Genomic DNA, 55,540 nt, shown 5'->3' on the forward strand with positions numbered 1-55,540 from the left:
TCGTTCTTCTTGGTCGTTGAACCAACTACCGGAGACCTCTTCGTTCAACGATCACCGACACGCCCCACACATGATCTTTCGAAACACGGCCTAGACAAGTCCGATCCTCCCAGTTCAGGGCACTTTTCTTATGTGAACGATCAGGTCGGCTCAAATCCGCCGTGAAAGCCGCAGGTTAGGGGCCCACGACCAACCGAGCGGCTCGCCGGTACAGACGCGTTCGACCGGCAGGGCGAGCACGACGAAACAGCGATGGCGCATCAGGTCACGTGGATGCGGTGTATGGGGCTGGGGATAATGGTGGGCCATGTGCGGCCGGTGGCGCTCACCCCTCGGACACCAACGGATAACCCATGAGGTCCTGGTCGCTGATAGCGGTGGCCAGGGCTTTTTGCTTGCCGGGGTGGTAGGTCAGCCTCAGACCCGGAACCCTGTAGATCTTGGGGTTACGGACCACGTCGGCCGCGCCCAGCAAGGCGTGCCTGTTGCTCGGCGCGGCTGGGCGGGCTTGCGCCTTCGAGCGGTGACCCCGGAAATGCGGTGACCCTTCCGGATCACCGTCTTGCCGGCTGTCGTGTCATGCCGGGAAATGCGGTGAACCGGGAACCCGGCCCGGCTCGTACAGCGACCTGACCGTCGGGCCGCCTGCCCGGGCGATCACGTGGGCGATCTCCAGGTCCGGGCCGATCAGCAGGAGGTGCGCGTCGCCGCCCTGCGGATGCGGCCCTTGCGTGCCTGGAGCCCCAGGGCCCGTGCGGGGTTGGTGGTGACGAACGACAGAGCCTGGGGCAGGGGCAGCCCGTATGACCGGACGAGTTCCACCACGGCGTCCCACAGCCAGGTGAGGCTCTTCTCGTAGGCACCGCGGGTCCCATCCGGCAGGGTCATCGGGACGCTCGCGTTTCCGTCGCTGGTCATGGTCACCAGGTCGGAGTCGGCCCCGGCCTCCAGCGTCCGGACGATCGCCTCGGCCACCGGGACCGCGCTGGGGTGTCCGAACGCGGGGGTCAGGATCGGGTTGACGTCGATGTACCCGCCGAGCCGGGCGATTTGTTGTGCGGCGCGCGCTGACGGAGTCGATCAACGGCTACGGCCGGCTGATCGACGCCGTCACCGAGTACGCGGCCAAGCTCTCCACGAGAGAGATCGCCGTACCGAACCCCTTCAACCCGGCTGTGCTGACGCCTCCTCTCACCGAGCCGGACCCGGTGTCCCTCACCAGAAGGACGTTCCGCGCCCCACCACCTCAACCCCAGCGGCGTGCCGCGGTTCGGCGGGAGGAACCGCCCCATGTGATCGCCAGGGCGTGCCGGCGTCGGCCCGGCACGCCCTCAGGCGGTCTGCTGGACCTCGTACGTGACGTAGTAGTAGGAGGACTCGATCTCCGACTTGGCGAGCTTGGCGATCGACCCGGCGCCCGCCTCCGACTCGAGGACGGTGATCGAACCCAGCAGATCGTTGTCGGAGATGTCGTCGAAGTCCCAGAGCGAGATGTTCTGCGAGAACTGCACCGGCACGTCGACGTTCGGAGTCTGGGTCTGGTCCGCCTGCATCTCCACGGTGGTGTGGTCCGGCGGCCAGATGGACTCGTCCAGGTGTCCCGACGTGGTGGTCGTGATGAAGAAGTCGTCCGGATCCGAGCGTGCGGAGTCGATGGCGCTCACCACATGGGGCAGCCCTTTGATGAAGTCCGCCAGCGCGCCCCCGTCCAATTCGCTCAGCAATTTCACCGGAGCCAGGTCGGCCAGGCCCTCGACGACGCCGGTATCCGTTCCCGTCGCATGACGCAGGCACCACACCTGCTGGATTCTCGCGGTCGCGGTCATGTTCCCCCCTGCACTCGTCGCCGCCTTCGGCAGCATGCACGATGGATCGGCGATTTCGAAGGTGGTACTGAAGGTGAATTCCCGCAGGTTTCCCAGGCCGCATGAAGAAAGATGTCCGGGCGACGGCCATGCGTATTCATGACAAATCTATCGAGCACCCCCGGTGAGGCAACCATGCGGGCGCAAAGCCGCACACAACATCCGGGCGCTCCGGAGAAAGGAGCTGCACCGGCCGGATGGTCTGTGCGGGCGTCACATCGATGCCGAGGAGCGTGCGGGTCCCGGCGAAAGCCCCGGCATCGTCGCAACGCCTCAGCGCATCATCGCCTGCAAGGCCAACTCGACGGCGTCGACCAGGGGGTCGCCCTGGGTGCCGGGGCGGCGTACGAGGCCGAGTTCGATGTCCGGCAGCGGCGGGAGGATGGGTGCGGGCACCACCATCAGGTCGGTGCTGACATTCGCCGGGAGGAAGGCGCTCACTCCGAGCCCGGCCCGGACCGCGGCGTGCACGCCGGCCAGTCCGGTGCTCTCAAAGGTCACCCGCCAGTGGCGGCCGGCCTGGTCCAGGGCTTCCAGGAGCGCGGTCCGCCAGCGGCAGGGCTGGGAGAACAACACCAGGGGCAGCGGGTCGGCCTGCAGGTCGATGTCCGGGCCGGACACCCAGACGAGTGGGTGCCGTACCGACCAGCGAGGGGATTCGCTCAGGTAGCCGACGTCGGTCAAGGCGAGCTGGATGCGGCGTTCGTCCAGCGCGTCGCGGATCCGGGGCCCGGAGAGGATCATGACTTCGAGGGTGACCTCGGGATGCAGGCGGGCGAAGTCCGCGAGCAACTGGGGAATGCGGGCGACCGCCAGGTCTTCGAGTATCCCGATCCCGCAGTGTCCGGTGAGCGCCTCCGAGGTGCTGGCGAGGGCCTGCGCGGACAGGGCGATGATGCGCTCGGCGTACGGCATCAGGGCTTCACCGGCCCTGGTCGGCGATACTCCGGAGGAGGCGCGGTGGAGCAGTTGCTGGCCCACCGCGCGTTCGAGGCGGCGCAGTTGCTGGCTGACCCCGGGCTGGGTGTGACCGAGAGCCGAGGCCGCGCGGCTGATGCTGCCGGCCCGGATCGTGGTGACGAAAGCCCTGAGCAGCACGACATCCAGATCGGCACCCATAAGAGTTCATTATGGCCCTTCCAATCAATTGCCGTCTTCCTTAGAGCTTGTCCGCTGACCTAGCGTGACGCCGTCACCTGGCGTTCCGGCCGGCCCGACCGGCCCGGACAAGCGAAGGGCAGTGAATGACGGACAGTGGCGTACGGGGGGCCACTCCCATGGACGACCTGGCGGAGAAGTATCTCGCGGAGCACCTGGCGCTCGACCCGATCCTGGCCACCGAGCTCGGCGTGCCCGGGCACCGGACACGGCTCCCGGACTTCTCCCCGGACGGGCTGAGCGAGATCTCCGCGCTGCGCCGCCGCACGCTGGCGGCGCTCGGCGAGACCCTGCCGCAGGACGCGACCGATCAGGTCACCGCGGCGGCGCTGCGCGAGCGGCTCCAGGCAGCCGAGGATCTGCGGGAGACCGGGGCCGAGGAGTCCCATCTCAACAACCTCAACAGCCCGCTCCAGCGGATCCGGCTGGCTTTCGACCTCATGGCGACCGGGACGGACGAGGACTGGGCCGCCGTGGCCACCCGGCTCGCCGCGGTGCCGGCGGCGCTGGACGGTTACACGGCGGCCCTGTGGCACGCCGCCCGGCGCGGCGACCCGATCGCGCGGCGCCAGATCGCGGTGGGCGTCACCCAGTGCTCGGCCATCGCCGCCGACGACGGGACCTTCGCCACCCTGGCGCTCCAGGCACGCCGGGCGCACGAGGCGGACGGCCTCCCGCGCGGCATCCTGGACGAGGTCGAGCGGCGCGCCCGCGCGGCGCGGAACGCCTACGCCGGGGTGGCGGACTTCCTGGCCCGCGACCTGGACGGCAGGGCCGTCGACCTGGACGGCGTGGGCTGGGACAGGTACGCCCGGTACGCGCGGCTGAGTCTCGGCATGCCGATCGACGTCGAGGAGACGTACGCCTGGGGCCTGGCCGAGCTGCGCCGGATCGGCGCGGAGATGGCCGAGGTCGCCGGGCGGATCGTGCCGGGCGGCTCGGTCCAGGAGGCGATGGCGGCCCTGGACGCCGACCCGGCGCGCCGGCTCGACGGGACCGGCGCCCTGCTGAAGTGGCTGCGGCGCACCTGTGACGAGGCCGTCGCCGCGCTGGCGGACAAGCACTTCGACATCCCCGAGCCGGTACGGGAGATCGACTGCGTCGTCGTCCCGACCGGTGGCGGCATCTACTACACCGGCCCCAGCGACGATCTTTCCCGGCCGGGACGCGTCTGGTGGGGGGTGTCGCCGGAGGCGAGCGCGTTCTCGACGTGGCGGGAGGTGAGCACCGTCTACCACGAGGGCGTGCCGGGGCACCATCTCCAGGTCGCCCAGACCGCCCTGCGCCGCGACTCGCTCAACACCTGGCGGCGGCTCGCGGCCTGGGTGGACGGCCACGGGGAGGGCTGGGGGCTGTACGCCGAACGGCTGATGGCCGAGCTGGGCTTCCTCGACGACCCCGGCGACCGCCTGGGCATGCTCGCCAGCCAGGCGTTCCGCGCCGCCCGCGTGGTCATCGACGTCGGCTTCCACTGCGGGCTCCCGGCTCCGGACGAGGCCGGGGGCGGATCATGGACGTACGAGCGAGCCCGGCGGCTGCTGACCGCCCACTCCACCAAGAGCGCGGAGCGGGTGCGGTTCGAGATCGATCGCTATCTGGGCCTGCCCGCGCAGGCTTCCTCGTACAAGATGGGCGAGCGGGCCTGGCTGGATCTGCGCGAGGCGGTGCGGGCCCGCGCCGGCGCCGCGTTCGACCTCGCGTCCTTCCACCGTGAGGCGTTGGATCTCGGCAGCGTCGGCCTGGACGTCCTGCGCGCCGCGATGCTCGGCGACCTTTCCGGCCCGCGCGAGCGCGCCGGCCGCCCCTCGACGGGAGAAGTCACGTGACCGACCTGCGGCGCGGCACCCTGTACGGGGCCGCCGCCTACACCATGTGGGGCCTGTATCCCCTCTACTGGCCGTTGCTGAAGCCCTCGGATCCGACGGAGATCCTGGCGCACCGGGTCGTCTGGTCGCTGCTGGTCGTCGCCGCGATCCTGGCGCTCCGCCGGCACGGCTGGTCGTGGGCCGCCGAGCTGATCAGGCAGCCGGGGAAGCTGCTGCTGCTCGGCCTGGCCGCCGTGATCATCTCGGTGAACTGGGGGACCTACATCTACGCGGTCAACACCGGGCGGGTGGTGGAAGGCGCGCTCGGCTACTTCATCAACCCGCTGGTCAGCGTGTCCTTCGGGGTGCTCCTGCTGAAGGAACGGCTGCGCCGGGCCCAGTGGGCCGCCGTCGGGCTCGGCGGGATCGCCGTGGTCCTGCTGACCGTCGACTACGGCCGCCCGCCGTGGATCGCCCTCTGCCTGGCCTTCAGCTTCGCCTTCTACGCGCTGGTCAAGAAGCGGGCCAAGGTGGGCGCGGCGGAGAGCCTGGCGGTGGAGACGCTGGTCCTCTTCGCGCCCGCCTTGGCCTACGTCTTCTTCCTCCACCAGGAGGGGTCGGCGACGTTCGGCCTGCACGGGCCGGCACACGCGGCACTGCTGGCGGGCGCCGGCCTGGTCACCGCCGCACCGCTGCTCAGCTTCACCGCGGGCGCGATCAGGGTGCCGCTCAGCACGCTGGGCATGCTGCAGTACATCGCTCCGGTTCTGCAGTTCCTGTGCGGGGTGCTGATCGCCAAGGAGGCCATGCCGCCGAGTCGCTGGCTGGGGTTCTCCATCGTGTGGCTCGCGCTGGTGGTCTTCACCGCGGACAGCATCAGACAGGCGCGGCTCACGCGTCAGCCCGGTGTCAGGAACGCCCGCGGTGACCTCACCCGCACCTGAACGGCCAGGGGTCAGCGCAGGGCCGCGACGACCTCCAGCTCGACCGGTGCGCCTGCGGGCAGCGCGACGGCGCCCAGGGCGAGCCGGCTGTGCCGGGCCGGCGCGAACGCGATGTCGAACACCTGCGACGCGCCGTCGGCGATCACGGCGTGCCGCCGGAACGCGGGCGGGCAGGCGATGTGCACGGTCAGCCGGACCACGCCCGCCACCGCCTCCAGGCCGAACCCCTCGTGGATGACGGCCAGCGCGTTGAGCGCGGCCACCACTGCGGCGGAGTGACCCGCGACGAGGTCGAGCTCCTCTCCGACCCGGCCCGTCGCGATGGGTGTCCCCTGGCGGAGCGGGAGCATGCCGCTGAGGTAGAGCAGGCCGTGCGCGTGGATGACCGGCACGTACGAGCCCAGCGGCGCGGGCGCCTCGGGCAGGAAGAGGCCCGCGTCGTGCAGGCGCTTCAGCGGGCCGGTCATCGGACGCTGTAGATCCGGTAGTCGACGTGTTCGAGTGACAGCTCGTTCACCGCCACGGTGACCGTGGAGTTCAGCCAGGCGTAGCTGTCCGCGCCGGTCTCGAACAGCGGCGCCGAGCGGGCGTGCATCTGGTCCCAGGCGATCGTCCCGCCGTTCATGAACCGGTCGACCGTCGCGGCCGGGAGGGCGGCACGGCCGGTGGAGGTCAGATACACCAGCTCGCCGTCGTGCGTGAGGATCGTCGCCCGGACGTCCAGCCGGGCGACCCCGTCCGTGCCGACGGTGATCCAGTCGCCGCCCCCGGGCAGGAACTCGCCGCGCAGACGGAGACCCTCGACGGTCCCGTGGCTGATGGTCGCGATGAACCGGGTGGCCGCCGGGGTGGTGAGCATCCGCATCGACGTGAACCTGATGGCGAAGTCGCAGAGGTGGTCCATCGGGACGACGGTGTCGGCGGGGTCGGTTTCGAGCAGGGTCACGGGTTCTCCTGGGCTTGCCGGTGATCTCTCCTGCGACCCGAGACGAGACGGCCGCGCCGCCTGTGACATCGGCCCGCCCGCGCGTTTCTCCAGGCGGCCTGACTGGAGAAACGCGCGGGCTGATGACCTTGTGCTGGACCCAGCCGCTGTACGGCATCGCCGAAGCTGCCGGCTACCTCGCGATCCCCTCCTCGACCTTCACCACTTGGGCCTTCGGCTGCCAACGCCGTCAGCCCGACGGCCGTGCTGTCCGTGCCAAGCCGGTCATCACTGCCATCCGGGCGGAGCGGCCGAACGAGGCGTCCGTGCCGTTCATCGGTCGACGGATACGCCGAAGTGATCACCCTTCCGCAATACCGCGTGGCCGAGGTCACGATAGATGCCGCCACGCCTTCGGCCGGCCCCGATTCGCCCGCGGGGGCGCCAAGATCGAGGACGCGATCGACCTGGGCCGGGCCGGAGAGCCCGTCGACGTCGTAGCAGAGGAGTACGGGCTCACCCGCGACGAGATCGAGGATGTCCTGCGTGTCGCCACCCGAACAGCCGCGTAGGTTCTTCGTCGATCGCAGTCTCGGCCGGGTCGCCGTCCCCAACTGCTACGCGAAGCCGGGTGGGACCTGATCACCCTGGCCGAACACTACGGCGTCCACCAGGACGAGACCATCGAAGACACCCGCTGGATAGAGGACAGCGCCAAGCTGGGCTGGGCCGTTCTCATGAAGGACAAACGCATCCGCTACCGGCAAGCGGAGATCGACGCCGTCGTCGAGCACCACGCCCGCTGCTTCGTCAGCACCCGCGGCGATCTCACTTCCGCCGCCTACGCGGCGCGCTTCATTACCAACCAACAGACGATTTTCGCCGCAGCGGACGATCCAGGCCCCTTCATCCGCGCTGTCCACACGACCGTCTGGAGCGGGTGTATCCCCCACACCCTGACAGCTAATGAACGATCGGAGTGACGATCATCCCCGCCGGCATGTTCTCCCACCCGAGTGAGGCGATGGTCAGGTCCGGCGGCGGCCCTTGAGGAACAGGAGTGTGCCGACCGGGGTGAACACCAGGCCCAGGGCGCCGGTGATCACCGGGCCGAGGTATGCGGACCAGAACGAGGCGATCTGCGCGTCGGACGGGTCGGCCGGGTCGTAGGCGACGGGGACGCTCTCGCCCTTGGCGTAGGCCGGTGGGTTGTTGCCGGTGGAGCTCTCGAACGAGTACTGCCTGCCGCCGGCGGTGAACTCGACGGTCGGATACCAGGTGGTGCTGCGGCGGAGGTAGCCGTCGGAGTTGCGGGTCGTGCTGGTGCGGGCGGTCAGCTCGACCACGGTCCCGTCGGTGCGCTCGGCCGAGGCCAGGAAACTCGCCGTGGAGACGGCCAGGACGATGGTGACGCAGAGCAGGACCAGGCCGGCGAGCGCGAAGATGCCGCCGACGAGGGTGGGGAGCCGTCCGTTGTGCATGGGACGAGTGTGCCCGATGCTCAGGACGGCTCCCCAGCCACGGTGGGTCTGGATCCACGCCGGCACCGCGAACATCTTGAGACGGCGGCCGGGATCTTCGCCACGGCCAGCGCCCCCGCCTGGCATGCCAAGGCCGTGGCCGCGCTCGCGGCACACCAGGAGGGTACGGGGGTGTCAAGGATGCTCCGCCCGCTCCGACGTACTCACGGGAGGCACCCCGACGCGAAGGAGCGGACATGTCACGGAACATCGAGACCGTCACCACCTACCTGGACGGTTTCCGCAAGAACGATCACGAGCAGATCCTGTCCTGCCTGACCGACGACATCGAGTGGACCGTCTTCGGCGCCTTCCACCTGACCGGCAAGGACGCCTACGACCAGGCCATCGACGGCCCGCCCGAGTTCCTCGACCCTCCTCGTCTGGAGGTGGTGCGCATGGTCGAGCAGGACGACGTCGTCATGGCGGAGCTCACCGGGACGGTGCGGCGGGCGGCGGGCGGCGAGATGCGCTTGTCCATGGCCGAGGTGTTCGTCATGCGCGACGGCAGGATCGCCGAGCGGCGGGCCTGGGTCGTCGAGCTGAAGGAGAACGACCACCGCTGACCGGAAGAGTGCCCGTCAGGCGATCCGGGGGGCGAGCTCGGCGAGCCTGGGGACGACGACCTCGCGCCACCCCGGCCCCATGCGGTCGTGGGCGTCGCGGTCGCGCTTGTCGTCCAGATCGAAGCCGGAGTGTTCGAGCAGGAGGCGGGTGCCTGCGCCCTCGGGCACGAGCTGCCAGGCCAGGGTCCAGTTGCCGTTGAAGGTGTAGACGAGCCGTTCCGCCGGCTTGGAGTCGATCACCTTGCAGGGCACGGACCCGAAGCCCGGCATCTCCAGGTGGAACTCGTGCCCCGGCTCCGCGGCGACGTCGCCCGGCGCCCACCACTGGGCGTGCAGGTCGGGCTCGGTAAGGGCGCGCCACACCTTCGCCGGTGGGGCGGCGATGAACTGGTCCACCGAGATCGAGCTGGTTCCGCGCGTGCTGGTGGTCATGGTTCGTCCTCACTGTCGTGGGTTTCGAGCAGGTCGGCCAGGGTGCGCAGGCGGTCGCGCCAGTAGCGTTCGAACGGATGCAGCCATGCGTCGACCTGCGCCAAGGGGGCGGGCGCGAGGTGGTAGAGCCGCTGCCGGCCCACCGCCTCGTCCCGGACGAGCCCCGCCCGGCGGAGGAGCTGGAGATGTTCGGCGACGGCCGGCCTGCTCAGGTCGAACTGGGCGGCCAGGTCGCCGGCGGTCCTCGGCCCGTCGCGCAGCAGCTCCAGGAGCCGGCGGCGCGCGGGGTTCGCCAGGGCGGAGAAGACGTCTTCGGACACCACCAGACAATATGTCGGACTTCTCCGACATGTCAAGGATTTCCGACGCTTCACGTACCAGAAGGCTCCAGGACAGACGTGAGCGGCACCGCCGAGGCGGTGCCGCTCACTCGGGCGTCACTGGAGGATCTTGACGTCGTCCACGCCCGCTTCCACCAGGCTCGCGGTCGACAGGTCCGCCGCCTCGACCAGCACGCGCACGCTCTGACCCGCGAAGGCGGACACGTCGACGGTCGCCGACGCCCAGGCCCCGTCACGGTCGACGGCCGCACCGAGCTGCTGGAACACGGTGCTCGTCGTGGTCCCGACCACCCTGACCCGCAGGTAGTCGGCGCTGGAGGAGTTGCTGCCGTGCGCGAGATACCAGGAGAACGACAGCTTCGGCGACCCGGCGGGCAGCGTGATCGGCGGTGACTGGATGGACGTCACGCCCCCGTCGATGTCGTGCACGCCGGCCGACGAACCGGCCAGCCGCCCGGTGACCAGGTCGTTGACGCCGCTGACCGTGGTGCCGAGCTGCTTGGCGCCGCTGGAGGTGGTGGACTCGGGGTCGCCCCGCTCCCACAGGCCGCTGGTGGCGGTGCCCGTCACCCGGGTCCACCCCCGGTCGGTCTCGAAGTCGTCCGACCAGACCACGACGGGCGGCACGGCGGTGCTGATCGTCCAGACCGCGTGGGCCACCGCGTCGGCGTTGCGGTCGAGCGCCGTGTCGTTGATGTTGGCCGTCGTGTCGCACGAGCGGTGGTAGCAGACGTCGAAGGCCTGTCCGGCGGTGCCTCCCCAGAGCTGCGCCTGGGCGCTGGACTTGACGCCCTCCGCGCCGGTGAAGGTGCCGCCCGCCGGGATGCCGCGGGAGATGAACGGGCCGTAGTCCGAGCGGCCGTCGAAGTCGGTGCCGCGCGTGGGCACGCCGATCGAGGTGAAGTAGTCCTGGAGCACCCTTTCCAGCTCGGCGGACCCGGCGGGGCCCGGACCGGAGCCGACGCCGTCGGAGTTGTCGCCGTCGTAGACGAAGTAACCGGCGTTGGGCGAGCCCACCATGTCGAAGTTGAGATAGCCCTTGATCCTCGCCCGCTCGGTCGCGGACAGGTTGGTGACGTAGAACTGCGAGCCGCGCAGCCCCAGCTCCTCCGCGCCCCACCAGGCGAAGCGCAGGTGCTTGGTGGGCTGGAGGGCCTGGCGGGAGACCTCGAGCGCGGTCTCCAGGATCGCGGCGCTGCCCGAGCCGTTGTCGTTGATCCCGGGGCCCGCCGTCACGCTGTCGAGGTGGGCGCCGATCATGAGGATGTCGTCGGGGTTGCCGCCCGGCCAGTCGGCGATCACGTTGTAGCCGGTCGCGCCGTTGTAGGTGAACGACTGCAGGGTCGTGGTGAAGCCGGCGGCGTCGAGCCGGCCGCGCACGTAGTTCGCGGACGCGAGGTAGCCGGGCCGGCCGTGGGCGCGGTTGCCGCCGTTGGCGCTCGCGATGGACTGGAACTGGGCCAGGTGGGCCTTGACGTTGGCCAGCGGGAGGTCGGGCGCGGCGAGCGCCGTGGTGGCGGCCTGCGCCGACGCGCCGGTGAGTGCGCAGGCCACGGCAAGGGTCACGGTGGTGAGTACGGCGAGCAGACGTGATCTCATGCCATTCCTCTGGGGTCGTGAGGAGCAGGGTGAGAGCGTGCGGCAGGTCGGTGCCGCGCGAGGCGCCTCCATCGGATCGACGGGACGGGACAATCCCCCGGGATGGTGCTGCAAGGAACGTAATGTCACAGAGGGGTGTCGCCTAGGCCCGAACTCATACGGGCGTTCCATATTTCCTATGACCCCGCCTGATGCGGCAGAGCTTCGTCAGGAAGGACTTCGCCATCGACGACTGGATCGCCCCGGGGGCCCGCGGCTGATCACCCGTGCGTGGCCGGGGGGCCGAATCTAGAATCGTGATGATGAGGCCGCGCCGATTATCGCCGTCCGCGTTCGCCCGCCTGCTCCGCAAACACACCCGTGGTCCGTTCCGGCTGGCCGGTGCCCGGATCACCGGTGACCTCGACCTGGCCAGGCTCGACGTCGACTTCGACGTCGAGCTCAGGGAGTGCCTGATCGACGGGGCGCTGATCCTCGACGGCCTCACCGGCAAGAGCGTCGAGGTGGTACGGACCCGGGCGCGGACCGTCCGGGCGTCGCGGGTCAAGCTCTTCGGAGGTCTCAGCCTGGCGGAAACCCGGATCGGCTCCGTGAACGGCGTCACGAAGCCGCTCCCCGGGCTGTGGGGCGAGGGCGTGGACGAGGCCGTGGCGCCGCACCGGGTGACACACCACGGCGCCGCGCCGGCCCTGCTCGACCTGAGCGGCGCCGACGTCGCGGGCGACCTGGACCTGCGCGAGGCGCGGATCGCCGCCGCGGACCAATGGTCGCTGTTCGCCGCCAACCTGCGGGTGGGCGGGTCGGTCAGAGGCACCCGGATGGTCGCCTCCGGCGCGCTCTACCTGCGGGAGATACGGGTGGACGGCGCGGTGGACCTGTCGGGCGCGCAGATCGGCGGTCTGGACGCGACCGGCGCCCGGATCAACGGCAGCGTCCACGCCGACTGGGGGTTCACCTCCCCGGGCCAGGTCCGGCTGCGCGGCACCGTCGCCAACGGCACCGTGACCTTCCACGACGCCGTACTCGGCCCAGGCGGACTGCACCTCGCCGGGCTGCGCGCGCCGCGGCTGCGGCTGGACTTCCGTCAGCCGCTGCCGGGCCGGATCATGTTACGAGACGTCGAGGTCGACTCCCTGGTGGACGCCCAGGAGTCGTGGCCGGTCAGGCTGGACCTGGAGGGGTTCACGTACCGGAGGATCAGCCGGCTCGGGGTCCGGGAAAGACTGAAATGGCTGGCGCTCGACCCGCACCTGGGGCCGGGAGCGTTCGAGCAGCTCGCGCTCTTCTACGGGCGCATCGGCGACGAAGGCGCGGCCCGTCTGGTGCGGCGGGCCAGGCAGCGGCACATACGGGCCCACGACAAGCTCCCGGCCAAGGCCTGGGGGGTGATCCAGAACGTCCTCTTCGGCTACGGCTACGCTCCCGGGCGGGCGCTCGCCTGGCTGCTGCTCCTGGTCACGGCCGGGTCGCTCTGGTTCGGCGCCCGGCCACCCCGACCAGCCAGGAAGGACGGGCCGAACTGGGACGCCGTCCTCTACGCGCTCGACCTGATCGTCCCGTTCGCCAACCTCGGACAACGCAACGCCTGGGACCCGTGCGGCGTCGACCGGGCGGTGGCCGTGGGGTTGATCCTTTCCGGGTGGCTCCTGGCCACGGCCGTGATCGCGGGCATCGGACGCGTGCTCAACCGCGGCTGACCGCTCGTTCGGAGTCGTCGACGGTGACATGGATGGACAACCGGGGCGGCGGCGACGTGCACGCTCCCCCGCCGGAGGCTTTTTCATCGGACAGGCCCGGCATGAGGGTCTTGATCTGCTGCAGCACCTCATTGAAGGTTCTCCAGTAGTTGCGGATAGCTTTGATGCCCTCGGAGGTGCCCGGGTCCACATGCCGCACCATTAGTTCGAGCGTTCCTATCTCCTCCTTGAGATCTGTCAAGCATTGATCCAGGGCGATCCTGTTCGGTGGATCATGCTGCTTCTGCTCCTGGATCTCGTCGCAGAGGGACGTGGCGAGCGTGATGATCCCGGCCCGGTTCTTCTCATGGAACATGGTGTCCGGTCGGTCCATCAGCTCGATGAGCTCGTCCAAGGGTCGCTTGTCGGACACCTCACTGGCGCTCGATCAGTTTGATCAGCACATTGCGATACATGTCCGCGTCCTTCGCGATCATGGCTACCCGTTGGGGAGAGGCTTCCGGATCACCGCCTTCTTGCACCAGGATGCGGAGCTTCCTGAAGTACGACGTGATCGCCTTCGAGTGTCCGTCGACGGGGGGCGGCGGCCCCTCCAGAAGGGCCGCGAGCTCTTCCGCGCTTACCGCGAAGGTGCGCCACGACCGCGGATCGAAAAAGGTCCTTTTGAGTACGGTCGACAGATCGTCCCAATCTGTCCCGGCTGAGAACTCCGCGCGCTCGGCCACCACCTGGTGCGGCTTCACCTCGACGGCCTCCCCGTCCGGCAGGCGGATGTCCATGGAGCGCAGGACCGCTTCCGTGGCCTTCCCCGCGAGTTGGACGTACCACCACCAGGTGTCGCGCTTCAGCGTGTGCAGGCGCACGGGGAACATCAGCGCGCACGCCACCAGGGAGAGCCTGCGCCGCATCCGCCAGAGATCGCCCCTCCCCCCACCGCCCCCGCCGGCGGCCGCGTTCTCGTAGGCCTCCACCAGGTGCCGGCGATCGGGGTGGACCGGCTTTCCGGCGCCTTCCTCGCCGACGAGAAGGTCGATGAGCGCGTGCTTCTCGGCGGCTCCCAGGTCCGGCAGGTCCCAGTCGAGCATCGTCAGCAACAGGTGCAGGGGGTCGCGGGACAGCGGCGCCTCGCTGCTGTACCGGTCGAGGTCGATCAGCACGAAGTCCACGGACTCGCCGGCGAGCTGGACGAGGACGTTGCCCGGGTGCAGGTCTCCGTGGGCCGGGCCGTACCACGTGCTGACGGGCGGGCCGGTCAGCGTCATCAGCTGGAAGGGGTTGGGCAGCTTGCCGCCCCCGGGCCCGACGGTGATCCAGCGCCGGGCCGGGTCGAGCAGTTTGCGGCGGGTGGCCCATTGATGGATCTTCCCGCCCGGCTGGATGCGGACCCCGAGGTCGGCTTCCATGGCTTCACGCGGCGTCACTCGCTGATGATCCGGCTGAGTCTGGTTCCAGGGGACGGTGATGCGCCTGGTGATCTCTTCCAGCAGTGCGGCGCGGCGGTGGGGAGGAAGGTCTCGCGAAAGCGGCCCCCAGCGTTCGAGATCATCTTTTACGATCTTGTGGAAGGAGAGGGTGCCGAGGCTCTCCAGCACGAAGCTGGTCGCATGCTCCGCCAGATGACGGCGGAACTCGCCCGCCTCACGCCGGGCGTCGTTCTTTCCCTGCTTTCCACCGGCCCGGATGCCGGGGTCGGGATCGAACTTGACGATGAGCTGCTGCGTGCCCGTCCTCGTCACCAGGTCGTCGATGGTCGCCGCCACGACCGTGGCTCCGCTGACGCCGCCCCTCTGCAGTTCCCGGGTGAGGTGCAGGGGGTGCGCCGTGCCCAGCAACGTCGCGAGCCCCTTCGCGACCTCGGCGCCCAGCACCTCGCCGGGGTCCAGGGGGAGCCGTGAGAGATCCGCCATATCCGCCTCCGCCCCAAGCGTCGCACCGGCACGGGGCGTTGCCTAGCGGCGGAACCCGGGCAGGCGGCTCGGCCTTCTCGCGGACAACCCCGCCGCCTGCCCGGCGACGCCCAGATCCACGGCGGGCGCGTTCCTCCCGGTGTCAGGGCCGGTTGTTCTTGCCGTCGAGCCACAGTGTGTCGGACTCGTCCCGGTGAGTGCCGGTGGTGCCGACGTGCTTCGAGCCGATCCCCGGGCCCTTCTTGATCACGTGGACCAGCGCCATCGCGTGCCCGCGACCGAGATCGTAGTCCTGCTTGAGCCATTCGACGATCGTGCCCGTCTTGACGGACGGGTCGTCGTACCCGCGTTCCTTGGCGAGCTCGATGAACGCACGAGGCGTCAGCCCGGTCTTGTCCTCGATGTTGTCCAAGTACGCCTGAAAAGACATGGGGTTCTCCTTGCCGATCATGGAACGTGCGGCCCGCCCCGGCCTCCTCCATCTTCGGAACGGCGTCGCCCCGGCACCAGAGCAAACTGGGTTCCCGGCACGGCGTTACCGGCGATACCGTTACCGGCAACGCCGTTGCCTGCTTGATCCGGCGAGGGGGATCGCACTGAACGAGAGCCGTGAGCTGCTGGGCCAGTTCCTCCGCGAACGCCGCGCCAGGATCACCCTCGGCCAGGCGGGGCTCCCTCCGCGACGGTCACGCCGCGGCCCGACCCTCACGCAGGAGGACGTGGCCTACCTCACGGGCTACTCGATCCGCACGATCAGTGCGCTGGAGCAGGGTGCCGACCATCGCCCCACCCCGGAGCTGCTGGAGGCCATCGCGTCGGCGCTCCAGCTGAGCCAGGACGAGCGCAGCATCCTGTGGTATCTCGCGAACGGCACCCCGCCGCCGGAGCCCGACGGCGCCGCCGGGCCCGACCCGGCCCTGCACCGCCTGGTGCGGGCCCTCGAACCGCATCCGGCCTACGTGACCGACGGGCTGTGGAACGTCCAGAGCCAGAACTCCGCCTTCGCCCGGTGGATCTGCGACTTCACCGCGATGCCCGGCGGCGAGCGCACGATCCTGCACTGGTTCTTCCTGCACGAGCACTCCAGACACGTCATGGTCGACTGGGAGCGCGAGGCGGCGGCGCTGCTGTCGCTGGTCCGCGGCCGGGCGATGCGGTCGCCGCGCGGCCCCGAGCTCCTGGCCGTGGTGGACGATCTGCGCGACCGGAGCCCGGACGCCGAACGCCTCTGGGCGGGCGGCACCGATCTGCTCGTGCAGGGACCGTCCAGGCCGATGCTCTTCCGTGAGCCGGGCTTCACCGACCCGGGCCGGCCCGACGAGGCGGACCATCACGTCCGGTTGACCATCACCACGCTCGCCCCGGTGCGCGCCGGAGACAATCACCGCGTGCTGGCCTTCCTGCTGCCCGACGACTACCGCGGGGGCGCCGCTCCGGCCGGGGAGTGCGACGCCTGTCTGCGGGCCGACGTCCCGGACCGGCTCGGAATGCGCCGCTGACCGCACCCTTGGCGCACCGTACATGAGTATTGTTCGGATTTTGGTCGCCCATCCTGCCCGATAGATCCACAGATATCTCGCCATCTATGCAAGAGAACAGATAGGGTCCCATTTCGGAATGCCGACGGGGAATGCATGAGAATCGGCCTTGTAACGCCATACGTGTCGTAGCTCCGGCGTTTCCCTGAGGTCAACGCTTTCGAGTGGCGACGTCCGATGGGAGATCCCGAGCCTCATGACGGCCCGTGGTGACGCACCGCAGTCTCCGTTACCGCTGACGGCCGCGGCCTCGAAATGGGCCGCGCACGTGTGGTGGATGGCCCTGCTCGCCGGGGCGCTCGGCTTCGCGTTCGTCTGGCTCGTCACCCCGCACGGGCGGGAGATCGGCGCCGCCTGGGAACTCGGCGCGAAACTGGTCGCCTACGCCTTCCTGTGCTGCGCGATCGCGTTCTTCCCCTGGGTGTCACCGAGGATGCACTGGCTGTTGTACATCCCGTTCGTGTTCTTCACCGGATACGTCATCCCGCGTATCAGCTATTTCTACTACGGGGACGTCGAACGCCTTCAGGGTGACAGCTTCTACACCCATCTTTACCTGCTGCTCTATCCCGGGCTCGTGCTCACCGTCGCCGCCGCCTACCGGATCGGCGGCGGCAGCCCGGGGCGCTGCCTGAAGATCGCGATCAGCGGCATCGTCATCGTGTTCTCCGGGCTCCTCGACATCATGTGGCAGCTCGTCAACCCGGTCGAGATCCCCGACCTGATCGACGCGCCGCACATCAACGTGATCACCGGCGGGCCGATCCCGTTCGGCGGGGCCGTCCTGTTCACGCTGGCCCACGTGCCGATCGTGGTCGGGATCAACCTGCTCCCGCTGGACCGCTGGATCTCCCGCCTGCTGGGCACCCCGGCGGGCCGTCACTGAGGAGGCGAAGCTGGACACCCACGACGTGCCGCCGGCCGTCCGCATCTCCGTGGCGGCGCCCGCCTACAACGAGGCGGCGAACATCGCCGCGGCGGTGACCGAATGGCGGGACTACCTGGCAGGGCACCCGGCGATCGACGCCTGGGAGATCGTCGTGTGCGACGACGGCAGCACCGACGGCACCGGCGCGATCCTCGCCGGACTCCGGGAAACCTGCCCCGAGCTGGTCGTCGTCGGCTTCGGACGCAACCGCGGCGCCGGGGCCGCCATCGCCGAGGCCATCGCGCGCACCCGGCTGGACTGGGTCGTGCTGCTCGACTCCGACGGCCAGTTCCCGATCGCCAACCTCGACGCGTTCCTGGAGCGCGTACGGGCCGGGGAGTCGGACGCCTTCTCCGGCGCCCGGATCAGGAAGGCCGACGGCCTCGCGTACCGGTGGGGCTCGGCCGCCAGCGGCGCGGTCAGCAACCTCACCCACGGCACCCGGTACCGCGACTACAACTCGATCTTCAAGGTGGTACGCGGCCCGCTGCTGCGCTCCCTGCCCCTGGAGTCCGGCGGGATGAACTGCTCGACCGAGATCACCGCCAGGATCGCGGAGCTCGGCCGCACCTGGGTGGAGATCCCGATCGAGCACCGGGAACGCGGCGGCGGGGCCCGCGGGTGGCGGTTCTGGCGCGGCGCGCGTGACCGGGCCCTGTTCGTGGGCTACCTCGCCTATCGCCGCTGGCTGTTACGCCGGGGCGTGCTCCGCCTCCCGGAGGTGCCCGCGACCAGCGCGGAACCGGAGCGGGTCCGGTGAGCGGCCGCACCGCCGTCACCCTCTTCAGCGGCGGGCGTGGCGGGGCCAGCATCGCGCGCGGCCTGCTGCGCACCCCCGGCGTCGACCTCACGCTGGTGATCAACGGCTACGACAACGGGCGGTCCACCGGGGCGCTCCGCCGCTACCTCCCCGGGATGCTCGGCCCCTCGGACTTCCGCAAGAACCTCCTGATCCACCTCGACGACCGCGACCCGCTCCGCTCGGTCCTGGAACGCCGGCTCGCCGCCGGGACCACCCCCGCGGAGCTGACCGACCTGGCCGGGCTGCCCCCGGGGGTGCGCGCCGCGGTCGCCCGGGACCTGGACGTCTTCCTGCGCCGGTTCGACAGCCGTTCCTGCGGGTTCGACCTGACCGACTGCGCGCTGGGCAACCTCGTGTTCGCCGGCGCGTACCTCCGGCTGGGCGAGGACTTCAACGCCGCCGTACGCGCCTGCGCCCGGACGTTCGGGTCACCCGCCGCGCTGGTGAACGTGACCAACGGCGAGAACGCCTTCCTGGTCGCGCTCAAGCAGGACGGACGGCTCCTCGCCGACGAGGCCGACATCGTCGCGCCGCAGGACGCCGCCGCGATCACCGACCTGTTCCTGCTGCGCGAGCCGGTCACCCCGGAGCTGCGGGCCCAGCTGGCGGGCGGACCGGCCGAGGAGGCGCGGCGGGTCCTGGCGGGCCTGCGGGCCGAGGTCTCGCTGAACCCGGAGGCCGCGAACGCGATCAGGGACGCCGACCTCATCCTGTACGGGCCGGGCACGCCGCACTCGTCGCTGCTGCCCAGCTACCTGACCCCGGGGATCGCGGACGCGATCGCGGAGAGCCGGGCCGCGGCCAAGGTGTTCGTCGTCAACACCCGCGACGACCACGACGTCCAAGGGCTGAGCGCGCCCGACCTGGTCAGCCGCACCTTGTCCTATCTCGGCGACCCGGGCAACGAGCGCGGCACCGTCACCCACGTGCTCAGCCACCGCTCCCCCGAGGCGCCCCGAGTGCCGTCCGAGATCCTCGACGGCGGCGTCTGGGCCGGAGCCCGGTGGGTGACCGCCGACCTGGCGGACGCCGAACGGCCCGGCGTCCACTGCGGGCCGCGCACCGTGCGCACCCTGACCGGGATCGCCGACGAGGCAGCCCTCGCGAGGGCCCGATGAGCGTGGCGGCGGTGGTCGGGGGGCGGCGGGTGTGGCTCTGCGACCTTGACGGAACGCTCGTGGACAGCGCTTCCGTGCACGCGGCCGCGTTCCGCGCCGCGCTGGCGGAGCACGCGCCGTCGCTGCTCGGCGGCTTCCGGTACGACGCGCACGCCGGGGCGACCACCCGCGAGGTGATCGCCGGTCTGGGCGCGGACGGGGACCTCGCCGAACGGCTGGTTCACCGCAAGCAACGGCTCTACCGGGAGTACGTGGCGGCGGGCCGGGTGCCGGTGTTCCCCGGCGCCCGGCGGCTGCTCGACCGCCTGACCACCGACGGGCGCACGGCCTACCTGGTGACCAGCGGCAGCAGGGGATCGGTGGAGCGGGTGCTGGCCGCCTGCTCGCTGGCGGGCTACTTCGGCGGCGTGCTCACCGGGGACGACGTCCCGTCGGGCAAGCCGGACCCGGCGTTCTACCGGCACGCCTGCGAGCGGTGGGCCGTCGACCCCGGCGACGCCGTGGCTTTGGAGGACTCCGGGCACGGTGTGGCCTCCGCCGTCGGCGCCGGACTGGTGACGTTGCAGGTCAACGCGGCGGAACCGGCGCCGGGCGCGACTCAGGTGCGGGATCTGGACGAGATCGTGGACTTCCTCGACGGGGGCGTGAGCGGAAGTGAGTGACCAGCGCGTCTGCGCGGTGATCCCGGCGGCCGGGAGCGGGACCAGGCTCGGCCTCGGCGTCCCGAAGATCATGCTGGAGATCGCCGACGGCGTCACCGTGTGGCACCTGCTGCACCGGCGGCTGAGCCCCTGGGTGGAGCACGTGCACGTGATCGTCTCCCCGGCGGGGGAGGTCCCGTTCCGCCGCCTCGCCGCCGGCGAGATCGAGCGCGGCGCGGTCTCGGTGAGCGTCCAGGCGCGGCCGACCGGCATGGGCGACGCGATCTTCGGAGCCGTCGCGCACTGGGAGGGATACGACCGGATCCTGGTGGTCTGGGGCGACCAGGTGAACCTGTCCTCGGCGACCGTGCGGGACGTGGTGGCGGCAGCCCACGAGGGCCTCACCCTGCCGCTGGTGCCGATGCCAGAGCCGTACGTCGAGTACGAGCTGGACGGACCGGCCCTGGTCAGGGTGCGGATGTCCCGCGAGGGGGACGAGTGCCGGCCCGGCGGGCTCAGCGACGTCGGCGTGTTCTGCCTCGGCGCCGACGGGCTGCCGGACGCGTGGGCGGGTTACCTGATCGACGCCCCGCCCGGCGCGGCCACCGGCGAGGTCAACTTCCTGCCGTTCCTGCCGTACCTGTCGCGGGTCCGCGGCCTGCCGGTGACCGTGGTGCCGGTCGCCGACCCCGTCGAGGCCCGGGGCATCAACACCGCGGACGACCTCGACTTCGCCCGCCGGGCGTTCCAGCGGTGCCCGGACTAGCCCGGCCGCGCCGCTGCCACGTCGTCTGCACCGAGATCCCGCCGGGCGTCGTCGGCGGCCTGGGACGGTACGCCGAGCGGCTGTTCCCCGCCCTGCGCGACCGCGACGTGCCGATCGAGGTGTTCGGCGCGGTCGGACGGGACGCGCCGGCGCGGACCGAACGGACCGGCGGCGTCACGCTGCACCGGCTGCGCACGGCCGGGCAGTCAGGGCCGCCTCAGGGGGCTGTCGGGGCGCTGGTGAGGATCGCCGGGCTGGTGGCCTTCAACGTGCGGGTCGCGGCCCGGATCCTGCGGGCGCGGTCCGGCGCGGTCGTGGCGGTGCACGACTGGATGGGCTGCCTCGCCGGGATCCTGTGCCGGCTGCTCGGCCGGGTGCCGGTGGTGTTCCACGTGCACACCTGTGAGCACAACACCGCCCCGGGGGCCCGCCGGACACTCGTGACGGCGGGCATCACCGCGCTGGAGAACGCGCAGGCCCGGCTGGCGGACCTGATCGTGGTGCCCGGCGCGGGCATGCGCGACGAGCTCGTGGCCAGGGGCTGGCCGCGGGACCGGCTGCGGGTCGTGCCGCACGGCTTCGAGGATCCCGAGCTGGTGCGGCTGGCCGGGCTGTCCGTCGACGACCGTGACCGGATCCGTGCCGAGGTCAGGGCCCGCTATCTGCCCGGCGGGGCCGGGCGGCTGGTCGTCTTCGCCGGTCGCCTGTCACCGCACAAGGGCGCGCACACCCTGGTCAAGGCGGCGCCGGAGCTGCTCCGTGGGCGCGACGACCTGCGGATCGTGCTCATCGGCAGCGGCGACGACGCGGAGACGGCCCGGCTGATCGAGCGGGAGGGCGTCGGCCGGCACGTGGTCGCCGGGTACCGGTTCCTGGCCGCGCCCGAGGTGTTCGCGCACTTCCTGGCCGCCGACGTGTGCGCGTTCCCCTCGACGTACGAGCCGTTCGGGCTGGTCGCCGTGGAGGCGATGGCGCTGGGGCGGCCGGTCGTGGTGGGGCCGGGCTACTCGCCGGAGGTGGCCGGGGACGGGGCGGTCCGCTGCCGTACCGGATCGCCGGGAGAGCTGGCGGCGGCCCTGGCGCGCTGCCTGGACGACCCGGAGCACGCGGCCGGGCTCGCCCGGCGCGGCGCCGCGCACGTCCGCGCGCGGTACTCGTGGACGCGTACGGCCGAGGCCACGCTCGCAGCGTACGCGGAGGTGGCGCGGTGACGTCGGCCCCGGGCGACGGCGGGATCGGCCCAGGCGGGGTCGGCGGCTCACGCGGGGTCGGCGGGTGGGTGGCCAGGCTGGTCGGCGGGCGGGGCTGGGCCGTGTGGCCCACGCTGGTGAGCATCGCCGCCAGCGGCACGGCGGCGGGGACCACGCTCGTCATCGCCTGGGGCATCGGCGCCGCCGCGTTCGGCCGGTTCACGCTGGTGCTGACGATCGCGCTGATCGTCACCGTCGGCATGCTGCTCAACCTGAACTACGTCATGTTCCAGGAGCTGCCGAGGGCGGACCCGCGGGACCGGCCGGCCCTGGTGACGACGGCGCTGTTCACGACGCTGGCGCTGGGCGGCGGCCTGGTCGTCGCCGGCCTGCTGGCCTCCCCGCTGCTGACCCGCCTGCTCGGCGTCGACGTCCGTACGCTCTGCTTCGCGCTGGCGCTGGCCCTGTCGATGACGGTGAACCAGCTGACCGAGAGCTTCCTGCGCGGCCTGAAGAGGTTCGGGTTCGTGGCGGGGCTCAAGCTCGCCGTCGCCGCCGTCTACCTGGCCGCGGCGGCCTGGTGCCTGCTGGTGGCCGGCATCCGGGACGCCGAGGTCTACCTGGTCGCGCTGATCGTCACGAACGTCGTCTTCGCCCTGGTGGCCGTGGCGGGCTTCGACGTCGTCCCGCGCTCCTGGTCGGCGGCGCTGGCGCGCTCGCTGCTGCGGCACGGCGCCTACATGAGCGTCATCGCCGCCTTCACCGCCGTGCTGTTCGGGGCGGACATGATCTTCCTGAACCACTGGGCCACCGGCGGCGACGTCGGCGTGTACTCCGTCTACAACGGCTTCCCGAAGCGGCTGCTCGGCGTGGTGTTCACCGAAGGCGTCGGCCTGGTGCTGCTGCCCGTGCTGGCGACCGCCGACAAGGTCGCCGCGCTGCGGCGGATCGGCCGTCTCGCGCCGGCGCTCGCCGCCGCCACCGCCGTCTTCTCCTTCGCCGCGAGCGCGGTGTTCTTCCTGGTGCTGCGCGCGGAGTATCCGTACGAGCCCGGCCTGATGGCGTTGTCGGCGGTGGGGATCGGCGTCCACACGGTGTTCAACCTGTATCTCTTCGCCCTGTCGATGGACGGGGTGCGGGGCGCGAAGGTGCTCATCGCCTGCCTGGCCGTCGGGTCGCCCGCCGCGCTCGCCCTGCAGGCGGGGTTCATCTCCTGGCAGGGCCTGACCGGCGGCCTGGTGGCGTTCGCCCTGACCAATGTCGTCCTGGTCGCCGTGGTGGCCGTCGCCGCGGCCCGGGTGTACCGAGCGCGTCCAACGGAGGTCGAACGGTGAGGGTCGTGCACGTCATCAACCAGTTCCCGCCCAACATCACGGCGGGACTCGGCCGCTACATCGAGGAGATCACCCCGCATCTCGCCGCCGACCTGCGGCAGGCCGTGTTCACGCTGAACGACGGGAGCCTGCCGGTGCACGAGCGGCGGGCCGGCGTCACCGTCTACCGGCCGCGAGGCGCGACCGGCCGGCGCCGGCTCAACCGTACGCGCCGGGCCGAGTTCCTCCTGCTCGCGGTGAACGTCGTGGTGAACAACTGGCGGTACTTCCTGCGGCTGCGCCGGCTGGCCCCGGGAGAGCGGCCCGACCTGGTCGCCGTGCACGACTCGACGAACTTCCTGGCCGCCCTGCTGTGCCACTACGTGCTGCGGCTGCCGGTCGTCTTCCACGTGCACACCACCGAGTACGGGGTCGCGCCGCAGCGCAGCATCACCGACCCGATCGGCGTCTTCGCCGCCCTGGAACGGTGGCTGGCCAGGATCGCCCGCCGGGTCGTGGTCGCCACCCCGGAGGTGCGCGAGCAGCTCGTCGCCGCCGGGTGGAACGGGGACACGATCGACGTGGTCTGCCTGGGCGGCACGTTCGAGCGGCGGCTCGCCGGGGTCGACCGGGCCGCGCTCCGCTCCGGCGCCGCCGCGCTGCGGGCCCGGCTCGGCCTCGCGGAGGGCGATCCGGTGCTGCTCTTCGTCGGCCGCCTCGAACGGCAGAAGGGCGTCTACCAGCTGCTGGAGGCGATGGAGAAGATCGCCGTCGCGCTCCCCCGGCTCCGGCTGGTGATCGTCGGCGAGGGTGACGAGGCCGGGGTGGCGCGGATCGTGGCGGAGGCGGGGCTGGACGGGCGCGTCCTCACCTCCGGCGGGTTCGTCGACGGCCCGGCGCTGCTGGAGTACTACGAGCTCGCCGACGTCTGCGTCTTCCCCTCGCTGTTCGAGCCGTTCGGCCTGGTGGCGACCGAGGCCATGGCGCTGTCCAGGCCGACGGTCCTCGGGCCCGGGTTCTCGCGGATCTTCCTCGGCGACCCGGCCGACCCCGCCGTGCGGTACGCGCGGGACGCCGGGCCCGACGCCATCGCCGACGCGGTGATCGACCTCGTGAACGACCCGGCGGCCCGCCGCGCGCTCGCCGAGAGCGGGGAACGGTTCGTCAGGGAGCGGCTGAGCTGGGCCAGGGCGGCACGGGAGACGGTCGAGGTCTACCGGACCGCGCTCCGGCGCGGGTAGAGAACGTCTCAGGACGCGGCCAGCAGGGTCGACAGCTTGCGCAGGCCGCGTGACGTGCGGGCCTTGACCGTGCCGAGCGGCACGCGCAGCCGGTCGGCGATCTCGCGCTGGCTCAGGTCACCGAAGTAGGCCAGCTCGATGGCCTGCCGCTGGGCGTCCGATAGCTCCGCGAGCGCCCTGGCGAGCCGGTCACGGTCCGCGAGGTCGTCCACCGGGGAACGCCCCCCGCCGGGCGGGTCGCCGGCCTCCTCCAGCGGCACGGTGGCGGGCCGCCGGCTGCGCAGGTGGTCGACGGCGCGGCGGTGGGCGATGGCGAAGACCCAGGCCGCCTGACTTCTGGCCGGGTCGTACCGCGCGCGGGACCGCCAGACGTCGGCGAAGACGACCTGCACCAGGTCCTCCACGTCCTGAGCGGGCACGAACCTGCGCAGGTAGGAACGCACGGCGGGGCCGTGCGCTCGGTAGCACGCGCCGAGCGCGTCCTCGTCACTGGTCTGCATGGGCCTGTCCCTCACCAGAAAAACCTATTCAAAACTTATTCATAGTCCGGCATGCGGGATCGCCACAAGAGCTCCATGGGGAAGGACCGCGTCAGTCGAGCGTGGCGGCGATGCGCGCGACGGCCTCGGGCAGCGTCGACACGCGGGTCACGCCGGGAGGCGGCTCGCCCTGCCAGCCGAGCCCGCCGACGACGATCTCGCAGGCGGGACGGAGCTTCGGCAGCGCGGCGAGCGGGGCGGTGTCGCCGGTGGCCGCCTGCTGCGACCAGACGAACACGACCACCGGGCCGAGCCGCCGCATCGCGTGGGCCAGCGCCGCGTAGGGGGTGCGCGCGCCCAGGACGCGGGTGTGCACGCCGCGTTCGCCGAGCGCGGCGGCCAGGGCGTGCACCGGCAGGCTGTGCTGCTCGTCCTCGGCGCAGGCCAGCAGCACCGGACGGCCCGGGTGCGGCGGGACGTCGCGGATGAGGCGGTGCAGCGCCGCCTGGACCCGGTCGGACAGCAGATGCTCCACGTCGATGCCCGCGCCGGTGTCGTCCTGGCGCCGGCAGATGGCGTCGAAGACGGGCAGCACGAGCCGCTCCCACGTCCACACCACGCCGTGCTCGGCCAGCGCCTCCTCCACCAGGGAGGAGACCAGGTGGCTGTCGAGCATGAGCGCGGCGCGGCCCAGCGCGGCGGTGGCCGGGCGCCCGGCGGCCGGCTCCCTCTCAGGGGGGGCCGGGGCGGGCTCCGCCGCCGGGGCGGGAGCCGTGGCCGGGAGCGCCAGGGCCAGCCTGGCGGCCTCCGCGGGCGCCAGACCGGTGGCGATCAGGCGTTTCATCTCGGTCAGCCGCCGCAGGTCGGCGGCGTCGTAGCGGCGGTGGCCACCCGCGGTGCGGCGGCTGGGGCCCAGGCCGTACCGCAGGTTCCAGGTGCGCAACGTGGGCGCGGGCACGCCGAGCCGACGGGAGGCGGCTCCGATGCCGTAGCCCGCGTCCTCCACGTTGTCCGGTGTCTCCTCGACCATGGTTGTCCCGCCGACGTCCCGACGTGTCCGACCATCTTTTCGCGGTTCCGGGGTTGCTTGGACGCATGAGCAGGCGTGTCCCCCACGGAAACCCGACATCCGGTGGTTACCGTGATGAGGCGATTCGAGATCGCGTGCAACCGGGTCAGCCCCTCATGCGAAGACTTCCCATAGCGACAGAAGGGGCTGCGTGCATGGACACGGTGATCGCGCGAACCACCCACGTGCGCGAGCAGGTCGACCGGCACTTGGCGCGATTGCTGGACCAGCAGGTCCGCCGGCTCGGCTTCCTCGATGCGACGGAGCTGGACCTGGTGCGCGAGTACCTGGCGGAGTTCGTCCTCGGCGGCGGGAAGAGGCTGCGGCCCTCGTTCGTCTACTGGGGCTACCGGGCGGCCGGCGGCGAGCGGATGGAGGCGGTGCTGCCCGCGGCGTGCGCCGTGGAGCTGGTCCACGCGGCGGCGCTGCTGCTGGACGACGTGATGGACGAGGCGGGATCGCGGCGCGGCCGGCCGACGGCGCACGTGGCGCTGGCGGCCCTGCACCGCCGGGCCGGCTGGCGGGGCGAGGCCGGACGGTTCGGCGAGTCGGCCGCGACCCTGCTCGCGCTGCTGGCCCTGAGCTGGGCCGACGCGGCACTGCTGGAGACGGGGCCGCACCTGGCGGCCACGCTCGACATCCTCACCCGGATGCGGGTGGAGGCGATCGGCGGGCAGTATCTCGACCTGGCCCGCACCGCCGGGGCCGTGACCGGCGACGAGCCGTCGCGGGTGATCTCGCTCTACAAGTCGGGCAAGTACACCGTGGAGCGTCCCCTGCACCTCGGTCACGCGGTCGCGGACGGCGACCCGGAGACGCGCCGGACGCTGAGCGCGTACGCGCTGCCGCTGGGCGAGGCGTTCCAGCTCAGGGACGACGTCAACGGCGTGTTCGGTGACCCGGCGCGCACCGGCAAGCCCGCCGGGGCCGACCTGCTCCAGGGCAAGGCGACCTACCTGCTCGCCTACGCCCGGCGCGAGACGGGCAGCCCGCTCCTGGACGACATCACCGACCAGCGCGGCGTGGCCGCAGCGCGCGAGCTGATCGTCGCGTGCGGGGCGCTGGACGCGGCGGAACGGCGCATCGCCGCCCTGGCCGACGAGGCGGTCACGGCGCTCGACCAGTCCCCCGGCATCCCGCCGGACGCCAGACAGGCCCTGGTCGACCTGGCCGCCCTGTGCACCGGAAGGGACAGCCGATGAGCGTCGGACCCAGCACCCCGCACAGCCGGACAGGACCGCCGAGGTGCGCCGGGAAGGATCGCCGATGAGTCCCGTGGTCGTCGTCGGGGCGGGGCTCGGCGGGTTGTCGGCCGCCATCCATCTGGCCGCGGCCGGCCGGGAGGTCACCGTGGTGGAGGCGCTCGGCGAGCCCGGGGGCTGCTGCGGCACCGCCCGCGTCGGGGCGTACCGCTTCGACACCGGACCGTCCGTGCTCACCATGCCCGGCGTGCTGGCGGAGGTCTTCGGGGCCGCCGGGCAGGAGTTGCGGCACTGGTTGCCGCTGCGCCGGTTGGATCCCTCGTACCGGATGGTCTTCGACGACGGGTCGCGGCTGGACGTGCTGCCGGCGCGCGAGGCGATGATCGAGCAGGTGCGCGCGGTGTGCGGGCCGGCGGAGGCGGCCCGGTACGAGCGCTACCGGAGCCTGCTCGACGAGCTGTTCCGGGTCGAGTGGCCGGCGTTCATCGACGCGGACATGACCCGGCTGCGCGGCCTGGCCCGGCCGGCGGCGCTGTTGCGGCTGGCCAGGATGGGCGGCTTCCGCCGGCTGGACCGTCTGGCGGCGCGCTACCTGACGGACCCGCGGCTGATCAAGGCGCACACGTTCCAGTCGCTGTACGTGGGGCTGTCGCCGCAGCGCGCGCTGGGCATCTACGCCGTCATCGCGCACATGGACACCGTCGGCGGCGTGTACTTCCCCGAGCAGGGCGGCATGCACGCGATCCCGGCGGCCATGGCGGCGTTGCTGGAGAAGCTGGGCGCGGGCATCCGCTACGGCGCGCCCGCGAGCCGGATCGAGACGGACGGCGACGGCGTCACCGGCGTGCTGCTGCGCGACGGCGAGCGGCTGCCCGCCCGGCAGGTCGTCGTCGCCTGCGACCGGCTGGCGGCCCGGCGGCTGCTTCCCGCGCACGCGGGCGACTGGCGGCTGCGCCGCCCGCACCACTCCCCGTCGTGCCTGGTGATGCACGTCGGCCTGGACCGCCCGCCGGCCGGCCAGGCGCACCACACGCTGCACTTCGGCCGGACCTGGGGCGAGACGTTCACCGAGCTGGCGGCGGGCCGCCCGCAGCCCGACCCGAGCCTGCTGGTCACCTGCCCGGAGCCGGACGGCGAGGCGGCGCCCGACGGGCACGCCACGCTCAGCGTCCTGGAGCCCGCGCCCAACCTGCGGCACGCCGACTGGGACCGGCTGCGCCCGCAGCTGGAGTCGAGGCTGCTCGGCCGGATGGCCGGCCTCGGCTACGGCGACCTCTCGGACGCGCCCCGGCTGGTGCTGGACCCGCCCGCGTGGGCCGCGCGCGGGCACAGCGCGGGCACCCCGTTCGCGCTGGACCACCGCTTCACCCAGACGGCGTGGCTGCGCCCCTCCGCCGTGGCCCGGCGGGTGCCCGGACTGCACTTCGCCGGCATGTACACCGCGCCGGGGGTCGGGGTGCCGCCCGTGCTCATCTCCGGCCGGCTCGCCGCCGCACGCATCCTCGAGGAGACCCGTTGACGCTCACCGCCAGCTACGAACGCTGCCGGCGGCTCCACGCCCGCTACGGCCGCTCCTACTACCTCGCCACCCGGCTGCTGCCGCAGTGGAAGCGGCGGCACGTGCACGCCCTGTACGGTTTCGCCCGGTACGCGGACGAGATCGTCGACTCCTTCACCATGACCGCCGGCCGGGCCCGCGCGCTGGACGCCCTCACCGCCAGGGTCGAGGCCGGGCTCGCCGGGGCGAAGGCGGACGACCCGGTGCTGCCCGCGTTCCTGCACACCGTGCACTCCTTCGGCATCGGCCACGACGACATCGGCGCGTTCCTGGCGTCCATGCGCGCGGACCTGTCGGTGACCCGGTACGCGACCTACGACGACCTGCTCGGCTACATGGCCGGGTCGGCCGCCGCCATCGGCACCATGATGCTGCCGGTGCTGGAGCCGGTGCCCGGCCGGGAGGTGGCGGCCCGCGAGCCCGCGCGCCAGCTCGGCCTGGCCTTCCAGCTCACCAACTTCCTGCGCGACGTGGCCGAGGACCACGCCCGCGGCCGGGTCTACCTGCCGATGGAGGACCTGGACAAGTTCGGGGTGGACCCAAGCGAGCTGGGCGCCCGCCGCACCGGGTCCGCCCTGCGGGACCTGCTCGCCTTCCAGGCGGGACGGGCCCGCGACCACTACCGGGCCGCCGCCGAGGGCGTCGGCCTGCTCGCCCCCTCGTCCCGGCCGTGCATCCGCGCCGCCGTCGACCTGTACGGCGGCATCCTGGACGAGATCGAGCGCCGCGGCTTCGAGGTCCTGGCGGGCCGGGTACGGGTGCCGCGCCGGCGCAAGGCGGCCGTGTTCGCCCGCCACCTGCTGGCCTCCGCCGAGGCGGGCAGGGCCGAGCGGCGCGTCCGCGTGGAGCTTCCGTGACCGGCGGCCCGCCCGTGGTCCTGGACGCGATGGGCGGCGACCACGGGCCGGTCGAGACGGTCGCCGGGGCGGTGGCGGCGTGGCGGGCGCACGGGATGCCCGTGGTGCTGGTCGGCGCACGGGACCGGGTGGAACGTGAGCTGCGCGGGCACGGGGCCCTGGGAGAGATCGCCGTGGTGCACGCCGAGGACGCCGTGCCGATGGCCGCGCCCGGCGCCGCCGCCGCGGCACGGACGACGTCGAGCCTCGCCGTGGGCTGCGAGCTGGTCCGCCGGGGCGAGGGCGGGGCGTTCGTGTCCGCCGGCTCCACCGGCGCGGTGGTCTCGTGCGCGGTGCGCGGCATCGGCCGGGCCGGCGGGGTGTTGCGGCCCGCGCTGGCCGTGGCCCTGCCCGCGCTGACGGGCGGGGCCAGTGTGCTGGTGGACGCGGGTGCGACGGCCGATCCGAGCCCGGCCATGGTGGCCCAGTTCGCCCTGCTGGGCGCGGGGTACGCGCGGACCGTGCTGGGCCGCGACGACCCGGTGGTGGGGCTGCTGTCGATCGGCTCGGAGCCGGGCAAGGGCAACCGGCTGACCCGCCGGGCCGGTGACCTGCTCGCCGGCCTGCCGGTGCGCTTCCACGGCAACATCGAGGGCCACGACGTGCTGGCCGGCACCGTGGACGTGATCGTCACCGACGGCTTCACCGGCAACGTCGTGCTGAAGAACGTCGAGGGCTGCGTCCGCACGGCGCTGACCATGGTCGCCCGAGCCGGCATCGCCTCCCCCGACCGGCTCACCGAGGTCGCCCGCCACTACGACCCGGAGACCCACGGCGGCGCCGCCCTGCTCGGCCTGCGCGGCACCGTCGTGGTCGCGCACGGCTCCTCCCCGGCGGCCACGATCGCCCGCGCCTGCGTGGTGGCGCACGCCCTGGCGGAGCAGGACCCGGCGGCCGGCATCGAGGCCGCGGCGGCGGAGCCGGTGGCATGACCACCGGCTCAGCGCAGCGGGTCGGCCCCGTCCCAGGCGCCCTCGCTGGCGTACGGGGTGAACCGGGCGAACAGCTCCTCGGCGTACCAGTCGTGCGCCCGCACCCGCTCGATGACCTGGCGGTGCGCCTCGCCCCGGTAGGCGAAGGAGCGCACCGCCTCCCGGTCGCGCCAGAGCGAGAAGGTCGCCTGCCGGGCCAGCGGCCACTCGCCGACGCCGATCGAGGCCAGGCAGCCGTCCTGCCGCCGCAGCAGCTCGTCGACCCGCGGCACCGACCGGTAGAAGGCGACCAGGCGGCTCGGCCGGATCGACGCCCTGGTGAGCACCGCCACCGGTCCCGCGCCCAGGGCCGCCGCGGCCCGTCCGCCGCCGAGGGAGCCGGCGAACGGGTCGCGGCCCGACCAGGCGCCGCGCGAGGCCGTCGGGGCCAGCCGGACCTGCCAGTGCTCGGCCGCCTCCGCCCGCCACCGGGCCGCGATCGGCGAGGTGCGCAGGAAGGCGTCCAGGTCGTCCTCGCCGCGCCAGACCGCGAACAGCGCCCACCGGCGCAGATCCGCCCCCAGGGACATGGCCCGGCCCCGGCCGGTGCCGAGCAGCCGCCAGAACAGCAGCCCGCCGGCCCGCCGCAGCAACGGCCGGTCGAAGGCCATGTGCCGCATCGCGCGGGCGCTGTCGTACCGGATGAGGTGGAACGACGCCATGGTTGAGGTACTGGTCCCGGTCATCGCCGGCTACCTGCTCGGCTCGGTGCCGGTCGCGGTCCTGGTGGCGCGCGCGCACGGCGTCGACCCGCGCGACGTCGGCGACCGCAACCCCGGGTACTGGAACGTCAAGGAGCAGCTCGGCGGGCGGGCGGCGGTGCCGGTGTTCGCCGGCGACACGCTGAAGGGCGCGCTGGCCGCCCTGACGGCTCTCCTGGTCAGCGGCGCGCACACCACCGCGTTCGGCGTGGTCACCGGGGCGAGCGTGCTGCCGGTGTACCTGGCGGTGGCGGCGGCCATGGCAGGGCACGCGTGGCCGGTCTTCGCCGGCTTCCGTGGCGGCCGGTCCATCCTGACCTTCGCGGGCGGCATCGCGGTCATCTGCCCTCCGGCGTTCGTGCTGGCGGTGGCCGCGCTGGTGGTGACGGCCCTGGCTCTGCGCTCGTTCGCGGTGGGGGCGCGCCTGGCGGTGTTCGGCGTGCCGGTGCTGCAGCTGCTGTTCGCGCCCGTGGAGCTGGTGGCGGCCACCGGGGGGCTGATGTGCCTCATCGGGCTGCGCTTCGGTCAGGCGGCTCGTACCGCGCGCCGCCGCTGACGTCCGGGTACGTGCGACCGCGCCAGGTCCGCACCGGACGCAGCGTGGCCTGGGTCAGCCGGACCGCGGACGCCGGGTCCAGCAGCGGCGACAGCAGCAGGCCCAGGCCGGGACGTCGGTAGCTGCCGCGCAGCGCGCCCGTGAGCAGCAGCCGCACCGCCAGCAGCGCCGCGTCCAGGCGGGTCGGGCGGCCGGTCGCCAGCCGGAGCACCGGCAGCGCCCCGGTCAGCCAGACGACGGCCAGGTCGGCCGCCCGCCACCCGGGCCCGGTGACGTCGCGCAGCGGCAGCGAACGCCCCCACTCCCGCCACAGCTCGCCTACCGAGTCGTGCATGTCGACCTCCAGCAGGCCGCCCGCGTCCAGGAAGCCGACCGTCCAGCCCCGCGCCGCCAGGCACCTGGCCAGCGCCACGTCGTCCGTCATGTGGCCGCGGACGAGCGCGAACCCGTCCACCCCGGTCATCCGGTCGCGGCGGAAGGCCATGCACTGGCCGTTGGCGACGGTACGGTGCGGCGGCGGCGGACTCGCCGGGCCGACCGGCCCGAACCGGTAGACCAGCGTCGCCAGCATGGAGGCGTGCAGGGCCTGCTCCAGCACGCCGTCACAGACGAACCTCGGGGCCGCGCTCACCAGGTCGTACTCCTCCAGGGCGGCCGCCAGCGCGCCGAACAGGCCGGGCTCCGGCCGGGCGTCGGCGTCCAGCGTGACCACGACCTCGCCGACTGCCACTGCCACCCCCTGGCGCAGCGCCCACTGCTTGCCCACCCACCCATCGGGCAACGGCTCGGCGGTGACGACCTTGGCCCCCGCCGCGGCCGCCGCCTCCGCCGTGCCGTCGCGGGAGCCGTCGTCGACCACGATCACCTCGCCGACGGCGGGGGCCGAGAGCGCGGCGCGCAGGCACGGGCCGATCCTGGCCGCCTCGTCGCGGGCGGGGATCACCACGGAGATCGTCACGCCCGCCTCCCGCCGCGCCCGCAGGGCCGGCAACCGCCGCCGCCCCCGCGCCAGCCGCGCCAGCACCACACCGGCGGCGACCCCCTGCGCAGCCGTGAGCAACCTCATCCCGACCCCCCTCGCGGGCGCCGTGCGTCCTGGAAGTCCTGGGTCACCAGGTCGGCGACGATGCGGGCGCCGAGGGTCACCATGGGGAGGCCGCCGCCCGGGTGGGCCGAGCCGCCGACCAGGTAGAGGCCGCGGCGGGGGCCGCGGTTGCCGGGGCGGAGGAAGGCGGAGGTCCTGCCCCGGTAGGCGGTGCCGTAGATGGCGCCGCCCCAGGACCCGTAGCGGTCGCGCAGGTCCGCCGGGGTGAAGACGTCGGCGAAGCGCAGCCGGCCCGCCAGGTCGTGGCCGTGCTCGGCGAGCCGCTCCAGCACCAGATCCCGGTACGCCTCCAGCCGGATCGGCCATCGGCCGGGGTCCCTGGCGGGGACGTTGACCAGCATCGTCCAGTTCTCCGCCCCCGCCGGGGCCTGGGACGGGTCGTCCACGGCCGAGCAGCCGACGTAGATCGTCGGGTCGAGCGGCGGGCTGCCGCGGTCGAAGATGTCGGCGAACTCCCGCGCGTAGTCGGCCGAAAACAGCACCGAATGATGCGGCAGCCCGGGGGTGCGTCCCTCGACCCCGGCCAGCACCAGCAGCGCCGACGACGAGCGCCCCAGCCGGGCGATCCGGCGCAGCCGCCGGCGGTCCGGCAGCAGGCGGCCGTACAGCGCGGCGGCGTCGGTGTTGGCCACCACCACGTCCGCCCGCACCCGTGCGCCGCTCGCCAGCCGCACCCCGGTGACCGCGCCGCCGTCGGCCTCGACCGCGTCGACCGGCTCGGACAGGAACACCTGCACCCCGGCGGCCTTCAGCAGCAGGGCCAGGTCGTCGGCCAGCCTGGCCAGGCCGCCCGGCGCGTACCAGACGCCCTGCCCGTGCTCCAGCGCGGGGACGCAGCCGAGTGCGGCGGGCGCGCGGTAGGGGCTGGACCCGGCGTAGGTGGCGTAGCGGCCGACGTACTGCCGCAGTCGGGCGTCGCGGAAGTACCGGCGGGCGAGCCCGTCGAGCGTCCGCGCGGGCGCCACAGCCAGCAGGTCGGAGAGCCTGGCCTCGCCCGGCGGCCGGATCAGCGGGCCGGCGAACACGGTCCGGTTCGCCGACTCCAGGGCGCCGCGCGCCCAGCCGTGGAAGGCGCGCCAGGCCCGTCCTTCACCCGGCGCCAGCCGCTCCACCTCGGCCGCCATCAGCTCGGGGTCGCGCCGGGCGGCCAGCACCGTGCCGTCGGCGAACCGGTAGCGGCACAGCGGGTCCGGCTCGACCAGCTCGCGGTCCAGCCCCAGGTCGCGGAAGAGCCCGGGCATGGTGAGCAGCGACGGACCCAGGGAGAAGGCGAACCCGTCGCGGCGGTGCTCGGCCAGCTTGCCGCCCAGCCGGGGCAACTGCTCGTACAGCCGGACCTCGTGCCCCCGCCGGGCCAGCAGCAGGGCGGACACCATGCCGCCCACGCCGCCGCCGATCACCGTCACCGCTGCCATGACCGCCTCCAAGCCGACGCGGCGAACGCGCCCATCGTGATCCCGCCGGCCGCCGCCACCAGCGGGTCGGTCGGGTCGAACACCGCCGCGAAGGCGATCGTCTCCATGACCGCCATGACCGTGTACACCGCGAGCAGCCCACGCCCCGGCCGGACGTCACCGCCGATCCACCCGATGACAAGCATGACCACGGCCGACACCAGCAGCCATCCGGCGAAGTTGCTCAGCGGGATGCCGCGGTAGAAGCCGTCCTCCGCCCACGTCCACAGCCCGAGCCGGACCATCTGCGGGTCCAGGAACAGGTCCCAGGCGGTCAGCGCGGCGGCGCCCACGCAGACCCGCGCCCAACCGGCCGGCGCGATCCCGACGGCCACCGCGTACGCCGCCAGCCCCATGCCGCCCCAGGCCACCGCCACCACGACGGGGACGCCGCCCACCTGGGGCCAGAGCACGTCACTGTAGGCGTAGTCGCCGAACGGGAACCCGGTCAGCACGCCGACGACCTCGGCCGCGTACCCGGTCAGCACGGCCCCGCCGAACGCGGCCAGCGCCCTGCGCGGGCCCCACGCGGCGGCGGCGAAGGCGACGGCGGACGCGGCGAGCAGCGTCACGATCAGCGCGGTGAACCGCTCCGGCCGCACGGCCAGGCCGGAGGCCACCTGCAGCGCCACCATGGCCGCCAGGGTCAGCACTCCCAGCGCGCGTGCCGGCCCGAGGGTCACGCGTCCCGTCTGTTCGCTTCTCGCCTGTTCCACACACTGTCTTTCGAAGCCGCCGCGATCACGGATGCACGTGCCCGGTGGCGTCCCAAACGAGCGTCACGGCAGTCCGAGCATCGGGGCAAGATTCGCGTCCCGCCGCCGTGACCAGGCACGGCGTCCCGCGCCGGATGGCGTGCGGCGATCCGTTGTGGGCATCTGTGGAGCATGGCTGAGGACCAGGGTTGCGGCAGGCCGCGGGTGGCGGTGTCGAGCTGCCTGCTCGGCGAGCCCGTACGGCACAACGGCAACCACAGCCGCGCCCGCTACCTCACCGACGAGCTGGCGCCGTTCGTCGACTGGGCGCCGATCTGCCCGGAGATGGAGCTCGGCCTCGGCGCGCCCCGCGAGTCGATGCGGCTCGAACGGTCGCCCGACGGCCCCCGGCTCATGACCCGCACCAGCCGCCGCGACCTCACCCCCGCCATGACGGAGCTGGCGGCGAAGCGGTCCGCCGGGCTGGACGCCGACGGCTACGTGTTCAAGGCCAAGAGCCCGAGCTGCGGCATCCACGGCATCCCGCTCTACGCCGGGGACACGGCGGTGACCCGGCAGAACCGCGGGCTGTTCGCCGACGCGGTGATCGAGGCGCATCCGCTGCTGCCCGTGGAGGACGAGGGCCGGCTGAACGACGCGGTGCTGCGTGAGGCGTTCACCGAGCGGATCTTCGCCCACGCGCGGCTGCGCGAGCTGCTGGAGGGCGACTGGCGGCCCCGCGACCTGGTGATCTTCCAGTCCCGGCACAAGATGCAGCTGCTCGCGCACTCGCCCGTCGGTTACCGGGAGACCGGCCGCCTGGTCGCCGAGGCGGGCACCCGGCCACGCGCGGAGCTGGCCGAGGCGTACGGCACGGCGTTCCGCACCGCGATGGCGGCCAAGGCGTCGGTCGGGCGCAACGTCAACGTGCTGCAGCACTGCCTGGGCATGCTCGGCGACGAGCTCGACCCGGTCCGCCGCGCCGACCTGGCCGAGGTGATCGACTCGTACCAGGCGCGCCGGGTGGCGCTCAGCGTGCCGCTCGCCCTACTGCGCCACCACGCCCGCGGTGAGGCCGCGACCTACGTCCACGAGCAGACCTTCTTCTCGCCGTACCCGGACGAGCTGGGGCTGCGCAACCACGTCGTCTGACGGTTTGGCGGCCCGGCGCCGGGGCAGCGCGGTGACGATGGAGAACCGGTACGACTTCGCCTTCGACCACCGCTACGCCCGGCTGCTGGGCCTGCTGGGCATCCGGCCCGACACCAGCTACGTGCTCGTGACAGACGACGCGCTGCGGGTGCGGTTCGGGCGGTGGGAGGTGGCCACCCCGCTGTCCAACGTGACCGACGTGCGGGTGACCGGCCCGTACACCGCGATCAAGGCGATCGGGGTGCGCATGTCGCTGGCCGACCGGGGGCTCACCTTCGGGTCGGGCACCCGGGAGGGCGTGTGCGTGCGGTTCCGTGAGCCGGTGCGCGGCAGCGACCCGCTGGGGCTGATGCGCCATCCCGGGCTCACCGTCACCGTCGCCGACTGCGCCGGGCTGGCCGACCGGCTGCGGCGGCACGCCACCTCGGGGTAGAGGCGTCTTGACGCGAAGATGGGCAGATCCGGGGCGTGCGGGCGCGGGCCCGGGTAGGGCGGCGCACATGACGAAGAAGCGGAAGGAAGAGCCGTCGGTGGGCGACGAGGTCACCTGGCGCAGCCACGGGTCCACCGCCCACGGCAAGGTCGAGAAGAAGGTCACCGACAGGCGGCAGGAGGCCGGCCGCACGGTGGCCGCCTCGCCCGAGGATCCCCAGTACGTGGTGCGCAGCGAGAAGAGCGGCAAGAAGGCCGTGCACAAGCCGTCGGCGCTGCGCAAGGGGAAGGGCTCATGACCGAGGAGGAGGAGCGGACGGTCGCCGCCGAGTTCGACGAGGCGGTGAACATGACCGCCAAGGAGCTGGAAGGCTGGCTCGCCACGGACGAGTCCAAGGCCGTGGGCCAGAAGGACGGCGGCGGCGAGTCCACCGGGCACGAGTCCGGACGCAGGATCGTCGAGCTGCTGCACGCGAAGCGGTCGTCCCTGACCGAGCAGGACTACGCGCACATGCGCAAGGTCGTCGGCTACGTGCACCGGCACCTGGCGCAGCGGCCGTCCGGCGACGTCCGGGACACCCGGTGGCGTCACTCGCTGATGAACTGGGGCCACGACCCGCTCAAGTGAGATCGGATCGAACCTCGGGGCGCGTGGTGCGTATCTCGAAGAGAAGAGCCCCCCGCGCACCGAAGAGGCACCATGACGATTCATCCCGGCAAGCTGTCCGGCGTCGCGTGCGCCGTGGTCCTGGGCGCGTCGCTCACCGCCTGCGGAGCGTCGTCGGAGGCCGGGACGCGTCCGGCGGCCCATCACGGCGCTCCTCACAGCTCCGAGCACAGCGCCGGTCACAGCGCCCATGCGGCACCGCCGGCCGCGAGCGTCCCGCCGGCGCCGAAGGCGGCCGAGCAGAGCATCGACCAGCTCGGCGCCGCTCTCGGCTGCCCGCGGCCCAACATGCAGATCGACGCCGACGAGCTGCGGCAGGCCGCCTGCCAGACGTCCAGCAACCGGGCCACCCTGGTCACCTTCAAGACGGGCAAGGGCCAGCGTGACTGGCTGGACGCCGCGCAGCCGTACGGGGGCTCGTACCTGGTGGGCGAGCGCTGGGTGGTCGTCTCGGAGCCGGCGGTGCTGGAGAGCCTGCGCATCCGGCTGGGCGGGCAGATCGAGACGACGCAGCACCACTGAGGGTGCCGGGGACTCCGGTCTCTTGACAGGTGCTCCATGCCCTCACCTATCTTGTACATATGAATAGGTCTTCACATGAAAATGCGTTGTCCATCGACGGGTGCAGCATCAAGGTGGTCGACGCCGAGCGCGTGGCCACCGTGTGCGAACGGATGCCCAGCGCTGAAGACCTGACCGACACCGCCGACGTCTTCGGCCTGCTGTCGGACCCCAACCGGCTGCGCCTGCTGGTCGCGCTGCTGGACGGCGAGCTGTGCGTGTGCGATCTGGCGGCGGTGACCGGCCAGAGCGAGTCCGCCGTCTCGCACGCCCTGCGCCTGCTGCGCGCGCACCGCATCGTGGCCGCCCGCCGTTCCGGACGGATGGCCTACTACCGCCTGGAGGACCCGCACGTGCGGATGCTGCTGGACCTGGCGCTCACGCACATCCAGCACACCGAGGCCATCCACCCGGAACGCGACGGGAGCGAGTGATGGGCCACGGGCACGGACATGGGCACGGGCACGCGGGAGGGCGGCACCGCTGGCGCCTGGCGGTCTCCTTCGCCCTGATCGGGGCCTTCTTCGTGGTCGAGCTCGCCTACGGGCTCATCTCCGGCTCGCTCGCGCTGCTGTCGGACGCCGGCCACATGGCCGCCGACGTGGTCACCCTCGGCGCGGCGCTGATCGCCACCAGGATCGCGACCCGCCCCGACACCACCGGCCGCCGCAGCTACGGCTCCTACCGCGCCGAGGTGTTCGCCTCCTTGCTGGCCGTGATGCTGATGCTCGGCGTCGCCGTCTACGTGGCGGCCGAGGCGATCGGCCGCATCGGGACCCCCGCCCAGGTCGCCTCCGGCCCGATGCTGATCGTCGGCGCCATCGGCCTGGCCGTCAACCTGGTCGCCCTGCTGCTGCTGCGCGCCGGGGCCGCCGAGAGCCTCAACGTCAAGGGCGCCTACCTGGAGGTCGTGGCCGACACCGCCGGCTCCGTCGGCGTCATCCTGGCCGGCTGGCTGGTGGCCACCACCGGCCGGCCCTTCTGGGACACCCTCATCGCGCTGGCCATCGGCGTCTTCGTCGCCGTCCGGGCCGTCGCGCTCGGCCGCCAGGTCTTCGCCGTGCTCGGCCAGCACGTCCCCGAGGGCATCGACGCCACCGCCGTGGCCGGCGACCTGGCCGCCATCGACGGCGTCCGTGACGTGCACGACCTGCACCTGTGGACGCTGACCTCCGGCATGAACGTCGCCACCGCCCACCTGGTCACCGCCGACCAGAGCGACAACCACGCGGTCCTCGACCAGGCCCGCGACCTGCTGCGCAGCCGGCACGGCGTGGCCCACGCCACCTTGCAGGTCGAGCCGGCCGACCACAGCGGCTGCGACGAGCTGGGCTGGTGACCCCCGTCAGGAGGTGAGCGCCTCGACGGCCACCGCGAACGCCCGCGGGTCGGCCTCGCGCAGCGGCGCCAGCGCGGCGGTCCAGGCGGGCCCGGCCAGCACGTGCGCGAGCAGGCGGCGGGAGTGGCCGGGGTCGACGCCCTTCGACAGCGCGATCAGGAGCTGGGCGCGGCGTTCCGGGTCCTCGACCGCCGACGCCAGGTCGGCGACCTTGCCGGCCAGCGCCGCCGCCGCGCCGGAACCCCGGACGTCCGCGATCGCCTTCACCAGCTCGGTGAAGGCCAGGAGCTGCTGGTCCGGGTTGGTGACGCGGCCGGGCAGCAGGCTCCCCGCCCGCTCGGCCACGTCCGGCACGACGACCCCGCCCGGGTCGGCCCTGGTCACGGCGCTGTACGCGCGAGCCAGGTGATCGGCCAGGGGAATGTGCTTGCGGGCGATCAGGGCGGCCTCGGCCGGCCGGCCGCCGTCCGCCAGCGCCTTCACCAGCGTGACGTACGCGCGCGCCCGGTCGCCCGTCGCCCTGATCTCGTCCAGCAGGCGCAGGGCGCGTGTCACCTGCCCGCGCAGGGCGAAGGCGGCCGCCAGGTCTCCCAGCGCGCCGGCCCGGTCCTGTCCCGGCGGGAGCTCGCCGATCAGCCGCCGGGCCTGGCCGGGGTGACCGAGCCGGACGAGGAGCTTCACCAGCGCCACGAGGAGGGTGGTGCTCCGGGCGGAGCCGGGAAGCCGGCGGACCAGCCTCTCGGCCTCCCCTGCCAGCTCGTGCGCCAGACCGGGCTTGCCCTGGTCGGCGGCCACCCTGGCGAGGCCGAGCAGCGCCTGCGCGCGCTTGTCGCCGGAACGGATCTCGCGCAGCAGGGCTCTGCCCTGCTTGAGCGACCTCTTGGCGGCCACGGTCTCGACCCGGGCGACCCACGCCTGGGCCCGCCGGTCGGGGTCGGCGATCTTCCGCGCCAGGGCCCTGGCCCGGCCGCTGTCGGGAAGCCTGACCACCAGCGCGGCGAGCGCCTGGGCCCGGCTGTCCCCGCGCAGCGACAGGGCCAGCCGCTCGGCCCGGTCGAACTCTCCCTGACCGGCCAGCGACTCGGCCACGGCTACCAGCGCCCTGTCCCGCTCGGCGCGGCCGGGCAGCCTGACCCTCCTGGTCAGGGCCTCGGCCTGGCCCGGGTCCTGCCTGGCGAGCGTCCTGACCAGGTCGACCAGCACCCGCGCCCGGGTGGCCGGCTCGGGGATCGCGCAGGCCAGGGTCTCGGCGAGCGCGGGATCCTCGACCGCCTCCGCGAGCGCCACCAGCGGCCGCGTCCGCTGCTCGCCGGACGTGGCGGAGCGGGCCAGTTCCTCCGCCTCCTCGGCCAGCTCGCGCGCCCGTTCGGCGTCACCGCAGTCCAGCGCCGCCCCGGCCGCGGCGACCAGCGCCCGGACCCGGTGGTGGCGGCTGCCGATCGAGCGGGCCACCTCCTCGGCCCGGGGGTCCCCGCAGAGCGCGAAGACCTGGACGACGGCGACCAGCGCCCGCTCGGTCCGGTTCTGCGGGGGATGCTTCCGCTTGGCCCGGTTCCCTGCGGCCCGCTTCCGTGCCGCCTCCTGCCGCGCGGCCTCCTGCCGGGCGAGGACCTCCGCCTGCTCGGCCACCTCCACCGCCCACTCCCGGTCACCCCGGCGGGCGATGCCCTCCGCGACGGCCGCCAGCGCCTGGGCGCGCAGGGACGGCGACGGGACGGACGTGGCCACCTCCACCGCGCGCTCCACCTCGCCCTCGCGGACCAGGCCGCCGGCCAGCGCCTTCAGCACCTGGAACCGCTCGTACACCGTCGGCAGCCTGTCCGCCAGGTCCCTCGCCCGGGGCAGCTCGCCGCACCGGGTCATGACCTCCACCAGCGCGGCCAGCGCCCAGCTCTGCGTGCCGTCGCCGACGATCACCTCCGCCGTGGCCTCCGCCCGCCGCAGGACGGCCCGCGCCAGGTCGGGGTCGTCGGCCACGACCTGCCGGGCGAGCGCGCTCAGCGCCCCCACCCGCTGGTCCGCGAGCGGGATCCGGTCGACCAGGCGCTCGGCCCGCGCCAGGTCGCCGCACGCGGCGGCCGACTCGACCAGGGCGGCCAGCGGCTTGGCCTGGAGGCGCGGATCCAGCACCGCCCGGGTCACCTCCTCGGCCCGGTCGAGCAGCCGGGACGCATCGGGCCGGCACGCTCGCGCGATCATCCCTAACGCCCACGCCCGCCGCTCCGGCTCGCCGATCGTGTCCGCGAGCGCCTCCGCCACGCCCGGCTCCCCCTGGTCGGCCAGCTCACGCGCGACCCCGGCAGTCGCCCACGCCCGCCGGTCCCGGTCATGGATGGTAAGGGCGAGCGCCTCCGCCTTGACCAGCCCGCCCTCCTGGGCCAGGGCCCGCGTCACCTCCGCCAGCGCGCCGGCCTGCTTGCCCGGGTCGGCGATCGACCGGGCCAGCGATTCGGCGCGGGTGTCCTGACCGAGCCTGACCCACAGGACGAGCAGCTCATCCGGCCAGAGCGGGGCGGCGGCGCCCAGCCGGTCGCGTGCGACGGTCAGCCGGACGAGATCCGCCAGGTCGGGCTCCGGCTGGTCGCGGACGGCGTCCTGCGCGGCGGCGATCTCGCGGAGCGCCGCCGCCTGACCGCCTATGAGCCGGCTCATCCGGGCCTGGCGGGCCGGGTCGAGCGCGTGCTCCACCAGCCGCGCACCGGTCAGGAGCCTGCGGTACGAGGTGAGCAGGTAGGCCGGCGTGTCCTCCGGCCACCCCCGCGCCCGGTAGGAGTCCGCCCATGCGTGGATGCGCGACCGGTAGCCGTCGAGGTCCCCGGCGAGCCTCTCCTCGGCGATCCGGAGCAGCGTCTCGTGGGCGAACGCGTAGCTCTCGGTGCCCATCGCGAAGCGGAAGATGTTGCTGTCGAGGCGGTCCTTGATCTCGTAGCGGTCCTGGCCCGTCAGCGCGGCGAGGTCTTCCGGGGTGAGCCCGCCCCGGGCGACGGCGAGGAGTCCGAGGAGGGCGTCGTCCCGGTGGACGCTCAGCCACCAGCCGAGCTCGTTCCTGGCTTCCAGTTCGAGATTCTGCGCGTACGGGGTCGAGCGCAGCGTCCTGACCCGGCACCGGTGCAGGGGATGGTCGGCCCGGAGCCTGAGGTGGAGTCCGGGGTTCGGGCGGCCGGTGACGAGCACGCCCACGTTCGCGGGGAGGCTGCGCGGGAGTTGGAGGGCGATGGCGGGGTCCTCGTCCAGCCCGTCCACGACCAGCACCAGGCGTTCCCCGTTGTCCTGGCAGCGTTCGGCGGCGCTTTCCAGCAGGTGGTGGAAGGCTCCCGGGGTGTGCGGCTCCTCGGCGATGGCCGCGAGTTGCTCGCCCGCGACCTGGAGGAACTCGTCCTGACGGCCCAGGCGGTTGGCCGCGAAGTACGCGGCCACCCGCACGCCGGGCGGCGGGTCGAGCACGAACGCGGACGTCAGCGCGGTCTTGCCCGACCACGGCTCGCCCTGCAGGCGCAGGTACGTCTCGTCGCCCGTGCAGAAGGAGGTCAGCTCGTCGAGTTCGCGGTCGCGGTCGCGTAACCCGCCGTCCGGCGCCAGGTCCCGGACCTGCGCCGCGTACGCGCCGAGGTCCCGGCCGGGCGGCTTGTTGACGCTCTCGGGCCGGTGGTAGCCGATCTGCCTGCGCTGTTCGGGATCCAGGTCCCAGTCGGCCCGCAGAGCCGTGAGATGCCGCGCGCCCTCTTCCAGGTGGACCTCGTTGATGACGCCGACGAGCCGGTTGCGCGCGAAGAGAGCTGCGCCCGACATGCCGCGCCAGGGCGAGTCGTACGGGTTCTCGAGGGGCGGGTTGTCGATCGCGATCTGCAAGGTCCCGGTCCGGAGGTTCGACAGCGGGTAGATCGAACCGATCAGGTGATCGCTGTCCCGCTTGGCGTCCCGGAACTTGAACGACGGGAACCCGAGCGCCTCGCAGGCCAGCTTGCCGCCGCGCGGCTCCACCAGGCCGTAACGGACCGGCTTCACCTCGTCATCGAGATCGACGTGGAGCGCGGCGAGATCGCCCACGCTCCAGAGGAACCGCGCGGTCACCCTGCGCTCGGGGGCGAGAAAGCGCACCGAGATGGCCTCGTCGCCGGCCACGCGCCCCTTGACCACGTGTGCGGCCGTCAGGACCACGTCCGACGTCACCCGATAACCGGAACCGTAGGTCTTCTCGCCCTCGGGCAGGCAGACGACGATCTGCGCGGCTCGCTCGAGTCTCAGTCTTCGCCCTCCCTCGCCCGGCCGCCGATGCTGAGTGAGCCACCCGCGCGCGTGGGCTGCAGGGTGAGCTTGACCCGGTGGGTCCTGGCCTCGATCTCCTTGACGTCGGCCCCGGCCTCCACCACCCAGAACTTGACCTTGCCGTTGGCCGCCGCCTCCTCGGTCATCATGACCGTGATCTCCAGCTCGATGGCCCCCACGGCGAACTGGATCGCCTCCCCCTGGGCCGATCGAGCCGCCCGGTTCAGCTCGCCGCGGAGTTCCCTGACGACCGTGGACAGTTCCAGCACCGTGCCTCCAGAGAAAGGGTTTCGTGGAATTATGCCGAATAAACCGTAAGTTGATCGATACGGTCAGGGTGGGCATCTTGGGAATCTCCGGCAGCCGCGTGGTCGTCACCGAACCGATATCGTCCTCCGCACCGCGGCCCATCACGCTCCACCTGCCTCCCGAACCCGAGGACCACGTCGCCGCGGTCCTGGACGCCTGGACAGGGCAGGGGCTCTCGATCTCCGACCGGCGCTTCTCGATGCGGTTCGAGGCGGGCGGCATCCCGGACGCCCTCATCTACTACGTGGTGCTGTCCGAGCTGGTCAACCGATGGGTCGCCGTCGACGTCAACCAGGTGCCCGTGGACTTCCAGCGGATCTACGAGGAGAGCCGCCGCCTGCCCGACGCCGGCAAGCCGTCGCCCTTCACCACCTGGGCGCAGGTCGGCGGGGAGGATCCCGGCTACCTGCCGCACGTGGTCGTCGAGACCGAGGCGGACCTCACGCCGGAGACGGTGTCGCTGATCCGCTACGCGTCCCGGCTGCGCATGGTCCCGCCGGCCCGGACGAAGGCCGCGTTCGTCTGCCTGGCCCGGGTCGCGGGGATCCGCCTGGCCCGGCAGAGACGGCTCCCCTTCCTCTCCACCGGCCGCGAACTCGAACCGCTGCACAAGCAGGCCCCCGACCAGGGCGTCGACCTCGAACACCTCCGGATGAGCGTCATCCCGCGCCGAAAGGTCAATCCGCCGACCACGTACGACCTCGTCCCGCCCGGCAAGGGCCGGAAGCGTTACCGGACCCTGGCCGAGGCGAACGCCGCCCCGATCGAGCCGCTCCTGGGCCGGCTGGGATCGTCCTCGACCGGCGACGAGCCCGTCGTGTGGACGTGCCCGCGCGTCGCCAGCCGGCACCTCGCCAACCCGAAGCCCTCACTGCGGATCCGGAGCAACCGGGCCATGTGCACCGGCTGCGACACCGCGTACCTCACCCCGGTCGAACTCGTGGCCCGGACGCTGGACATCACCCCGGACGAGGCGGCCGCGCTCATCCTCCGGCCGGACTGCGTCATCGACCGCCCGGTGCCCGACTACCGCCGGCCGGAGCTGGTCTCCCCGCCGGTCCCCGGAACCCTGGTCACCGCCTACGTCTCCGCCGACCGTCCCGACAGGTTCGACTGCGTGATCTACGACGCGGGCATCGGATACCCGCGAGAGGCGATCATCTGGCGCCCCGACACGGCCAACCTGCCCCCGGACGTCGCACCGGTCGTGCTGAAGCCGGGCGACACCGTCACCGCCCTGGTCACGGAAGTCCCGGAATCGGGCGCGTGCCATCTCTCCATCACCTCGCCCGCGCTGGCGGCGCGCGCCCTGGCCTCGCAGGTCCCGGAGATCATCGACGGCGCCGCGACCGTCGTGGCGGTCGCCCGGATGATGAACAGCCGCACCAAGCTGGCGGTGGCCCCCACGGAGGAGCGGCTGAACGCGGTGGGCGCGGCGCTCGGCAAGCGCGACAACCACTACCACCTCCACGCCGCGCACCGCCTGCTCAACAGGCACAGGCTGAACGAGCCCCCCGACACGTGGGAGCGGCTGGAGATCATCGCCTACTCCGCCGACCTGCGGACCTATCTCATGAACGCCATGCGCCCGGTGGAGGTCATCGACTGCCGGATCCGGGGCACCAACGCCGTGGTCTCCGTGCGGCCGCTCCAGTACCGGGGCGGCATCGGGCGGGGCGGGCTCAACGCGCAGCTCGCGGGTCAGCTGACCGGCCTCTACGTCAGGGTCGTGCCCGACGGCGCCGACCTCGACGACCCCGCACTCGACGGCCCCGTCCCTTGAGCCGGACCCGTACGACAGCCCTGCACTAACCTCATAGCATGATCGTCGATCACTCCGCTCGGGGCGGGTTCGCGGCGCTGCTCCGGCGGCATCGGCTCCGGCTCCGGCTCACTCAGGAGGAGCTCGCCGAGCGGGCCGGCATCAGCTCGCGAGTACTTGCGGAGCCGGGCGTCCGGAGGGCCGGTCACGTGATGTGGCCGGCTCCGGGCACGACTCCCGTCACCGTGGCGCCCTGTTCGGGCACTCCGGTGACCGACACGGAGCCGCCGAGCTCGGCGAAGGCCGCCCGCATGCGGGCGATGCCAGGGCCGGTCGGCGGCGGCTGGAAGCCCTTGCCGTCGTCGCTGATCGTCAGCCGCAACCCGCTGGGGGCCACCGTGACAGCGATCGACACCGTGGACGCCTGGCTGTGGCGCGCCACGTTGTCGAGCCCTTCGGCCATGACCGTCAGCACCCCTTTCGCGACCCGGGACGGCACGTCGGCGGTCGGCAGAGCCCACACCTCCACGGTTATCCCGGTGCGTTCCGACCACTCGGCCAGGAGCCCCTTGAGCGCTTCGGCCAAGCTCGCCCCCGTGCGCATACGTGTCCCTTCCATCGTCGATCCGCCTCCCTTCTGGTGATCACATGAAATCGCGGACGCCAACGGACCTACCAGGACGTCACGTCTGACGTTTCATCGAACGCGGCCCTCGCCGTCGCGGTGAAACCGGCGCGAGGGGGCCGTGAAACCGGCGGCGCCGATGGTGGGGCCATGAACATCACAGAACTCCGCCGTACCGGGGACCGCGCCGCGTCCCCCGGCGGCGCGGAACCGGCCGTGCTCGCGGAAGGGCTGGTCAAGGCGTTCGGCGAGCAGCGCGCGGTGGACGGGGTCGACCTGGAGGTGCGGACCGGCGAGATCTTCGGCATCCTCGGGCCGAACGGCGCCGGCAAGACCACGATGCTGCGGATGCTGTCCACCTTGCTGGCGATCGACGCGGGCCGCGCCCGGGTCTTCGGCGTCGACGTGGCCGCGGAGCCGCACGTGGTCCGGCAGCTCGTGGGCGTCACCGGGCAGTACGCGTCGGTGGACGAGAACCTGACCGCGCGCGAGAACCTCTGGCTCTTCGCCCGTCTGCAGGGGATCCCCTCCCCGCGGGCCAGGCGGACCGCCGACGGGCTGCTCGGCCGGTTCGGTCTGGAGGACTCCGCCGACAAGCCGATCGCGCAGTACTCCGGCGGCATGCGGCGCCGGCTCGACCTGGCCGCCAGCCTGATCGCGACCCCGCCGCTGATCTTCCTGGACGAGCCGACCACCGGCCTCGACCCGCGTACCCGCGGGCAGATGTGGGACACGATCCGCGACCTGGTCGCCGACGGCTGCACGATCCTGCTGACCACGCAGTATCTCGACGAGGCCGACCAGCTCGCCGACCGGATCACTGTGATCGACCACGGCCGCAAGGTGGCCGAGGGCACGCCCGACGAGCTGAAGACCGCGGTCGGGAACGCCACCCTGCAACTGGTGCTGGCCGAGCCCGCCGAGGTCCCGGCCGCCGTCGAGGTGGTTCGCCGGGAACTCGGCGCGGACCCGGTGCTCAGCCCGGAGAAGGGCCGGCTGAACGTCGCGCTCGACCGGGCCGACCTGGCCGCCGACGTGCTGATCGCGCTGCGTGCGGCCGGGCTGTCGATCTCGTCGGTGAGTGTGGCCAAGCCGAGCCTGGACGAGGTGTTCCTGGCCCTCACGGGGCACGGGGCGGGCACGGAGGAGAGCCGATGAGCATCACGATCGACCCGGTCGCCCGGGTCTCGGCCGCGCGGCGGCGCGTCACCGTGCGGGAGACGCTCGACCAGACGCTGGCGATGGCGTGGCGGGCCGTCAAGAAGATGCTCCGCAACCCCGAGCAGTTCTTCGACGTGGCGTTGCAGCCCATCCTGTTCACCGCGATGTTCGCGTACATCTTCGGCGGCGCGATCAGCGGCGACGTGCAGAGCTATCTCCCGCTGATGGTGCCGGGCATCCTCGCCCAGACCGTCCTGACGACCTGCATGGTCACCGGGGTGCAGTTGCGCGAGGACATGGAGAAGGGCGTCTTCGACCGGTTCAAGTCGCTGCCGATCGCCCGGATCGCGCCGCTGGCCGGCCCGATGGTGGCCGACCTGGTGCGGTACACGATCGCGGCCACCCTCACCTTCGCCGTGGGCGTGCTGATCGGCTATCGCCCCGGGGGCGGGGTGCTCGGCGTGCTCGCCGGGATCGTGCTGGCCATCGTCACCGGCTGGTCGCTGGCGTGGATCTTCACCTGGCTCGGCACGGTCGCCCGCAGCACCCAGGCCGTGCACGGCATCTCGCTGATGATCCTTTTCCCGCTGACCTTCCTGTCGAACGCGTTCGTCCCCGTCGACACGCTGCCCGGCTGGCTCGCCGCGTTCGTCCGCGCCAACCCGGTCTCACACCTGGTCACGGCCACGCGTGACCTGGCCAACGGCGGGGTCGTCAGCGCGGAGGTGGCCTGGACGCTGCTGGCCTGCGTGATCGTCGTGGTGGTCTTCGCCCCGCTGTCGGTCCGCGGCTACAAGCGGCACCTGTGACCCGCGGCCGGACAGCCCCGCGACGAACGCCCGCGCCTCGCCGAGGAGGTCGCCGCCCCGGCGGTCGCCGTACTCGGCGCGGACGCGGGCCAGGGCCCCGGGGGCGGTCCGCTCGGCGTGCGGCTCGATCCGGTCGAAGGTCATGTCGGCCATCATGTCGTTGTAGGAGAACCGCTCGGCCAGCACCAGCAGCCTGACCGCGTCGAGGGGGGCCAGCCCCGCCCGGAGCAGCCCCCACGCGCCGAGCGCGAAGAGCATCGAGCCGCAGACCGGGTAGTCGAGCAGCCGGCTCTCCCCGCTCAGCACGTCGGGCGCCCGGCCGGTGAGGCAGGCCAGGAACAGCTCCTCGCCGTACGGGAGATCGGCCGGCTCGGCGTGGTAGGCGTACGCCGTCAGGGCGAGCGCCTCGGCCACGACCGCCCACGGGTCGAGCACCCAGGGCGGCACCCCCGGCAGCCGCAGGTCGCGGGCCTTCTGGACGGCCAGCCGGTACTCCGCGAGCGCGGCGACCGTCTGGCCGCGGGCGAGCGCGATCTCGGCGGCGCACACTGAGGCGATCGCCACCCCGCCGGGGACCGGCTCACGGTCGTTGACCAGGTTCATCTCGGCGAGTTCGGCCTCGGCGGCGTCGTGGTCGCCGTCGGCCAGCGCGGCCATCAGCAGCACCGAACGCAGCTGCGTCTCGTCGTCCGCGGCGCCGACCCGGCTGATGGCCGGCAGGGCGAGCCGCGCGTGGCCGACCGCCCGCCGCCGGTCGCCGTGCCGCATGAGCAGGTGGGCCATCGTGGAGTGCAGGATCGCGAACAGCCACGGGTTCTCCTCGTCGTGGAGCAGGGCCAGGGCCTGCTCGGTGGCCGCGATCGCCTCGGTCAGGAAACCCGCGCTCTCCAGCACGTGGGCGCTCATCTGCGCCGCCGCCAGCGCCACGTCGCGGTCGGGGCTGCGGCGCAGCGCCGCCAGCCGTTCGCGCCGGTCGGCGACGTCCGGCGCGCTGAAGGCGAGCGTCGCCTCGGCCATGGCCGCGAGGCGCGGATCCGTCGTGTCCTCGACGGGCAGCCTGTGGAGCAGGTCGGACAGCGGTTCGCTGCGACCGTCCAGGGTGATGATGACGTTGACGATCGTGACCACCAGGGCCGCCCGGGTGATCTCGACGAGCCCTGGCGGCGGGAACCATCCGGCGATGGTCTGCATGATCGCCTGGCCGAGCGCGATGATCTTGGCGTGGTCGCCGCGGATGGACCACATCGTGCCCAGGCCCGCCAGCAGCTGGACCGCCGTGGCGGGATCGGGCTCGGCGAGCGCCCGGCGGAGCAGGTCGGTCAGGTTGAGCTCCTCGGCCCGCAGCCCGTCGACCGCCTCGAACTGGCCGGGCCCGAACAACGCGGCGCCGTGCCCGCCGGCGTAGTCCGTCGCCCAGGACCGCAGCGCCGCCCGCGCCGCCTCCGCCTCGCCGGCTTCCTCCAGCCGCATCCGGCCGAACTCCCTGACCGTCTCCAGCATCCGGTAGCGGACGCCGCCGGCCGTCTCGTGCACGCTCAGCAGCGACTGCTCGGCCAGGGCGTGCACGGCCGGCAGCGCGTCGGCGCCGAGCACGTGCTCCGCGGCCTCCGGCGTGCAGCCGTCGGCGAACAGCGACAGCCACCGCAGGGCCCGCCGTTCGGGCTCACCCAGCAGGTTCCACGACCAGTCGATGACCGCGAGCAGCGTGCGGTGCCGGTCGGGAGCGCTGCGGTCGCCGCCGCGCAGCAGCGCGAAGCGGTCCGCCAGCCGCCGCGCGATCTCCTCCACGGACATCACCCGGACCTTGGCCGCCGCCAGCTCGATCGCGAGCGGCAGCCCGTCGAGCCGGGTGACGATCTCCCGTACCGTGTCCTCGTCGACCCGCGCGGCCGGACGGGCGGCCGTGGCACGCTGGCGGAACAACTCCACCGCGTCATCGGCCGCGAGCTCGCCGAGCGGGTAGACGCGCTCGGCCGCGATCGACAGCGGGGCCCTCGACGTGGTGAGCACCCGCAGATCGCGCGTGGCGGCGATCAGGAAGGCCGTCAGGTCGGCCACGGCCTCGATCACGTGCTCGCAGTTGTCCAGGATCAGCAGCGCAGGAGCCTGGCCGAGCCGCCCGGCGATGCGGCTCCGGACATCGGCCCGCTGCTCGGACGTGGGCGTACGGCGCCCGCTGACCGAGTCGCGCACCCCGAGCGCCGAACCCACCTCGCCCACCACGCCCTCGGGCGAGGACACGCCGACGAGCCCGACGAAGTGCACCACGGGCTGGGCGGCGTTCCGGCCGGCGACGTGGGCCAGCCGCGTCTTGCCCAGCCCGCCCGGCCCGACGACGGAGACCACCCGGTGGGCCTGCAGCAGGGCGTGCACCGCGCGGATGTCACCGTCACGCCCGAGCAACGGCGAACCGTCGAACAGCACGCCTTCCCGTACGGGCCGGTCCGCCGCGAGGAGTTCGGCGTGGACGCGCGCCAGGCCGGGCCCCGGATCCACGCCGAGGCTCTCGGCCAGGTCGGCGCGATGGCGTTCGTAACGCTCCAGCGCGGCGGCGGCGCCCCGTACCGCGGCCTCGCTGCGCAGCAGGCAGGCGAGCAGCTCCTCGTCGCTGGGCCGGTCGGCCGCCGCCTCCTCCAGCAGGGGCAGCGCCCCTTCGTGGTCGCCGGAGCGGGACCGCGCGACGGCCGCCAGCCGGCGCGCCTCCGCCAGCCGTCCGGCGGCGACGGCCCTGACCTCGCCCAAGGGACCGTCGACCGTCTCATCACCCGTCGCGAGGCCGGTCGCCTCGTCCGCGAGCCGCCGGGCCCCGGCCACGTCGTCGTCGGCCAGCGCGGCGCGGGCCCGCTCGACCAGCGCGCCCAGCAGCAGCGCGTCCACCTGCTCGGCGGGCACGCCCAGCCGGTAGCCGCGCTCGGTGCGCACCACGGCGTCGGCGGCGGTCGCCGCCCTGGTCCGCGACACGACCACCTGCAGCGCCTTCATGGGGTTCGCCGGGGGCTCGTCCGGCCACAGCTCCTCGACCAGGCGCTCGTGGCCGGCACCCGCCCGCCCGTGCAGGACGAGCACCGCCAGCAACGTCCGCGCGCGATCTCCGATCACGCGCTCCCCCCGCCAGCGGACGCCGTCGAGCAAGGTCAGCACCGGAGCCACGGCCCTAGCTTACGGACGCCGAGGGGCTCGGAGGTCGGGCACCTCTCGCCCGGCGCCGGGTCTTGTGCCGGAGCAGGGGATTCCATATCGTTTGGCCTCAAACGTATCTCGCGAGGGGCTCATGGCGCACCACACGCATCAGGACTGGCTGGACCGGGCCGCGCGGCTGCGGCCGCCGACCGGCCACCACATCGACGGGGCCGACGAGCCCGGCGGCGGTCCCTCCTTCGCGGTCGTGTCGCCCCGCGACGGCCGGACGATCGCCGAGGTCGCCGACGGCGGCGCGGCCGAGGTCGGGCTCGCCGTCGCCGCCGCCCGCCGGGCCTTCGACGCCGGCCCCTGGCCGCGCCTGGCGCCCGCCGACCGCGGCCGGGCCCTGATGCGCCTGGCGGACCTCATCGAGGAGCACCGGGCCGAGCTCGCGCTGACCATCAGCCTGGAGATGGGCAAACCGATCACGGAAGCGTACGAGATCGAGCTGCGCGCCGCGATCACCACCTTCCGCTGGTACGGCCAGCTGGCCGACAAGCTCGCCGACGAGGCCCCGCACGTGGCTCCCGACGCCTTCGCCCTGATCACCCGCGAGCCGTCGGGCGTGGTGGGCGCGGTCGTCCCGTGGAACTTCCCGCTCACCCTGGCCTCCTGGAAGATCGCCCCGGCGCTCGCCGCCGGCTGCACGGTCGTGCTCAAGCCCTCCGAGCTGTCCCCCCTGTCGGCGCTGACGCTCGGCCGCCTGGCCGCCGAGGCCGGGCTGCCACCGGGGGTGCTCAACGTCGTCGCGGGCGACGGGCCAGGCGCCGGACGGGCCCTCGGCCTGCACCCGGACGTCGACGTGCTGGCCTTCACCGGCTCCACCGCGGTCGGCCGCCACTTCCTGCGCTACTCGGCCGACTCCAACCTCAAGCGCGTCTGGCTCGAACTCGGCGGCAAGTCGCCGAACATCATCCTCCCCGACGCCCCCGACCTGGACCAGGCCGCCGCCACCGCCGCCTGGGGCATCTTCTTCAACCAGGGCGAGATGTGCACCGCGCCCTCACGGCTCCTGGTCCACCGTTCGATCGCGGAACGGGTGACCGACGCGGTGATCGAACGCGCCCGTACGCTGCGCGTGGGCGACCCGCTCGACCCGGGCACCGAGATGGGCGCCCTCGTCCGCGAGAGCCACCTCGACAAGGTCCTCGGCCACATCGACGCCGGTAGCGACCAGGGCGCCCGGCTGCGGACCGGCGGCGCGCGCACCCTGACCGGCACGGGCGGCAGCTACCTGGAGCCGACCGTGTTCGACCGGGTCGCGCCGGACTCCCGGCTGGCCCGGGAGGAGATCTTCGGGCCGGTCCTGTCGGTGCTGGCCTTCGACGAGCTGGACGAGGCGATCAGCCTGGCCAACGCCACCGAGTACGGTCTGGCCGCCGGTCTGTGGACGTCCGATCTCAGCACCGCCCACCGGGTCTCCCGCGCGCTGCGGGCCGGGACCGTCTGGGTGAACTGCTACGAGGAGGGCGACCTGACCGTGCCCTTCGGCGGGATGAAGCAGTCAGGCAACGGCAGGGACAAATCCATACACGCCATCGACAAGTACACCGAGCTCAAGACGACCTGGATCCAGCTTTGACCAGCGCGCGCCCCCTGATCGCGATCCCCGCCCGCTTCTCCGCCTCCGCCTCCGCGCTCCGGTACGCCGCCGAGGTCAACGCCCGCGCCGTGGTCGAGGCCGTCTGGCGGGCCGGGGGCGAGCCGGTCACCGTCCATCCGCACGCCGCACCGGACGCGGCGGTCGCCGACCGGCTGGCCAGGTTCGACGGCATCCTGCTGCCGGGCGGCGGCGACCTGGCGCCGCACCGCTACGGCGCCCGGCACACCCACGGCAGCGTCTACGACGTCGACGAGGACCAGGACTTCTTCGACCTGGCGGTCGCCCGCGTCGCCCTGGCGCACGGGTGGCCGCTGCTCGCGATCTGCCGCGGCATGCAGGTCGTCAACGTCGCGCTCGGCGGGACCCTGCTGCAGGACATGGGCGGCCCGGCACACGAGCACCGCCACGTCGTGCACCCCGTCTCCGTGGCGGCCGGCTCGGTGCTGGCCGGGGCCACGGGGGCCGGGAAGGTGGAGGCGTCCTGCTACCACCACCAGCGGGTGGACGCGCTCGGCGCCGGGCTCTCCGTGACCGCGACAGCCGCCGACGGCACACCGGAAGGGCTCGGCCTCACCACCGCCACGGGCTGGTTCGCCGCCGTCCAGTGGCACCCGGAGGACACCGCCGAACGTGACCCGGCCAACCAGAGCCTCTTCGACGCCCTCGTCCAAGCCTCCCGCCCCTGACCACCCAGGGCCCGCGCCCGGCTCAGGTCGCGGGCCTGGGGTCGGTTCTAGTCCCCCACCCGAGCCTGGCTCAGGTCGCGAGCCTGCACCCGGTTCTAGTGCCCCACCCGCACCCGGCTCAGGTCGCGGGTCTGGGGTCGGTTCAGGTTTTGGGTCTGCGGCCGCTGCGGCGGCGGGCGGGCTCCGCGCCGCCCAGCAGCTCCAGCCGCCGCTCCTCGCCGTGCGTCTCGACCTGCAGCACGATGGCGCGCAGCGCGTCGGAGACGCTCTCGTACTGCTCGGGCGCGAGCCCGGCGGTGACGAACACCTCCTCGGCGTTGAACGCCGGGAACAGCCGCTCCATCAGGGCCTCGCCCTCGTCGGTGAGGCGGAGCAGCACCCGGCGCCCGTCGTACGGATGATCGGCCCGCTGGAGCAGGCCGCGGGACTCCAGCGTGCGGGAGACACCCGTGAGCGTGCCCTTGGAGATGCCCGACTCCTCGGCGACGAACCGGGGCTCCTGCTCACCCCAGATCCACACCACCCACAGCACCACGAATGCGGTCCACGTCAGGTCGCTGCCGCGCAGCACCGAGTTCTCGACGTGCTGGCGGATCGCCGACGCGGCGCGGTAGATGTTGGCCACCACCGCCATCTGGCGGTGCTGGATCGGCGTGTCGCCGAGCTTCGCCCGGACCAGCTTCTCGGTCTCGGTGATGGATCGCTCCCCGCCGGGCAAGGCTCACTCCTCCGGACTCGGCTTGTTCGCTCCCACGAGTGTAGGAGAGGCCGCACGGCCCGGGATCACCGCTTCGGCGGCCGGATGCCGCGGAACTCCCAGTCGCCGCCGAGCGCCGTGGAGAGCACCTCCTCCGACTCCGTGGGCTGGGCGCCGACGTCGGCGCGGATCGCGACCGGACCGGTGACGACCCGGTTGGACAGCCGCCCCAGGCCCTCCACCTCGACCTCGACGAGGTCGCCCGGCTGGACCGGGCGGGAGTTGGCGGGCGTGCCGGACAGCAGGACGTCGCCGGGGTGGAGGGTGATCGTGCGGGCGATGTCGGCGACGAGATAGTGCATGTCCCAGGCCATCTCGTCGGTGGAGCCGTTCTGCGCGATCTCCCCGTTGACGTACGTACGCAGGTACTTGCCGCGGAAGTCCCACCCGGTGACCAGGCCGGGCCCGAGCGGGCACAGGGTGTCGGAGCCCTTGACCCGGAGCATCGAGCCGGCGTCGGTGTCGCGGAAGTCGTGCAGCCCGAAGTCGTTGGCGACGGTGTACCCGGCGATGTAGTCACCGGCCTCGGCCGGGGAGACGTTGCGGCAGGTCCGGCCGATGACGATGGCCACCTCGCCCTCGTAGTTGAGCCACTTGCAGCCCTCGGGGCGCACGACGTCGCCCCGGTGGGCGTTGAGCGAGGAGGTGGGCTTGTGGAAGTAGGTCGGCGTGGCCGCCAGCTTGATCTGGAACTCCTCGACCCGGCTGCGGTGGTTGAGGTGCACCGCGATGATCTTCGAGGGCACGACCGGGGGCAGGTGGACGGCGTCGTCGATCTTGACCCGGCGGCCGTCGCCCGCGACGAGCTCGTCCCCCTCGGGCACGGCCTCGACGACGGCCCCGTCGAGGAGGATGCGACGGTACTCAGGCATGGGCGTTCTCCTGACGGGGAGCGGTCCAGCCGCCTTCGGGGCGGTCGAACCAGAGGTGGACCTGGCCGGTGCCGATCGAGTTCTCGTACTCGCCGTACTGGCGCGCGGTCGCGGTGCACGCCCGCTCGCCGAGCGCGCCGGCCATCATCAGGTAGTGGAAGAACCGGGCCTCCGGCTTGTACTCCCAGAACTCCGGCATGGTGTCGAGCACCCGGTCGTGACGGCCCTCCTTGAACCAGGCGATCCGCTCGTGGTCGGCCTCCCGCGCCTGCGGGGTGAAGATGTGCCGGGGGTCGCTGGCCTCGTGGTCGCGCAGCTCGCGCAGCGGCCAGAAGGTGTGCGACAGGGCGCCGGAGGCGATCACCAGCACCTTGCGG

Annotated in this window: 55 protein-coding genes and 2 pseudogenes (1 of these 57 cut by a window edge); 32 read left to right on the top strand and 25 right to left on the bottom strand. The window is 72.9% G+C overall.

The features are described 5' to 3' along the window. Positions 1–687: 687 nt before the first annotated feature. The 3 genes and pseudogenes from ACGFI7_RS34625 to ACGFI7_RS34635 all read right to left on the bottom strand — a co-directional run. Positions 688–1,053: pseudogene (locus ACGFI7_RS34625) on the bottom strand (amidohydrolase family protein); the annotation flags it as partial. 278 nt (positions 1,054–1,331) lie between these two features. After that, complete coding sequence (locus ACGFI7_RS34630; RefSeq protein ID WP_393412181.1) at positions 1,332–1,826, bottom strand: hypothetical protein; 495 nt, start codon at positions 1,824–1,826, stop codon at positions 1,332–1,334. Between the two features lie 312 nt (positions 1,827–2,138). Next, complete coding sequence (locus tag ACGFI7_RS34635; RefSeq protein ID WP_393412182.1) at positions 2,139–2,984, bottom strand: LysR substrate-binding domain-containing protein; 846 nt, start codon at positions 2,982–2,984, stop codon at positions 2,139–2,141. 125 nt (positions 2,985–3,109) lie between these two features. Between ACGFI7_RS34635 and ACGFI7_RS34640 the strand changes: the two genes are divergently transcribed. Both ACGFI7_RS34640 and rarD read left to right on the top strand, forming a co-directional pair. Next, positions 3,110–4,849, top strand: coding sequence for a DUF885 domain-containing protein (locus ACGFI7_RS34640; RefSeq protein ID WP_393412183.1), 1,740 nt, complete (start codon positions 3,110–3,112; stop codon positions 4,847–4,849). Next, the gene (gene rarD, locus ACGFI7_RS34645; RefSeq protein ID WP_393412184.1) at positions 4,846–5,772 is read left to right on the top strand and encodes an EamA family transporter RarD; all 927 of its coding nucleotides are present in this window, start codon (positions 4,846–4,848) and stop codon (positions 5,770–5,772) included. Before ACGFI7_RS34640 ends, rarD begins: the two co-directional genes overlap by 4 nt. An 11-nt stretch (positions 5,773–5,783) precedes the next feature. Here the strand turns inward: rarD and ACGFI7_RS34650 are convergent, their stop codons facing one another. Beyond that, the gene (locus tag ACGFI7_RS34650; protein ID WP_393412185.1) at positions 5,784–6,239 is read right to left on the bottom strand and encodes a RidA family protein; all 456 of its coding nucleotides are present in this window, start codon (positions 6,237–6,239) and stop codon (positions 5,784–5,786) included. Then, positions 6,236–6,718, bottom strand: a complete 483-nt coding sequence (locus ACGFI7_RS34655; RefSeq protein WP_393412186.1) for a DUF3237 domain-containing protein — start codon at positions 6,716–6,718, stop codon at positions 6,236–6,238. The genes ACGFI7_RS34650 and ACGFI7_RS34655 overlap by 4 nt, the downstream gene beginning before the upstream one ends. Before the next feature lie 122 nt (positions 6,719–6,840). Here ACGFI7_RS34655 and ACGFI7_RS34660 point away from each other — a divergent pair, with 122 nt between their 5' ends. Both ACGFI7_RS34660 and ACGFI7_RS34665 read left to right on the top strand, forming a co-directional pair. Continuing rightward, positions 6,841–7,269, top strand: a complete 429-nt coding sequence (locus ACGFI7_RS34660; protein WP_393412187.1) for a hypothetical protein — start codon at positions 6,841–6,843, stop codon at positions 7,267–7,269. A gap of 42 nt (positions 7,270–7,311) precedes the next feature. Continuing rightward, on the top strand, positions 7,312–7,680 hold the full coding sequence (locus ACGFI7_RS34665) for a hypothetical protein (RefSeq protein WP_393412858.1): 369 nt from the start codon (positions 7,312–7,314) through the stop codon (positions 7,678–7,680). Positions 7,681–7,725: 45 nt separating this feature from the next. Here ACGFI7_RS34665 and ACGFI7_RS34670 read toward each other — a convergent pair whose 3' ends face one another. Continuing rightward, positions 7,726–8,178, bottom strand: a complete 453-nt coding sequence (locus tag ACGFI7_RS34670; RefSeq protein WP_393412189.1) for a DUF3592 domain-containing protein — start codon at positions 8,176–8,178, stop codon at positions 7,726–7,728. Between the two features lie 236 nt (positions 8,179–8,414). Here ACGFI7_RS34670 and ACGFI7_RS34675 point away from each other — a divergent pair, with 236 nt between their 5' ends. Then, the gene (locus tag ACGFI7_RS34675; protein ID WP_393412191.1) at positions 8,415–8,783 is read left to right on the top strand and encodes a nuclear transport factor 2 family protein; all 369 of its coding nucleotides are present in this window, start codon (positions 8,415–8,417) and stop codon (positions 8,781–8,783) included. 15 nt (positions 8,784–8,798) lie between these two features. Here ACGFI7_RS34675 and ACGFI7_RS34680 read toward each other — a convergent pair whose 3' ends face one another. The 3 genes from ACGFI7_RS34680 to ACGFI7_RS34690 all read right to left on the bottom strand — a co-directional run bounded on the left by ACGFI7_RS34680 (position 8,799) and on the right by ACGFI7_RS34690 (position 11,155). Continuing rightward, complete coding sequence (locus tag ACGFI7_RS34680; protein WP_393412193.1) at positions 8,799–9,215, bottom strand: SRPBCC domain-containing protein; 417 nt, start codon at positions 9,213–9,215, stop codon at positions 8,799–8,801. Further along, positions 9,212–9,535: an ArsR/SmtB family transcription factor gene (locus tag ACGFI7_RS34685; RefSeq protein ID WP_393412195.1), complete on the bottom strand. Its 324-nt coding sequence runs from the start codon at positions 9,533–9,535 to the stop codon at positions 9,212–9,214. Before ACGFI7_RS34685 ends, ACGFI7_RS34680 begins: the two co-directional genes overlap by 4 nt. A gap of 117 nt (positions 9,536–9,652) precedes the next feature. Continuing rightward, the gene (locus tag ACGFI7_RS34690) at positions 9,653–11,155 is read right to left on the bottom strand and encodes a M28 family peptidase (protein ID WP_393412197.1); all 1,503 of its coding nucleotides are present in this window, start codon (positions 11,153–11,155) and stop codon (positions 9,653–9,655) included. A gap of 299 nt (positions 11,156–11,454) precedes the next feature. Here ACGFI7_RS34690 and ACGFI7_RS34695 point away from each other — a divergent pair, with 299 nt between their 5' ends. Further along, positions 11,455–12,852, top strand: a complete 1,398-nt coding sequence (locus ACGFI7_RS34695; protein WP_393412199.1) for a hypothetical protein — start codon at positions 11,455–11,457, stop codon at positions 12,850–12,852. On the opposite strand, the gene ACGFI7_RS34700 is transcribed toward ACGFI7_RS34695, so the two are convergent. The 3 genes from ACGFI7_RS34700 to ACGFI7_RS34710 all read right to left on the bottom strand — a co-directional run bounded on the left by ACGFI7_RS34700 (position 12,839) and on the right by ACGFI7_RS34710 (position 15,189). After that, positions 12,839–13,246 (bottom strand): hypothetical protein, encoded by a 408-nt coding sequence (locus tag ACGFI7_RS34700; protein WP_393412201.1) that lies wholly within the window; start codon positions 13,244–13,246, stop codon positions 12,839–12,841. The two genes, ACGFI7_RS34695 and ACGFI7_RS34700, sit on opposite strands and share 14 nt — an antisense overlap. Positions 13,247–13,265: 19 nt before the next feature. Continuing rightward, complete coding sequence (locus tag ACGFI7_RS34705) at positions 13,266–14,759, bottom strand: hypothetical protein (protein WP_393412203.1); 1,494 nt, start codon at positions 14,757–14,759, stop codon at positions 13,266–13,268. A 142-nt stretch (positions 14,760–14,901) separates the two neighbouring features. Continuing rightward, positions 14,902–15,189, bottom strand: coding sequence for a DUF4287 domain-containing protein (locus tag ACGFI7_RS34710; protein ID WP_393412205.1), 288 nt, complete (start codon positions 15,187–15,189; stop codon positions 14,902–14,904). Positions 15,190–15,208: 19 nt separating this feature from the next. Between ACGFI7_RS34710 and ACGFI7_RS34715 the strand changes: the two genes are divergently transcribed. From ACGFI7_RS34715 to ACGFI7_RS34755, 9 genes are all read left to right on the top strand, one after another. Further along, positions 15,209–16,258, top strand: a complete 1,050-nt coding sequence (locus ACGFI7_RS34715; protein ID WP_393412207.1) for a helix-turn-helix domain-containing protein — start codon at positions 15,209–15,211, stop codon at positions 16,256–16,258. Positions 16,259–16,493: 235 nt separating this feature from the next. Continuing rightward, positions 16,494–17,183 carry a hypothetical protein gene (locus ACGFI7_RS34720; RefSeq protein ID WP_393412209.1) on the top strand — a complete coding sequence of 230 codons (690 nt, stop codon included), beginning with the start codon at positions 16,494–16,496 and terminating at the stop codon, positions 17,181–17,183. A gap of 25 nt (positions 17,184–17,208) precedes the next feature. Continuing rightward, complete coding sequence (locus ACGFI7_RS34725; RefSeq protein ID WP_393412211.1) at positions 17,209–17,985, top strand: glycosyltransferase family 2 protein; 777 nt, start codon at positions 17,209–17,211, stop codon at positions 17,983–17,985. Then, positions 17,982–19,145, top strand: a complete 1,164-nt coding sequence (locus ACGFI7_RS34730) for a 2-phospho-L-lactate transferase CofD family protein (RefSeq protein ID WP_393412213.1) — start codon at positions 17,982–17,984, stop codon at positions 19,143–19,145. Before ACGFI7_RS34725 ends, ACGFI7_RS34730 begins: the two co-directional genes overlap by 4 nt. Then, positions 19,142–19,807, top strand: a complete 666-nt coding sequence (locus tag ACGFI7_RS34735; RefSeq protein ID WP_393412215.1) for an HAD family hydrolase — start codon at positions 19,142–19,144, stop codon at positions 19,805–19,807. The genes ACGFI7_RS34730 and ACGFI7_RS34735 overlap by 4 nt, the downstream gene beginning before the upstream one ends. Further along, positions 19,800–20,552 (top strand): NTP transferase domain-containing protein, encoded by a 753-nt coding sequence (locus tag ACGFI7_RS34740; protein ID WP_393412217.1) that lies wholly within the window; start codon positions 19,800–19,802, stop codon positions 20,550–20,552. Before ACGFI7_RS34735 ends, ACGFI7_RS34740 begins: the two co-directional genes overlap by 8 nt. Further along, positions 20,540–21,763, top strand: coding sequence for a glycosyltransferase family 4 protein (locus tag ACGFI7_RS34745; RefSeq protein ID WP_393412219.1), 1,224 nt, complete (start codon positions 20,540–20,542; stop codon positions 21,761–21,763). Before ACGFI7_RS34740 ends, ACGFI7_RS34745 begins: the two co-directional genes overlap by 13 nt. Further along, positions 21,760–23,076, top strand: coding sequence for a lipopolysaccharide biosynthesis protein (locus ACGFI7_RS34750; protein WP_393412221.1), 1,317 nt, complete (start codon positions 21,760–21,762; stop codon positions 23,074–23,076). The genes ACGFI7_RS34745 and ACGFI7_RS34750 overlap by 4 nt, the downstream gene beginning before the upstream one ends. Further along, positions 23,073–24,296 carry a glycosyltransferase family 4 protein gene (locus ACGFI7_RS34755; protein WP_393412223.1) on the top strand — a complete coding sequence of 408 codons (1,224 nt, stop codon included), beginning with the start codon at positions 23,073–23,075 and terminating at the stop codon, positions 24,294–24,296. Before ACGFI7_RS34750 ends, ACGFI7_RS34755 begins: the two co-directional genes overlap by 4 nt. Positions 24,297–24,304: 8 nt before the next feature. Here ACGFI7_RS34755 and ACGFI7_RS34760 read toward each other — a convergent pair whose 3' ends face one another. After that, complete coding sequence (locus ACGFI7_RS34760) at positions 24,305–24,796, bottom strand: RNA polymerase sigma factor (RefSeq protein WP_393412225.1); 492 nt, start codon at positions 24,794–24,796, stop codon at positions 24,305–24,307. 91 nt (positions 24,797–24,887) lie between these two features. Beyond that, positions 24,888–25,805, bottom strand: a complete 918-nt coding sequence (locus ACGFI7_RS34765) for a MerR family transcriptional regulator (RefSeq protein WP_393412226.1) — start codon at positions 25,803–25,805, stop codon at positions 24,888–24,890. 194 nt (positions 25,806–25,999) lie between these two features. Here ACGFI7_RS34765 and ACGFI7_RS34770 point away from each other — a divergent pair, with 194 nt between their 5' ends. The 4 genes from ACGFI7_RS34770 to plsX all read left to right on the top strand — a co-directional run bounded on the left by ACGFI7_RS34770 (position 26,000) and on the right by plsX (position 30,432). After that, entirely contained in the window at positions 26,000–27,046 is a 1,047-nt protein-coding gene (locus ACGFI7_RS34770) for a polyprenyl synthetase family protein (protein WP_393412228.1), read from the top strand. Between the two features lie 64 nt (positions 27,047–27,110). Further along, the gene (locus ACGFI7_RS34775; protein WP_393412230.1) at positions 27,111–28,565 is read left to right on the top strand and encodes a phytoene desaturase family protein; all 1,455 of its coding nucleotides are present in this window, start codon (positions 27,111–27,113) and stop codon (positions 28,563–28,565) included. Beyond that, positions 28,562–29,461 (top strand): phytoene/squalene synthase family protein, encoded by a 900-nt coding sequence (locus ACGFI7_RS34780; protein ID WP_393412232.1) that lies wholly within the window; start codon positions 28,562–28,564, stop codon positions 29,459–29,461. Before ACGFI7_RS34775 ends, ACGFI7_RS34780 begins: the two co-directional genes overlap by 4 nt. Continuing rightward, a complete protein-coding gene (plsX, locus tag ACGFI7_RS34785) occupies positions 29,458–30,432 on the top strand; it encodes a phosphate acyltransferase PlsX (protein ID WP_393412234.1) in 975 nt (324 codons plus the stop codon). Before ACGFI7_RS34780 ends, plsX begins: the two co-directional genes overlap by 4 nt. 8 nt (positions 30,433–30,440) lie before the next feature. On the opposite strand, the gene ACGFI7_RS34790 is transcribed toward plsX, so the two are convergent. Continuing rightward, on the bottom strand, positions 30,441–31,133 hold the full coding sequence (locus ACGFI7_RS34790; protein WP_393412236.1) for a spheroidene monooxygenase: 693 nt from the start codon (positions 31,131–31,133) through the stop codon (positions 30,441–30,443). Between ACGFI7_RS34790 and ACGFI7_RS34795 the strand changes: the two genes are divergently transcribed. Continuing rightward, positions 31,132–31,728, top strand: coding sequence for a glycerol-3-phosphate acyltransferase (locus tag ACGFI7_RS34795; RefSeq protein ID WP_393412238.1), 597 nt, complete (start codon positions 31,132–31,134; stop codon positions 31,726–31,728). The genes ACGFI7_RS34790 and ACGFI7_RS34795 overlap by 2 nt on opposite strands. Here ACGFI7_RS34795 and ACGFI7_RS34800 read toward each other — a convergent pair. From ACGFI7_RS34800 to ACGFI7_RS34810, 3 genes are read right to left on the bottom strand one after another with little or no spacing between them, the layout of a single operon-like run. Further along, on the bottom strand, positions 31,679–32,794 hold the full coding sequence (locus tag ACGFI7_RS34800) for a glycosyltransferase (RefSeq protein WP_393412240.1): 1,116 nt from the start codon (positions 32,792–32,794) through the stop codon (positions 31,679–31,681). The genes ACGFI7_RS34795 and ACGFI7_RS34800 overlap by 50 nt on opposite strands. Beyond that, positions 32,791–34,248 carry a phytoene desaturase family protein gene (locus tag ACGFI7_RS34805; protein WP_393412242.1) on the bottom strand — a complete coding sequence of 486 codons (1,458 nt, stop codon included), beginning with the start codon at positions 34,246–34,248 and terminating at the stop codon, positions 32,791–32,793. Before ACGFI7_RS34805 ends, ACGFI7_RS34800 begins: the two co-directional genes overlap by 4 nt. Then, entirely contained in the window at positions 34,236–34,970 is a 735-nt protein-coding gene (locus tag ACGFI7_RS34810; RefSeq protein WP_393412244.1) for a carotenoid biosynthesis protein, read from the bottom strand. The genes ACGFI7_RS34805 and ACGFI7_RS34810 overlap by 13 nt, the downstream gene beginning before the upstream one ends. A gap of 204 nt (positions 34,971–35,174) precedes the next feature. Between ACGFI7_RS34810 and ACGFI7_RS34815 the strand changes: the two genes are divergently transcribed. The 7 genes from ACGFI7_RS34815 (at position 35,175) to ACGFI7_RS34845 (ending at position 39,133) form a co-directional block, all read left to right on the top strand. Next, positions 35,175–36,134, top strand: coding sequence for a YbgA family protein (locus tag ACGFI7_RS34815; protein WP_393412246.1), 960 nt, complete (start codon positions 35,175–35,177; stop codon positions 36,132–36,134). A gap of 4 nt (positions 36,135–36,138) precedes the next feature. Next, a complete protein-coding gene (locus ACGFI7_RS34820; protein WP_393412248.1) occupies positions 36,139–36,567 on the top strand; it encodes a hypothetical protein in 429 nt (142 codons plus the stop codon). A gap of 67 nt (positions 36,568–36,634) precedes the next feature. Next, on the top strand, positions 36,635–36,865 hold the full coding sequence (locus tag ACGFI7_RS34825; protein WP_393412250.1) for a DUF2945 domain-containing protein: 231 nt from the start codon (positions 36,635–36,637) through the stop codon (positions 36,863–36,865). Beyond that, the gene (locus tag ACGFI7_RS34830) at positions 36,862–37,194 is read left to right on the top strand and encodes a DUF3140 domain-containing protein (protein ID WP_393412252.1); all 333 of its coding nucleotides are present in this window, start codon (positions 36,862–36,864) and stop codon (positions 37,192–37,194) included. The genes ACGFI7_RS34825 and ACGFI7_RS34830 overlap by 4 nt, the downstream gene beginning before the upstream one ends. 72 nt (positions 37,195–37,266) lie before the next feature. Further along, a complete protein-coding gene (locus ACGFI7_RS34835) occupies positions 37,267–37,755 on the top strand; it encodes a hypothetical protein (RefSeq protein ID WP_393412254.1) in 489 nt (162 codons plus the stop codon). 86 nt (positions 37,756–37,841) lie between these two features. Next, positions 37,842–38,228 carry an ArsR/SmtB family transcription factor gene (locus tag ACGFI7_RS34840; RefSeq protein ID WP_393412256.1) on the top strand — a complete coding sequence of 129 codons (387 nt, stop codon included), beginning with the start codon at positions 37,842–37,844 and terminating at the stop codon, positions 38,226–38,228. Then, positions 38,228–39,133 carry a cation diffusion facilitator family transporter gene (locus ACGFI7_RS34845; RefSeq protein WP_393412258.1) on the top strand — a complete coding sequence of 302 codons (906 nt, stop codon included), beginning with the start codon at positions 38,228–38,230 and terminating at the stop codon, positions 39,131–39,133. The genes ACGFI7_RS34840 and ACGFI7_RS34845 overlap by 1 nt, the downstream gene beginning before the upstream one ends. Before the next feature lie 6 nt (positions 39,134–39,139). On the opposite strand, the gene ACGFI7_RS34850 is transcribed toward ACGFI7_RS34845, so the two are convergent. Both ACGFI7_RS34850 and ACGFI7_RS34855 read right to left on the bottom strand, forming a co-directional pair. After that, positions 39,140–43,303, bottom strand: coding sequence for a hypothetical protein (locus ACGFI7_RS34850; RefSeq protein WP_393412260.1), 4,164 nt, complete (start codon positions 43,301–43,303; stop codon positions 39,140–39,142). Positions 43,304–43,374: 71 nt separating this feature from the next. Next, positions 43,375–43,668, bottom strand: a complete 294-nt coding sequence (locus ACGFI7_RS34855; protein WP_393412262.1) for a trypco2 family protein — start codon at positions 43,666–43,668, stop codon at positions 43,375–43,377. 68 nt (positions 43,669–43,736) lie between these two features. Between ACGFI7_RS34855 and ACGFI7_RS34860 the strand changes: the two genes are divergently transcribed. Next, complete coding sequence (locus ACGFI7_RS34860; RefSeq protein ID WP_393412264.1) at positions 43,737–45,491, top strand: hypothetical protein; 1,755 nt, start codon at positions 43,737–43,739, stop codon at positions 45,489–45,491. Between the two features lie 184 nt (positions 45,492–45,675). Here the strand turns inward: ACGFI7_RS34860 and ACGFI7_RS34865 are convergent, their stop codons facing one another. Then, positions 45,676–46,089: a sensor histidine kinase gene (locus ACGFI7_RS34865; RefSeq protein ID WP_393412266.1), complete on the bottom strand. Its 414-nt coding sequence runs from the start codon at positions 46,087–46,089 to the stop codon at positions 45,676–45,678. A 156-nt stretch (positions 46,090–46,245) separates the two neighbouring features. Here ACGFI7_RS34865 and ACGFI7_RS34870 point away from each other — a divergent pair, with 156 nt between their 5' ends. Beyond that, complete coding sequence (locus tag ACGFI7_RS34870) at positions 46,246–47,253, top strand: ATP-binding cassette domain-containing protein (protein ID WP_393412268.1); 1,008 nt, start codon at positions 46,246–46,248, stop codon at positions 47,251–47,253. Beyond that, positions 47,250–48,065, top strand: a complete 816-nt coding sequence (locus tag ACGFI7_RS34875; protein WP_393412270.1) for an ABC transporter permease — start codon at positions 47,250–47,252, stop codon at positions 48,063–48,065. Before ACGFI7_RS34870 ends, ACGFI7_RS34875 begins: the two co-directional genes overlap by 4 nt. 1,689 nt (positions 48,066–49,754) lie before the next feature. Here the strand turns inward: ACGFI7_RS34875 and ACGFI7_RS34880 are convergent. Beyond that, positions 49,755–51,047: pseudogene (locus tag ACGFI7_RS34880) on the bottom strand (ATP-binding protein); the annotation flags it as partial. Between the two features lie 289 nt (positions 51,048–51,336). Here ACGFI7_RS34880 and ACGFI7_RS34885 point away from each other — a divergent pair. Together ACGFI7_RS34885 and ACGFI7_RS34890 are read left to right on the top strand one after the other, a co-directional pair. Next, the gene (locus ACGFI7_RS34885) at positions 51,337–52,827 is read left to right on the top strand and encodes an aldehyde dehydrogenase (protein WP_393412272.1); all 1,491 of its coding nucleotides are present in this window, start codon (positions 51,337–51,339) and stop codon (positions 52,825–52,827) included. Beyond that, positions 52,824–53,534, top strand: coding sequence for a gamma-glutamyl-gamma-aminobutyrate hydrolase family protein (locus ACGFI7_RS34890; RefSeq protein ID WP_393412274.1), 711 nt, complete (start codon positions 52,824–52,826; stop codon positions 53,532–53,534). Before ACGFI7_RS34885 ends, ACGFI7_RS34890 begins: the two co-directional genes overlap by 4 nt. Positions 53,535–53,676: 142 nt before the next feature. Here the strand turns inward: ACGFI7_RS34890 and ACGFI7_RS34895 are convergent, their stop codons facing one another. The 3 genes from ACGFI7_RS34895 to ACGFI7_RS34905 form a co-directional block, all read right to left on the bottom strand. Then, positions 53,677–54,252, bottom strand: a complete 576-nt coding sequence (locus ACGFI7_RS34895) for a MarR family winged helix-turn-helix transcriptional regulator (protein ID WP_393412276.1) — start codon at positions 54,250–54,252, stop codon at positions 53,677–53,679. A gap of 65 nt (positions 54,253–54,317) precedes the next feature. Then, complete coding sequence (locus ACGFI7_RS34900) at positions 54,318–55,163, bottom strand: fumarylacetoacetate hydrolase family protein (protein ID WP_393412278.1); 846 nt, start codon at positions 55,161–55,163, stop codon at positions 54,318–54,320. Beyond that, positions 55,156–55,540, bottom strand: the 3' end of a protein-coding gene (locus tag ACGFI7_RS34905) for a 3,4-dihydroxyphenylacetate 2,3-dioxygenase (RefSeq protein WP_393412280.1). Its footprint extends 527 nt past the window's final position; only the last 385 of its 912 coding nucleotides appear in the window; its start codon lies off the right edge, out of view; its stop codon occupies positions 55,156–55,158. The genes ACGFI7_RS34900 and ACGFI7_RS34905 overlap by 8 nt, the downstream gene beginning before the upstream one ends.

It is taken from the genome of Nonomuraea sp. NPDC048826 (assembly GCF_043198225.1).
GTDB lineage: Bacteria > Actinomycetota > Actinomycetes > Streptosporangiales > Streptosporangiaceae > Nonomuraea.

Bases quoted from the DNA above. Each gene is read 5' to 3' on its own strand.
- ACGFI7_RS34630 (WP_393412181.1), bottom strand. From the start codon at position 1,826: ATGACCGCGACCGCGAGAATCCAGCAGGTGTGGTGCCTGCGTCATGCG.
- ACGFI7_RS34635 (WP_393412182.1), bottom strand. From the start codon at position 2,984: ATGGGTGCCGATCTGGATGTCGTGCTGCTCAGGGCTTTCGTCACCACG.
- ACGFI7_RS34640 (WP_393412183.1), top strand. From the start codon at position 3,110: ATGACGGACAGTGGCGTACGGGGGGCCACTCCCATGGACGACCTGGCG.
- ACGFI7_RS34650 (WP_393412185.1), bottom strand. From the start codon at position 6,239: ATGACCGGCCCGCTGAAGCGCCTGCACGACGCGGGCCTCTTCCTGCCC.
- ACGFI7_RS34660 (WP_393412187.1), top strand. From the start codon at position 6,841: ATGACCTTGTGCTGGACCCAGCCGCTGTACGGCATCGCCGAAGCTGCC.
- ACGFI7_RS34670 (WP_393412189.1), bottom strand. From the start codon at position 8,178: ATGCACAACGGACGGCTCCCCACCCTCGTCGGCGGCATCTTCGCGCTC.
- ACGFI7_RS34675 (WP_393412191.1), top strand. From the start codon at position 8,415: ATGTCACGGAACATCGAGACCGTCACCACCTACCTGGACGGTTTCCGC.
- ACGFI7_RS34680 (WP_393412193.1), bottom strand. From the start codon at position 9,215: ATGACCACCAGCACGCGCGGAACCAGCTCGATCTCGGTGGACCAGTTC.
- ACGFI7_RS34690 (WP_393412197.1), bottom strand. From the start codon at position 11,155: ATGAGATCACGTCTGCTCGCCGTACTCACCACCGTGACCCTTGCCGTG.
- ACGFI7_RS34695 (WP_393412199.1), top strand. From the start codon at position 11,455: ATGATGAGGCCGCGCCGATTATCGCCGTCCGCGTTCGCCCGCCTGCTC.
- ACGFI7_RS34705 (WP_393412203.1), bottom strand. From the start codon at position 14,759: ATGGCGGATCTCTCACGGCTCCCCCTGGACCCCGGCGAGGTGCTGGGC.
- ACGFI7_RS34710 (WP_393412205.1), bottom strand. From the start codon at position 15,189: ATGTCTTTTCAGGCGTACTTGGACAACATCGAGGACAAGACCGGGCTG.
- ACGFI7_RS34715 (WP_393412207.1), top strand. From the start codon at position 15,209: ATGGAACGTGCGGCCCGCCCCGGCCTCCTCCATCTTCGGAACGGCGTC.
- ACGFI7_RS34720 (WP_393412209.1), top strand. From the start codon at position 16,494: ATGACGGCCCGTGGTGACGCACCGCAGTCTCCGTTACCGCTGACGGCC.
- ACGFI7_RS34735 (WP_393412215.1), top strand. From the start codon at position 19,142: ATGAGCGTGGCGGCGGTGGTCGGGGGGCGGCGGGTGTGGCTCTGCGAC.
- ACGFI7_RS34760 (WP_393412225.1), bottom strand. From the start codon at position 24,796: ATGCAGACCAGTGACGAGGACGCGCTCGGCGCGTGCTACCGAGCGCAC.
- ACGFI7_RS34765 (WP_393412226.1), bottom strand. From the start codon at position 25,805: ATGGTCGAGGAGACACCGGACAACGTGGAGGACGCGGGCTACGGCATC.
- ACGFI7_RS34770 (WP_393412228.1), top strand. From the start codon at position 26,000: ATGGACACGGTGATCGCGCGAACCACCCACGTGCGCGAGCAGGTCGAC.
- ACGFI7_RS34775 (WP_393412230.1), top strand. From the start codon at position 27,111: ATGAGTCCCGTGGTCGTCGTCGGGGCGGGGCTCGGCGGGTTGTCGGCC.
- ACGFI7_RS34795 (WP_393412238.1), top strand. From the start codon at position 31,132: ATGGTTGAGGTACTGGTCCCGGTCATCGCCGGCTACCTGCTCGGCTCG.
- ACGFI7_RS34790 (WP_393412236.1), bottom strand. From the start codon at position 31,133: ATGGCGTCGTTCCACCTCATCCGGTACGACAGCGCCCGCGCGATGCGG.
- ACGFI7_RS34800 (WP_393412240.1), bottom strand. From the start codon at position 32,794: ATGAGGTTGCTCACGGCTGCGCAGGGGGTCGCCGCCGGTGTGGTGCTG.
- ACGFI7_RS34805 (WP_393412242.1), bottom strand. From the start codon at position 34,248: ATGGCAGCGGTGACGGTGATCGGCGGCGGCGTGGGCGGCATGGTGTCC.
- ACGFI7_RS34815 (WP_393412246.1), top strand. From the start codon at position 35,175: ATGGCTGAGGACCAGGGTTGCGGCAGGCCGCGGGTGGCGGTGTCGAGC.
- ACGFI7_RS34825 (WP_393412250.1), top strand. From the start codon at position 36,635: ATGACGAAGAAGCGGAAGGAAGAGCCGTCGGTGGGCGACGAGGTCACC.
- ACGFI7_RS34830 (WP_393412252.1), top strand. From the start codon at position 36,862: ATGACCGAGGAGGAGGAGCGGACGGTCGCCGCCGAGTTCGACGAGGCG.
- ACGFI7_RS34835 (WP_393412254.1), top strand. From the start codon at position 37,267: ATGACGATTCATCCCGGCAAGCTGTCCGGCGTCGCGTGCGCCGTGGTC.
- ACGFI7_RS34845 (WP_393412258.1), top strand. From the start codon at position 38,228: ATGGGCCACGGGCACGGACATGGGCACGGGCACGCGGGAGGGCGGCAC.
- ACGFI7_RS34865 (WP_393412266.1), bottom strand. From the start codon at position 46,089: ATGGAAGGGACACGTATGCGCACGGGGGCGAGCTTGGCCGAAGCGCTC.
- ACGFI7_RS34870 (WP_393412268.1), top strand. From the start codon at position 46,246: ATGAACATCACAGAACTCCGCCGTACCGGGGACCGCGCCGCGTCCCCC.
- ACGFI7_RS34875 (WP_393412270.1), top strand. From the start codon at position 47,250: ATGAGCATCACGATCGACCCGGTCGCCCGGGTCTCGGCCGCGCGGCGG.
- ACGFI7_RS34885 (WP_393412272.1), top strand. From the start codon at position 51,337: ATGGCGCACCACACGCATCAGGACTGGCTGGACCGGGCCGCGCGGCTG.
- ACGFI7_RS34900 (WP_393412278.1), bottom strand. From the start codon at position 55,163: ATGCCTGAGTACCGTCGCATCCTCCTCGACGGGGCCGTCGTCGAGGCC.